The sequence below is a fragment of the Vibrio sp. 2096 genome (genome assembly GCF_033339595.1).
Classification (GTDB): Bacteria; Pseudomonadota; Gammaproteobacteria; order Enterobacterales; family Vibrionaceae; genus Vibrio; species Vibrio alginolyticus.
The window spans coordinates 229,553-287,223 of sequence record NZ_JAWOUX010000001.1; the positions used below are offsets into that span (position 1 = coordinate 229,553).

Consider the following 57,671-nt stretch of genomic DNA (forward strand, 5'->3'; position numbering starts at 1 on the left):
GAAATGGGTCACCAGTTAGTGTACGGTGTTGGTGAAGACATGTGGGCTGGCCAAGACAAGTGGGAAACAATGTCTGTTGTTGTTCGTCCAATGTACAAATGGGATGACAACCACAAAACTATCTTCGAAGCTGGTTACGCTATCGACGATAACGACGGCGAAGAAAACAAATACGGTAAGCTAACTGTTGCTCAAGCATGGTCTGCTGGCTCTAGCTTCTGGGCTCGTCCTGAAATCCGTGTTTACGCTTCTTACCTAACGGCTGACAAAGAAGACAACTCAAACACATTTGACAACGGTCGTTCAGACGATACGTTCCAGTTCGGTGTACAAGCTGAAGCTTGGTGGTAATCATCTAACCACTAAGTCCTAAATTGTCCTAGAATGATACAGCCAGAACTTATCTGGCTGTATTTATTTAAAAAACAATAAAGAGTCGAGGTAGACAGTAATGAAAAAATGGCTTGCTCCCGTACTGCTGGGCATGTTGGCTACTGGTTGTGCGTCTGTAGAACAAGTAGAGATGAGTCCAAAAGGTCAGCAACAAGTGATCACGCAATCGGGTGATATTCAATGGGTACCGCTTAACGTGCCTGTGGTTACTGAATTCGCTTTGACTGATAAAAGCCAAATGTTGTTGGATGGTAACAGTGCTGGCGCTATTGCAGCGTTTGCTCTTCCAGGTAACCGTGGCAGTCTCGATATCAAATTAGAGACATTCGTAAGTAAAGAACTTCAATTTTATGCTCCTAATGTCGCAGTGATGAACTCGGCAGGAGAAACCATTTACCAAGCAGATTTTTCAAAGTTTAAGTACGAACCAGCAAAACTGTTGGACAACGATAAATTCGTACTTGATCTCAATGTGATTCCAGACATGACAGGTAACGATCTGCATGTGTTGGTTTACACGACTTCCGCCGATCTAAAAGGAAGTACACAAGTTTTACACCCTGCAAAAGCCTTCGCCATGGCGCGCCACACTCAGCCGCCAGATATTGCAGACCCTCTAGCGAAACATAGCCCACTCGGTCAGTTCCGCTTTTCGGTATCCGCGAATGATATTGTGAATACTAAGATTGTTGCGAAAAACGACAACATTCCCCAAGGTACGGACCTTACTAGCTACTACTACAGCTCAATTGAAGCAGCAGTCGCAGCGAATGATATTCCGAAAGCGCTCACTTTGCTTGATGAAGCAAAAGAGCTGGGTATCGAAGGTGCACAACAAGTGTTTGTGAAAGCCGTAAATAGAAAATAATCAGATAAAAAAGGTCAGCGAAATGCTGACCTTTTTCATAGAAAATAAACCAATAAAAATACCCCTACATAGAGTTACCTTATTCACATAATTATTTTTATTACTTTGTTTTTTATATAGGTTGGATCAATAATTAATGGCAGTTCCTAACTTATTTTTTGTACTTAGGAAATAAACAAACTTCTCGAAGTGATTTAAATTCGTAATCTGACGATATTTATTTGGCGTTTGATATTTCCATTTTAATAACGATTAATATTTCTTTTAACCGTTGAGTTTATTTTGCTTTGGATATACTAAAAAGGAATTACGTGAAATGAACATGATGAAGACCTCTCTTGCTGCTGCCCTACTTGTTGCCTTAGTAGGTTGTCAATCGACGGCAGAACCTGAAGCGGCCACAGAGCCAGTTGTTAATATGTCTCAAGACGAAGTGGTTGCTTTCATGAAAGCGTGTGACAACCCAGACAGCACGGCGAAAGGACCTATTTCTAAACCACTATTTGTGGTGGGTACTTTTGCGGATTCCGATTGGAAACACGTGCCTCAGCGTCAATACACCTACAAAGGGAATAATTTCTACCAAGCCGTGGTTCAAGAAAAAGTAGGCTCCTACAAAATGCAGTATGCGACCGAATTATGGTTCCCACAATTTACCGCAAAAGGTAATCGAATGAACGTTGGTGAATTAACACCATTAACATTTGGTGGTTACGGTACGGATACTTCGGTTGATATTAAAGAAAATGGTAAATATGTATGGAGTCTTCAGTTTGAAGGAAAAGGCAAACCTGTTCATGTCATGGTAAATAAGTGCCAATAATATTCCATTCAGTTATTTAAAATCTATTTTTATTTATTAACCCCTGCATGAAACACATGTCGGGGTTAATTTTATTACTCAAATTTCCGTAGTTTATTTGAGTAAGTTAGGGAGAATAAAATGCGTAATATCCTACGTAACCATCGCCTGTCTCGATCGTTGCTTGCGTTAAGTGTGATTGGTGCTTTATCTGCGTGTAATTCTTCTGGTGGTGGCGACACTAATAGCAGCACTCCGCTACCGGATACCAGTTATGCTTGCCAAGCCAATGTCATGGCGCAAAGTAACCAACTTCGTACTTATCAAATCATGGTAGAGAGTTTTGTGGATGGTGATGCGAGCATCGGTCACGGTACAGGTTATGGCACCAGCCATCATAACGGCGATTTGCAAGGAGTGATTGATTCACTCGATTACATCCAAGATTTAGGGATGAACGCGATTTGGTTGACGCCAGTTTTTGAATCGGAAGCGATAGCGGGCCAAGAGCACTGGGCCGATCGTCTGGATGCCACGGGCTACTTTGCAACGGATTACTTCACCATTGATCCACGTTTTGGTGATTTAGAAACGGCGAGAACCTTGGTCGAGGAAGCACACAAACGCGGCTTATACGTGTTTTTTGATGGTGTATTTGGTCATCACAAAGATGGTTTGATCAAACCATCTCCTTCCGGTTTGTTGCCATCGGGATCGAGCAATCCCGTTGATTACCCGGCCAGTCTCGATTTCTACGAAGAAGTGGCAACGTATTGGATCAAAGAACTGAAGATTGACGGCTGGCGTTTAGATCAAGCCTATCAAGTTCCGACAGACGCTTGGACACAACTTCGTAAAGCCGTCGATGAAGCCTCACAAAGTGTGACGTACACCAATAGCAAAGGCGAACAAGTGAATCCGTTGGGTTACATGGTGGCAGAGATTTGGAAAGGGGAGTCTGAAATCGCGAATGAGGCGTATGGATCGAACAGCGATCCAGCATTGTGCTCTGCATTTGATTTTCCTATGCGATATAGCATCGTTGAAACTTTGGCCGTGAATGAGAGTGGCGTGGGTGGTCGCGGTGCGGATTGGTTAGACAACGGCTACAGCACACACAACCAATATCCAACACATGCGCAGCCGAATTTGATGATCGGCAACCATGATTTAGTGCGCTTTGGTGACTTGTTACAGCGCGGAAATTTAGCGGATGTGAATGATGTAGAATATTGGTTACGCCATAAAGCTGCATTTGCTTTCCAAGCGGCGTACACCGGGCCAATCACGTTGTACTACGGTGATGAAATCGGGGATCAAGTGGATGGTTTTGCCGCAAAAGAAGACAACAGCACCTGTGCCATTCAAGGTTTGTGCGATGATCACGTTGCGCGCAGCAGTGCGAAAATTGAAGGCGTGACGGCGACGCTTGATGCAAACCAAGCCGATCTCAAATCTTATGTGACATCGCTGATGACAATGCGCGATGCGCATCCTGCACTTTATCAAGGGTCACGCACGAATTTAGTTGCGAGTAACGGCAGTTATGTGGACTTGAAACAATCTGGTTCGGACAAAGTCTTGTTTGCGCTAAATACCTTAGAGAGCGCTAGAAGCGTCACTCTTACTCAGGAGAGTGTTGGTACTGGTGAGTTGGTGGATTTGCTCACGAATGAAAAAATTACTCCGAGTAATGGTCAATATCAGATTCTGATGTCGCCACTACAAGGACGATTCTTTGCGGTAAAACCTTAAGGAATTATCCAGAATTGATGCTCACCAGTTGAGCTGACCACAAGCTTTCTTATAAACAAGCCAAGTGTTGTTGCTGACCCCCATAGGCGCACACTTGGCTTTTTTCTGTCTGTTTTACTTTTCCCTTAATGGTTTTACGACGATGTAGCCAACAAGTTGCTTCGCTTTTTGTATTGGCGTTTGTTTTCAGCAGATGGATATTTGTGAGATAAGCTGCACATTAAAAAGTAAATTAACACTTGTGCAACGTAAAAATGTGACTGAAGGATTATTTATGCCCCACTAATATGTTTATCGTGTCTGGGATTTATATAACTAATGGAAAAGTATAATGAAATCCATAACGAACTCCCTCTGTTTCCTTGCTGCTGTTAGCTCTCCGTTTGCATATAGCCAAATTATCAACGGTGACTTTGAACAGTGGAATGGCAATGTACCTACGCAGTGGTCAGAGATTGACGCGGGCATTACAGTGTCGCCAAGCAGCGAGCAAATCAAATCGGGTGGTCTGGCTGCCCAGGTCGTCGTGAATACAGGTACCCAAAGCAACACCGACTTTTTGCAAACCATTAATGTGGAGCAAGGGAAAACCTATCCGTTTTCTGTCTCGGTTTATCATACCGAAGGAAATGTAAAAGCACGTCTGGTGGTTGATGGTTATCACAATTACTCGAACCCACAACAGATAAACCAGTGGCAAGAGCTCGCGCACAACTACACAGCGAGCTCGAACAAGACCATCAACGTCGGTTTGCGTTTTTACGATGAAGCCAGTTTTGATGGCTCAGAAGTTGTCTACGTCGATAATTTTCAACCGACTGAGACGAGTACACAACCTCCTGTAGAAAGTTGTAGTGATCACCAAGTGGTCTTGACTCTCACAACCGATAACTATGGTTCAGAAACTAGCTGGACGTTAAAAAACAACCAAGCCGAAGTACTGTTTTCTGGTCAGGGATATGAGTCAGCAACCACCATTGAAAAGAGCATGTGCTTAGCTGACGGTAATTACCAATTCACGATTCAAGACGAGTATGGTGACGGCATTTGTTGTGGCAGTGGCGCGGGGTCGTACATTCTGACTGAGGGAGATAAGACTCTTGCTTCTGGCGCTGAATTCTCGAAAAGTGAAACCACCGATTTTAACTTAGGTGACACAACGACGACCCCACCAGTGGTTGATGGTTACTATCAAGCGGCATCTGGTAAGACGGGATACGCTCTAAAAACAGCGTTGTTTAACATTATCAATAATCACTCCAGCCGAGGCTATTCTGCGGTCTGGACCTTGGTAAAAGATGCCGATATTGATCGTTATTATGAAAATGATGGCTCTATTCTCGATATGTACTCTGAAAAGCCATCTGCTAGCGATACAGTAAGCTTTACCAAAGTCACAGACCAATGTGGCCAATACAAAACGGAAGGGGATTGCTACAACCGTGAGCACTCTTTTCCGAAAAGCTGGTTTGGCGGTAAGGTTGAGCCGATGAACTCAGACGGTCATCACTTGTTTGCAACTGATGGTTATGTAAACGCGAAGCGCAGTAATTGGCCATTTGGTGAAGTGGGCACCGCGACCTACGTGTCTAGTAATGGCTCTAAACTTGGCCAAGCAAGCACTAGTCTGGGCTACTCCGGTACGGTGTTTGAGCCGATCGATGAGTTTAAAGGCGATTTTGCTCGTGCCTATTTCTACATGGCAACCCGCTATGAAAATATTGTAGGTAACTGGGAAGGCAATTCAAGCAATGCGGATGCTGTCCTTGATGGTTCAAGTTCGACGGTTTTTGAACCTTGGATGTTAAACATGCTGAAACGTTGGCACAAAAATGATCCCGTTAGTGAAAAAGAACGAAACCGCAATCAACAAGTGTTTGATTTTCAGGGCAATCGTAATCCATTCATTGATCATCCTGAGTTTGTTGAACAGATTTGGGGAAACTAACACCTTTTTGATTTTGGTATCCACCATTTAGTGACGCCAACAAAACAAAGGGGAAGCGTGATGCTTCCCCTTTTTCATTACGGATGTTTTTAAATGAAACTAGTTTTTCGTTACCGTCACGATTGGCGCCGACTTGTCAGCCGCGTTGAAGTGGAAGTTGTAATTTCCTGCTTCTGCAATCGCAATTTTCAGGTTTGCACTACCGCCACCGACTTCCATCGTTAGCGCTTTACCAAGCTCAACACTGCCTTCGCCACCGAAGTTGGTGTCTGCTGCCCAGTCTGCGCTCGCAACTTTCATCTCGTAGTTGCCCGCCGCTAGGTCAATGTCTAGCGAATAAACGTCATTTGCAACATAGCTGAACTTCGCTGTTGAGTCTTGTGCTGGAGCATCCCATGTAGTGATAGTGCCACGTAAGTAAAGTGCTGTTTCACCGAATGTTGGTGCATCTGCTGACTTGGTCACTGACACGACCGGTTTTTCTACGCTTTCATCTTGAACATGCAGCGCGTTCAGAGTGAAGTTGTACTTACCTGTTTCAGCAACAGACAGCTTACAGTTACCTTCTGAACCTAATTCTAGTGAACCAGAAGCTATATTCGCAGCATCACAACCGATGTTTGGATTTGCCCAACCAGAGTCCGCGAATTTGAACTCGTGTTCACCAACTTCAAGAACGCCAGTTACAGAGTACATACCGTTGCCAATAAAGGTCATCGCCCAATCACTGCTATCAGACCACTCGTTCATCGTGCCTTTCACGTAAACAACAGTTTCGCCGTAAGGAGGAATACTCGATACGTCTTTGTTATCCGTGTTTACTGGTAGGCCAGCACCTTGCGCGCCGTTTTGTGGCTGCACGAATACCGCTGTTGTCAGTGCTGGTACTGTGAACGTTTCATTGGTGAAGCTTGCACCTTTGACGATGTCATCCGCAGAGTTTTGTTGAACTTCATGCAGTTCGAAACCAGTTGCGCCAGCAACTTTGAAAGATTTCTCAGTTGATGTTGAGTTCACAACGGCCACGACAGCATCGTAGTTCGAATCCAAATCGGCACCCGCTGATGTACCATCGTCGATAGACATCACAATCAAGCCTTCCACTTGGTCTTTCCCTACGTTGCGGAAGTCCACACGGTTCATCACTTCTTGCGCGGTATCTAGGCGGAACAGTTCGCTTGTGCTACGGATTTTTAGTAGCTCTAGGAATTGTTGCTTAGTCAGCTCGATGTCGGTTGAATCTGGTTTCGCCGTGCTGTCACCAACGATGGTTTTGATCAGCTCCCAGTTTGCACCGTCTTTGTCTTCACGTGGTAGACCAACGTTCCAGTTATTGTCGCTTCCGTCGAAGAATACACGGTTGAACCAGTCACCAGAATCGTACGAGTCGCGCTGCATAGATTTAGAGCGCAATAGCTCAGAACCCATGTGGATGAATGGAATGCCTTGACCAAGCATCACCGTTGATAGGGACACAGACTGCATACGTGCACGCTCGGCAGATGAAGTGCCTGTCGCAATCTTGTAGGCGTTGTTATCCCACAATGTTTGGTTGTCGTGCTTAGACACGTAAGAGATGTTCTCTGATGGCACTTTTGTGTAGCCTGCAGGCGCACCATTGTAATCAACGTTCTTACCCAGCTTGGTTTCGCCTTTGTAATCAAGAAGGATGTAGTCAGCCAAGTTACCAGCCATACCTAGACGAACCAGATCTTGGTTGTGTAAACGACCATTCACCGACTCTGCGTCAGTTTTGGTTTCTTCGTTAGGGTAAGCGGCGTTACCAAAGCCTTGGTTAAAGCGAAGTGGGTGCTTACCTTCAGAATCTACACCGCCATCAAACGGGCTTCCGCCACGAACTGCGTCACGCAGACGATCAGAGAAAGTACCGATTTCTGTCCCCGCCATGTTGACTTGTGTCGCCTGATCGAAGCGAGCGTTTTGCGCGACTTCACCAAAGTCCCAACCTTCGCCGTAGAACAAGGTATTCGGGTCAATTTCACGGACTTTTTCAAGTGCGTAAACCATCACATCTTTCGGCTGGTGGCCCATAAGGTCAAAACGGAAACCATCGACTTTATAGTCATCCGCCCATACCATCAATGAGTCAACCATTAGTTTACCCATCATCAAGTTCTCGGTTGCGGTGTTATCACAACAGGTTGAGTTTTCGACGCCGCCAGTGTTGACGTTTAGGCGGTGGTAGTACCCAGGGACAATCTTATCCAGTACTGATTTTTCGTTCACACCAGATGCATTTGTGTGGTTGTACACGACGTCCATGACCAGTTTCAGATCCATTTTATGCGTCGCTTGAACCATTTCGCGGAACTCAAGAATACGCTTAGATCCGTTAGGATCGGTCGCATAACTGCCTTCTGGCACGGTGTAGTGGTAAGGGTCATAACCCCAGTTGAAGCTGTCTAGCATGCGAAGATCGTTCATCAACGCTTGTGCTTTGCCCGTTGTTGGGTCGTAGCTATTTAATACCTCTTCAATCACTTTGCCGTCATCTTCGGTCTCACAAATGGAGGCTTCTGGCTTGATGCCACAAAGTTTACCCACGGTGTCGGTGATATCGACTCGCTTGTCAGCGTCTTCATCCACGGTTGCAATATCAAATGCTGGCAGGATATGTAGCGTTGTTAGGCCAGCATCTTTCAGGGCTTTTAAGTGAGAAACAGACTCACGCTCAGGTTCTGTAAGCGCCAGATATTTGCCATCAAGACTTGGTGTGCCTTTACTGTCGTTAAAACTGAAATCACGAATGTGTGACTCGTAAAGGACGTGGTCTTCGTCTTTTTTAACCGTTGGGCGTGCGTAGTTTTTCCAATCTTGAGGCATTAAGCTTGGATCATCTAAATCAACCACTTGCGAGTATCGCGAGTTTTTAGACAAGCTCATTGAATATGGGTCTGTTACCAAACGCGTTTCAACGACCCCTGTTGTAGGGTGGTACACCTTAACTTGGTAGCGATAGTATTTGTTGACAACGTTGCTTTGTGCCTCAGAAACCCAGATACCTGTTGCTGGGTCTTCCGTCATGGCAACGGTCGCTTCTTCTGCTAAGTTTTCATCGTAGATTATCAGATCAACATCTTGGGCAGTTGGTGCCCATAGTTTGAAGGTTGCGGCACCGCCTTCCACAATCGCACCGAGTTCTTGACCGATCGCGTTACCTGCCTTGGAATCGGCAAACACCGCATCCAAAACACCCGGTTTTTGCACTTCAGTTGCAGAAATGACGTCACCATTTGCGTTGTAAGCCACCATAACGATTTGTGACTTCAGGATCGTACGCAAGGTCGCGTCATCGACATCGATACCCGCAGCTTGAAGGCTAGCAAGGTGACGGAAGCGTGATTTCAGACCATCAGACAACTCACCAGCTTTTGTCAGCTCAACCGCTGTACCGCCAGAGATTTGCTTATCTTCATCCATTTTGATGTCATTGCTAAGGCTGTAGAACAGCTTCATGGAATCCGCACTGGTCGCCGCTTCCCATGCAATGGTGTTGGCGTCTAACCAATGGGCTTTTTGACCATCAATATCAACAGGGCGCTCTTCTATTGGCTCGTAGTAAAGTTCACTGCTGCCGTGGAAGCCAAACAAACCTTTCGATTCGCCGATTTTCGTCAACTCTACTTTTGAGTTTGCGCTGCCGAACGCTTTCTCATCACCTTTGTGCAGAATGAAGTTCATGCATTCGTGTGGGTCAGAGGCGTCAGGGTTTATTTTCAGTACGTAGTAAGCACCGTAGGTGTCGTTGATGCCATCGAATGGGTGTGGCGCAGACCAATCCGTTCCTGTTCCCGGAATGCCCATTGCGTCTAAATCTGTGCTGGTACAGCCCTCACCGTTCCATAGGTGCAAGCCCCAACCTTCGTAGTCGCTTGCTGTTGAAGCTGATGCTACGTCACGTTTGTAATAAATGACGACTTCGTTCTCTCCCGCAGGGTACAAGCCTGAGCCAGGGTTCGTCGTATCTTCGTTCGTGCTATCACTACCACAACCGCTGATTACCGCGACGGAAATCAAAGGCAGTACGGTTTTGGCAATTGTTGATAATTTAAATGTCTTATTGTCCACGTTTACAAATCCATTGTTATTGAATTGATATTGAGCTGCGCGCTGCCTTCGCTGACTCAATCATCAAGAAGGTTTTGCACACGCTAGAAAGGCAGATGCCAAAAAAGGAAATGTTCAATTAGATGCTAATACACTGAATCATCAGCAAAATGTGAGAGCAGGCTGTTAAGTTTTTTACAGGTGCAAATTTTCTGTCACAGTCGATTTTGTTCACAAATTAAATAATAAAACAGGCGCATAGTGAGAGATTCTGCACATCATTAAAATGTAAATTTTTATGGGATGAGTAAGGGGGGATGATAGGGGATGAGAATGTCTCAGCCCCAAAACCGTGATTAAGTTCTATAAAAATGAGGGCTATATTTTTCTTTTAAAAATAAGTTGCAGTGATGTTGAATAAAATACCGCCATTAAGTCTTCGCAAGCTTCAGATTTTCGCTAAGTGGTCGTTATATAATGAAGGTAGTCGGCGTTACGTCGGCGCGTAATCATAAGATTTCCCTGAAAGGGAGTTGAATTGGGCCCTGAAACCAAAAGAGGCTATTTATGAGTAGTATGGGCATTGCCATTGCGGCAACTGGCCTTTCACTCGTCCTGATATTTGTGTGGATGATCTCGTTGTCGATGCGGAAACAGAGACTCGAGGCAGAGAGGAAAGCTCGCGAAGCCGCTTATCGAAAGGCGATGCATAAAGCGCGAGAGCAAGAGCGTAAAGAGCGAGAGTTCAAAGCAGAAACCGGGCATATCCCCACCATTTTATTTCTAGCGAAAGAAGCCGAAAAGGACAACATTCGTCAAGCGCTGTATTGGTATGATAAAGCCGCTAAACTGGACAATGTGACGGGGATGTATGGCATTGTTCGCTTAAGTGAACGCATGCGCGAAGATGTGATTTTAAAAGAGCAGGCAAACTTCTGGCGTACCGCAATTGCGGGAATGGAAGGGGATACCGAAGCGAAATTTTCGACGGGCAAGGCCTTGGTCTTTGGTCGAGGAACTGAAAAAAATATCCCAAAAGGTAACCAACTGATTGAAACTGCCGCCGAAGAAGGCTGCATTGATGCCATGATTTATATGGGGGAATGGCAGCTTTCACCAGACAATAGTGCAGGACGCAGTGCAGATGCGCTTTACTGGTTTATGAAAGCGGCGGAAAAAGACAGTGCGGATGGCAAGATCCAAGTCGGCTTATGTTACCTAAATGGCATTGGTACAGAAAAAAGCATGGTTAAAGGTTGCTACTGGCTAGAACGGGCCGCGGAAGGTGGCAGTGCTAAAGCGATGTATCATGCTGGCGAAGCGTGGAAGGATAAAGGTAAAACGGGTAATGCAATTGCTTACGTTTGGCTGTTTCTTGCTGCCAATATGGGCTACCAACCTGCGCGTACGTTACGTGATGAAGTGGCAACCAATATTGGTGTTGATGTTGTCGTTGGATTGCAGTCCATAGCGAAGCCGTTGCAAAGAAAACTGGCCTCAGGAATGGTGAGAAAGCACTCTATTATTCGAGCCCTTAACAAAGTGTACAAACGCGAAGCGTATTTTCCTGCGGAAGAGGAGCTCAATGCGGTGTTGAATGATGAGAATAAAGACGCCTCCGAAGCTTGGGAGGAGACATCAACACTAGATTTTCAGCCTAAGATGACAACGGTAACAGCAGAAGACCAGGCAAGCACATCGCCCAACGAAAAAAAACTCTCTAAAGATGCGCTCGATTTCACTCAAAACTTCCTTCAGCCATAACCTATCTTATCCAGAAGCCTCAAGATTGAGGCTTTTCTTTTGTCTTTAAAATGTTACGCCAAATCCAAGTCAGCTTAATGTATTTGAGGCTAGACATCCAATGACGTGAAAACTCACTTTCGACATTTGGAGGACGAAAGATGATAAGTCAACCTGTTAAAATCGATGACGACACCGCCGTAGTCATTCCAAGCGTAATCCTGGCTCAGCTCGGGATAAGGGAAGGAGATACCCTAGAAATCGCACTGAATAAAGACAAAATGGAAATTAAGAAGATGGTGTTGAAAACCAGCGCTCCAACTTACTCTGAAGATATTGAGGAGAATTGAGTTAGAGAATCTTGGTTTGTCGGATACACTACTGGTTTCGCAAAACTGGCGCTTGCCGCTGTCTTTGAACTATCGATAACTACAATAAGAGGTAAGGTACTATGCAAGGTATCCTCTCTATACAATCTCATGTTTCTTTTGGTCATGCTGGTAACAGCAGTGCCGTTTTCCCAATGCAACGCATGGGTTTCGAAGTATGGCCGATTCATACCGTTCAATTTTCTAACCACACGCAGTATCAAGAAGGCTGGACTGGGCGAGCGTTTGCGGCTGAAGACATCAGCGAGTTAGTTCGTGGCCTTGGTAACATCGGCGCACTGGAAAAGTGCCAAGCGATATTGACGGGCTACCAAGGTAGCGCAGAGCAGTGCCTTGCTGTTGAAGATACCGTGACGAAAGTGAAGCAAGCGAACCCGAACGCACTTTATGTTTGCGACCCTGTGATGGGCGCGCCAGACAAAGGCTGCATTGTGGCTCCGGGCATTGCTGAAAATCTTCTAACGCGTTTGATGCCAATGGCGGACGTGATCGTTCCGAACCAATTCGAGCTAAGTCAATTTTCTGAGATGGAAATCCACTCACTAGACGATGCGATCACCGCATGCCAACGTGCGCTAGAAAAAGGTCCAAAAGTGGTGCTAGTTAAGCACCTTTACTGCCTAGAAAATGGCAGCTTCAACATGCTATTGGCTACGCAAGAAGGCATTTACCTTGCGAAGCGTCCTCAATTTGAGTTTGCTAAACAACCTGTTGGCGTGGGCGATCTTATTTCAGCTATCTTTACCGCGGGACTCTTAAAAGGCTGGTCTCCCAAGCAAGCTTTCCAACATTGTCATGACGCATGCTACGGGGTGTTAAGTGCAACGTACCATGCAGGCGAATGGGAGCTGCAAACTATTGCTGCGCAGCAAGAGTTTGTTGAGCCAAGTAAGCATTTCTCAATTGAAGAGGTGGCTTTGGTCACCGCGTAATTGAGCGCAATTAAACAAAAAAGGGGAGCCATCATCGGCTCCCCTTTCTCTTTGTTCTGTCGGTCTTACTGAGCTTTTTGCTGCTCTGATTTACAAACTGCTGCCGTAAAGACAACGTCTGTTGAGCTGTTTAGCGCAGTTTCTGCAGAGTCTTGAATCACACCGATAATGAAGCCAACCGCTACAACCTGCATGGCTACGTCGTTTGAGATACCAAACAGGCCACACGCTAGAGGGATAAGTAGTAGAGAGCCACCTGCAACACCTGATGCGCCGCATGCAGAAACCGCAGCTACAATACTTAGAAGTAGCGCAGTCAGTAGATCAACTTCGATACCCATAGTGTGCACAGCTGCAAGCGTTAGTGTTGTGATAGTGATTGCAGCACCAGCCATGTTGATGGTCGCACCTAGAGGAATAGATACTGAGTATGTATCCTCGTCCAGTTTTAGCTTCTCACATAGTGCCATGTTTACTGGAATATTCGCTGCACTTGAACGAGTGAAGAACGCTGTTACACCACTTTCACGTAGACAACGGAATACAAGTGGGTAAGGGTTTTGTTTGGTTTTAACGAACACGATCGCCGGGTTTACAACGAGTGCGATGATCATCATTGCGCCAAGAAGAACCGCCAGAAGGTGTGCGTAGCTTGCTAGCGCGCTAAAGCCCGTTGTCGCAAACGTTGAAGCAACCAAGCCAAAGATACCAAATGGTGCAAGACGAATGATAAAGCGCACAATGTGAGACACGCTGTGGCTTAGATCTTCAAATACGGCCTTCGTTGTTGCCGATGCGTGGTGTAGTGCAAGACCCAGACCCACACCCCAAGCAAGAATGCCGATGTAGTTTGCTTCTACTAGTGCATTTACTGGGTTGTCGACCAGTTTAAACAACAATGTGCGTAGAATTTCAGCAATACCTTGAGGAGGCGTTGCACCTTCAGCACCGGTGACAAGCGTTAAATTGGTCGGGAAAAGGAAGCTTAGAACCACTGCTGATAGCGCCGCGAAGAATGTACCCATCAGGTACAGTACAACGATTGGGCGCATGTAAGTGTGTTGGTTTTTCTTTTGGTTTGCAATTGAAGCGGCAACCAAAATAAACACAAGAATTGGCGCGATCGCTTTAAGCGCGCCGACAAAAAGGCTACCAATTAATCCCGCGCTTTCGGCATGGCTTGGAGAAATTGTCGCGAGCAAAATACCAAAGACGATACCGACAAGGATCTGGACGACGAGGTTACCACGAGCATATCGGGCAACGAGGCTGTTGTGTTGCATACATCATTCCTGCAATTTTATGCCAGAGTGGCAGGGCAATAGTCCATCATTACACGGCGATAATGCCCTTATATTACAAGGGGTGAGCATTGCTTCTGGTCACTAAGACACATGATTATCAATTATCCTGTTTTTATAAATTCAGCCATTTTCTTGCTGAATATCACATATCTTAGCTTGGTAATATTTTGTGTCTAGTTTTAGTTTGTTTTTGGATTAAATGTTTGCTCAATGTTATTTAAATAAGATTTTTATGTTGAAAATTATCATTAGTTATGAGTAATGGTTTTTAATAAAGTTGTTAAAAAGGAGACTTTCGTCTCCTTTGATTTTATTGACAACTCAAACGCAACAAATTAATAACTTTGTTGGCGCCTGCGCTTATCACTCATGGCATTGCGAGCAAGTTTACCGAATCGTCGACTTTGTGCTCGTTGCTCTGCCAAAGTCGCGCCGTTAAAGGCTTGTTCTCGCAATAGTTTTTGATAGTTATTGAAACGACGAACCTCCAGTTTGCCATTTGCAATCGCAGTTTGAACTGCGCAGCCTGGCTCAGTTTGGTGCTTACAATTGCCAAAGCGACAACGCTGAGCGAGCGCCTCAATGTCAGAAAATGCCTCACTGACCCCCGATTCACAATCTGCTAGTTGAAGCTCGCGCATTCCCGGAGTATCAATCAAGATGCCGCCATCAGGTAATAGATGGATAGAGCGCGATGTAGTTGTATGTCGCCCTTTGCTATCGTCTTCACGAATATGCCCAGTTGCCTGTTCTTGTTGCCCGAGTAATGCATTAACAAGAGTTGATTTGCCAACGCCTGAAGAACCGATAAAAGCGAGGGTTTGTCCTTCTTTGCACCAGGTCATGAGTTTAGAAGCACTCTCTATTTCTAAGCCGTTGACTGTCTCTATAGCTAATAGAGGGTCGAGCTTCTGTACTTGGCTTTTTAGTTCATCAGTATTGTCACACAAATCGGCTTTGGAAAGCACGATGACGGGTTCGACTTCGGCTTCATGAGCCAAGGCAAGATAGCGTTCAATACGACTTAAATTGAAGTCGTCGTTAAGGGAACAGACGATAAACACTGTATCCACATTGGCTGCGATAAGTTGCTCTACCACTTTGCTGCCAGCGGCTTTGCGGCTAAAGAGGCTCAAGCGATCCAGTAAGCGAACAAATTGCTGATCTTCATTTAAGATTACCCAGTCTCCGACGGTCATATTGGGTAAAGAATGGTGGGCATTAAGATGAACTTGCCCAGTTTCTGTTGCCAATAAATAACCACTTCGGTGATGCGCAATTACACGAGCAAAGATAGTGTTGTCGTAATCGTCTAATGTCAGTTGTTGCTGAAAAAATGGTTTCCAACCCAATTGTTTTAGAGGGTTTGAAGTTGAAACTAATGTGTCACAAAAAGTATGTGTTTGATTCATTATTGAATTATCCCAGACGCAACAAAGCGCCTTAATACAAATCGCATTAGGGTCTAATTCGGATAGAGTTGACCCCGGTGAAGACCGGGCAGAGAAGGGGAGTTGTGGCTATGCCACAGAGTTGGTGCTGTTAGGGTTACCCTTGCGATGCCCAGTTAGTGTTATTCAATACAATCATCTTGTGTCCTCTTCGTTGGTTAATAAATAAGTGAGTTAATTAAGCCAAAGGAGTATAGCCGCCCTTTTTTAAAGAGGGTAGCTATACTGCAAAAATATTAACTTTGTTTTGTGATGCGCTCTTCCATAATCTGCGAATACGTGTTGGCTTTTAAGCCGTATATGATTTGGACATGACGATCATCCAATATCACGACGCCATGCGCGCCATGATTTTTGAGTGCGTTCTTATCGATGACGGACGTCGCTCTGAGGGTAAGACGCAGCCGAGTCGCACATGCACCAGTTTCTAGCAGGTTCTCTATGCCCCCAATGGCGTCAATGATCGTATCGACGTCTTGTTCGACATTGGGGTTGGTATGAGTTAGGAAATTGAAAAATTGCTTCAGCACTGACTTAACCGTCATTTGAAGAGTCTTCGGTCGTTAGTTTTGAAATGGCTTCAACAATCGGTGCCGGTGAGAGCGTATGCGGTACTTTAGTGATTAACGTGCCATCCGGCTTCAAGAAGTAAAAGTAAGAGCTATGATCCAGCGTGTATTTTAGTTCCGAGCCTTCCAATTCTGTCTTGCGGAAAATGACACCATAGTTGTGTGCCAAAGGTGTCGTTACATCAAGTGGTGCCGATAGGCCTTCAATCATTGGATGGAAGTAATGGGCATATTTTGCTGATGCATCGGCCTCATCACGCTCTGGGTCTAAAGAAATGAACATCGGGCGTAGTTGTGCTTTTTGCGCGTCGTCAATTTGATTCAGTGCTCCTGCCAGCATTGCAAGAGAAGTTGGGCAAACGTCTGGGCAGCGAGTAAAGCCAAAATAGACGACTCGGATGCGAGGGTCATTCACATCGAAGATATTGACGGCTTGGTTATTTTCCCCAAACAATACCGTTTGTTGAGAGGTGGAACTGTCCACTTGCTCTGGCTTCGTTTTCTGATTATCTAAATAGCTCTTTACGCCAAACCCGAGTGCGAAAGCAGCTACGAGAAATAGGGACCAATTGTGGCTCATAACGATTCCTTATCTTTGCATTTTTATAGCAGGGTAAACGGTATTCTCTCCATCACTGAGTTCACCAACCCAAGTCATTGCATCCTCCGTGCAAACCGGGAGAATGATGTCACCTTGATATTGGCCAGGAGCGATTTGCTTCAGCAAAAACTTAGGCTCACCCATCTCCATTTCTCTTCCTGAAAGACTTAGGATGAGTTGCTTAGCATCGCTTGTATGCCACTCAACATTTAGAGTGGTAGGAACCAAGGGTTGAGCAGTTTCTGAGTTTAGCGTCATCGTAACATTTTCTTGGACGCAAGAGGTTGTAGAGAGAAAGCAGTATTCATCTATTGACTTGCTTTGAGTGGAAGAAGAAAAGCTTTTTATTAGAGTCGGGGCATAAAATCCCGCAACTAATGCGGCTGAAACAGCGGCGATTTGTAACAGTTTCATTAAGGTTCAGCATTTATCACTTAACATTACGAGCATCGTAGCACAGATGCGCCGCTCGCCAACTCGTGACCTCGGTAAATTGTGCGTTATACCTCGGTGACCAGCTTCCTTATAACGCGACGGACTTTTATTGCATCAAATACAGCAGAGTTTTCAATTGAGATGTTTTGCCCTTAGCCAATAAATAAAAACGGAGCCAATTGGCTCCGTTTTTATTTGGTTCAGTATGTGTTTGATACCAAAGTCATTTATCTGAGTCTGCGAATTTCTCTAGACCTAAAACCAGAGCAATGGCTGCAAGCATCATCACGACAGCAAGTACTAACTGAGAAGGTTGTGATGTCACGTGTTCAAATTCAAATGGTGATAGGTTGTGCTGTAGCAATGGCACTTGTTCGCCCTTCGAATTGGTGCGCCAAGTGATGGTTTCTTTCCATGGCCAAATCTTTGGCAACGTACCAATCATTAATCCAGTCAAAAACATCAGGGTGAAATCACGGAACTTGCGTAGTAACCACGACAATAAGTGAGAGAAGGACAGTAAACCGATCACGCAGCCAGACAAAAATAGCGCTAATGTATCGACTTGAAAACCTTTCACTGCGGCTAATACAGGAGCATACATGCCAATCAGCAGCAAAATAAAACTGCCAGAGATACCCGGCAAGATCATCGCACAAATCGCGATAGCTCCAGCGAATAAGGTATTAATGGCCGTTGGTTCCATGTGTAAAGGTTTGAGCACAGTAATACTATAAGCAAACCCGACACCAACGAGCAGAATGACAAAGCGGACAAGATCGCGTTGCTCAACCTGACGAATAATGTGATACACAGAGACCAAAATCAGACCAAAGAAAAATGACCAAAGTGGGATCGGGTGTGTGTCAAGAAGCCAAGTAATCAACTTTGCTAGCGTTGCAATACTGGTGAAAATGCCGGCAAACAGAGCGATAAGGAAGAATCCGTTGATGTGATTAAACGCGGCTTTAACCCCTTCTTTTCGCCAGATAGAGAAAAGTGAGGGGTTAATGCGTCGAATGCTTTCAAGCAGCGTATCGTAAATACCAGTGATAAACGCGATGGTGCCGCCAGATACACCAGGTACAACATCTGCTGCACCCATGGCGATTCCCTTGAAGAAAGTAATTAAGTAGTTCATTGCTCTAATGCTAAGTCGTTTCGATGGCAGAGAGTATACAAACATTGCGATGAAAAAAGTATGAAATAGTGCTGTAACTACTTGGTTTTATATCCAATCTATTGCCTATCTTTATTACCCGCCAAGAGACAATGTCGCCGTAACGAGCTTTTAATGCTTGGTTTACATTTTTGAGATGATTAACTCTACTATCAATTATCAGTCTTGGTTGCATTATGCAATTGCAATTTGCATTGCAAAGTTGCATTTTGATAATTTGCGCGTGAATAAATCCAGCTTATATGAGATCTTGTGCCCAAAAATAAGTCTTTGCATTTTGGCATGATTAATGCATAATACTGCTCGACCCTTCTTAAGCCGAGGGTCACCTAGCCAACTGACGTTGTTAGTGAATACAATTTGTTCACACTAAATATAAGCCAATCGCGATTATTGCGGTTGGCTATTTTTTTATATGAACAACGTTACTTACGTGCTTTGCAAATTGCACCTCTCTTACTGTCAGTCATAAAAAAGGGCTGACGTGTTACGCCAACCCTTGTGTTTTACTTTACGTTTTAACCCGTTTATCTAGCAGTTCAGTATCCCATTAACTGTAGCAAATTTTCAGCTGTCACAATGGCTTCTTTACGATTAGCAATATTAAGCTTTTGGTACAGGTTGCGAATGTGGGTTTTAATTGTCGTACCTGCCACATCCAGCTCTTGTGCGATTTGCTCGTTACTAAAGCCTGAATAAATCAGTCCCAGAACCTGCCATTCGCGTTGTGTTAATGGGCTGGTACGTACTAGCTCTGGCACATTAGGGTGATTCACCAACTTTTCAATAAAGTCTTCATCAAAGTGAATCGACCGGCTACGTTGATTCGATGAAATGTCCTTCATTAACTGTTGAGCACGGTGACGCTCAAGATCGCCCAGTTCATGGCGGAGGCTCAACTTCTCCAGCAGACCGCCAATGGTTGCACCATCAATCAGGAAGTTTCCGACCATGCCAGTTTGGTTCGTCATTACTAATGCTTCTTTTAACAGAGCCTTGGCTTGCTCCTCATCTTTTTGGCGAGCAGAAAGGACCGCTTCAACCACTAAGTTGCGATTAGTATCTGTGATTAGGTTAGTGCGACGAGCTTCACCTTGGAGAAAATCTAACGCAGCACGAGCGTCGGTATATTGGCCTAAATTAATGTGGGCGCGAGCAATGTTACGCCATTGCAATTGAGAAAAGTGGTTGCATGCCGATTCAGGACGAACCGCAGTGTTGAGCCATTCTTGCATTGCATCGGTATTCCCGCGCGCTTGCCAAAATAGAATCAACGATAGTGAAGCGTTTGCAGTCCAATCTACGTGATAAGTCGACTGTTTCATCAAGTGCTGTATATGCTCAATGAATTTACCTGCTTTGTCTAATTCACCGCGTCCAATCGCAATACGCGCCAACATCGAATAGCTATGTAAGTGCTTGCTTGGTGAATGGTTTTCGAGAATTTGCAGACCTTTGTACGCGCATTCTTCCGCTTCATCAAGTCGGTTCCAGCACCAAAGTACTTGCGCGCGAATACGCAGCAAAAATTCATGAAGAGGAACATGCTGAAGCTGCTGATCTTCAATCAGACGAAATGCGGAATCTTGTAGTTCAAAGGCAGCTTGCACGTAACCTTGTGCAATTAAAATCTCGCTTTGCTGCAATATTGCCCATAACGCTTGGTGATATACCTGATACTGACGAGCTAGCTTTTCAGTTTGTTGCATCATCGGCAAAGCACGGTCTAGTTTACCTAGCACGTGGTTAACTTCACCAACAACCGAAGTCGCCACAATTCGGCTACGGTAAATTGTGTTATCAAGTTGGCTAAGCGCTAGCTCCGCTAATTCGAGAGCTTTTTCTGGTTGGTTACTGTTGATAGCCACTTGAGCAAGCAACGCGTTTGCTTGACCTTGATAATGAATATCTAACGCAATGTTACGCTTTTTGTGTTCCTCTTCCGCTTCTTCAAGCAGGTGGCCCACTTGGTTATAACGATGCTGACTTTGAGCCAACCATGCTCGGAGCATCGTAAGTTTTGGGTGGCTGAACAACAGATCATCGTCCAACTTGTTAATTGAGCTTTCCAGTGTGCTGAGTTCGCCTTGGTTAAACATCTTCCAGCCGAATTCGTTTAGGATCTCTACCACTAAGTCCTTATCATTCGATTTTTGTGCATGATGAATCGCTTGGTGTGGTGCTTTTTGTTGTAACCAAGCGATAGCAGCATTGCGGTGGAGATCTTTTTCTTGCTGAGGAATACGAGCTTGGCGCTCATGCGATAAAAACTCGCCAAATAAGTTATGGAACCGGAACCAGTTCTGTTCCCCTTCGAGCGGATAAATGAATAAGCCGTAACGGTTAAGCGATTCAATCATTCCCAGTGCATCTTCGCGTTGGGTAAGGGCAAACACTAGCTCATCATTGAAGTGGTCAAGCACGGATACTTGCATTAAAAAGTGACGAGTTTCGTGATCGAGTAAGTCAAACACTTCTTCGACCAAGTAATCCCACAAATGCGCGTGATTGAACTGCGATACCGACTCTACAGTTTGCGCCAATGTGCGGTTTTGATGTTGGGCTTGTAATGCGATCAACTGCATCGCCGATGGCCAACCTTCAACATAGGTTCTTAGGCTGTTCGCCATGTCTTCATCAATACCATCGGCGATACGCTGGTTAAAGAAGCGAGTGGTTTCTTCGGTATCAAACGCCAACATCTCGTTGCCAATTTCGATCATTAAATCACGAACACGTAAGTTTGCAGTGCCTAGAGGCGGCGCTGCACGACTGGTTACCACAACGGTGAGGTTGTCTGGCATGTGCTTTAAAAAGAAACGCATGGATTCATGGATTTCATCATTCGTGATTAAATGGTAGTCATCAAGCACCACGTAGCATTCTTGATGAAAGTCAGCCATTTCTGCGAATACTTCGCTAAATAGGGAGCGTAAAGACGAGATCTGACGTTTTTCCGCCAGTTTTTGTGCGTTAGCGCAACTGAAGTTGGTGGCTTTGTTTAATGCTTGAAGCAGATAGTTTACAAAGCGAAAGCCGTCGTTATCGCTGTCATCAATGCTGTACCAACCGACGTTTGGCTTATCGGATAGCCACTGCGCTGCCATTGTTGTTTTTCCGTAACCTGCTGGGGATCGGAATAAAACCAATTTGTAGTAAGGCGCTTGCTGTAGTAAGTCCAACACTCGTGGGCGCACGATGGCATTGTGCAGGCGTCCTGGTCGAGTAAGCTTAGATGGAATCCACATTAGTAGTTATGTCCTTATTTATGTATACCCAAATGACAGCAACGTGATCATTCTAGTAAAGCCCCCTTGAAAGCCGTCTTACTGAATGATGTCATCAGCATCAAAAACACTGTTTGAATGCCGGATAATGTCGCTACTGTTGGGGCTTGCGTCCGTCTGAAAAACCATTCCATACGGTCACTTAGATATAAAAGCTAGCGAAAACTAGAAATAACTCACATCGCCTAATTCTAGTTTGTATAAAAAGCGTACAATCCTGTGAGCTGAGTGGGATGTTACGACATCAGAAATGTTCGTTACTTTGATCCACTTCCTAATTCTCAAGGGTTGATGGATTTACCATCAACTACGCCCTTTATTTGTGATTGTTGTCACTTAAATATCGTTTGTTTCGTTAGCGTTAAGATCGCGTTGCACATAGATTACGAAAAGTTCTTCTACGCTGACCGAGTTAATGTGACCGATATTACAATTTTCACATCATCAGATGAGTGGACTATAAAAAGCGTCATGAACGGGTTTTAACCTTTCTCACATTCCATTGTGATCAAAATCACTAAGAACTGGCGCAAAGTTCACTTTGTTGAGATTTGGATCACTAACCTAGCAATGGTACCCCCTCTACGCCCTCAGCTCTCCTCCTTCAAAGGATGAGAATTAGGAGGATGTTTATTCACAGAGGTAAATGCACGATGTATGGCAGATGAATTACCAAAAGACGTGAGAATTTCGTAATGAAACCTACTCAACAAAAACAATTTGACAAGAAGTCGTTCCAAGAAAGCGTAAAGAAACACCTATCTGTAACTTACGCTCATACGATTGAAAACGCAGACAGCCGCGCATGGTACCTAGCAATGGGGCATGCTCTGGCTGAATTTACTACTCTAGATTTGCTTGCGACAGAAGAAGATCCACGCATTAAAAGTGCGAAGAGCGTTAACTACCTTTCGCTAGAATTCCTTATCGGTCGTTTGACGGGTAACAACCTAATCAGCATGGGTCTGTATGAACAAGTAACAGAAGCAATGGCTGAACTGGGTTACAACCTAACTGATCTGCTAGAAGAAGAGCGCGACCCATCATTGGGTAACGGTGGCCTTGGTCGTCTGGCTGCGTGTTTCATGGATTCATGTGCGGCACAAGAATTCCCAACTGTCGGCTATGGTTTACATTACGAATACGGTCTATTTAAACAGTCATTCAAAGATGGTCGCCAGCAAGAAGCACCTGACGCTTGGCGCGGTGTAGAAGGCTACCCTTGGGAAATTGCGCGTCCAGAACTTGCGCAAGAGATCGGTTTCTACGGTCACGTTGAAGTGATTAACGAGAACGGTAAAGAAGTTCGCAAATGGGTACCAGGCATGACAGTAAGAGCAATGCCTTGGGATCTTCCAATTGTGGGTTACGAATCAGACACGGTTTACCCGCTACGTCTTTGGGAATGTCAGGCGATTGCACCATTCTCACTAGCAAGCTTTAACAATGGTGATTACTTCGAAGCTCAGCACGCACTGATCGACGCAGGTAACATCACTAAAGTGCTTTACCCGAACGACAACCACGAGAAAGGTAAAACACTGCGTCTAATGCAGCAGTACTTCCACTCAGCAGCGTCTGTACGTGACATCCTACGTCGCCACGAAGCTGCGGGCTACTCGCTAGCGGATCTACCTAAGCAAGAGACTATCCAGCTTAACGATACACACCCAACGATTGCGATTCCTGAACTAATGCGCATCCTGATGGATGAAAAAGGTTTAACTTGGGAAGCGGCTTGGGAAATCAGCTCTAAGACATTTGCGTACACCAACCACACGCTACTTCCAGAAGCACTAGAGACATGGCCAGAGTCGCTAATCCAGCACCTGCTACCACGTCACATGGAGATCATTTACGAGATCAACCACCGCTTCCTACAAGACGTACGTGCAATGTGGCCGGGTGATGTCGCGAAGCAACAGAAGCTTTCTATCATCGAAGAAGGTTTCCACCGCATGGTTCGCATGGCAAACCTATGTGTAATCGGCTCTTACGCAGTAAACGGTGTAGCAGCACTTCACTCTGAATTGGTTAAGAAAGACCTATTCCCAGAGTTCCACGAAATGTACCCGACACGTCTACACAACGTAACGAACGGTATTACGCCACGTCGCTGGTTGAAGTTCTGTAACCCAGGTCTGTCTCAGCTTATCACTGAGAAAGTCGGCCCAGAATGGCCAGCGAAACTAGAGCAACTTGAAGGTATTGCGAAGTACGCTACTGACGCGACATTCCAAAAAGAATTCATGGCAGTGAAGAAAGAGAACAAAGAACGCCTAGCAACTTGGGTGAAAGAGAACATGGGTATCGAGCTCGATACTAATGCAATCTTCGATGTTCAAATCAAGCGTCTGCACGAGTACAAACGTCAGCATCTAGACTTGCTACACGTACTGTCTCTGTACCACCGTATTCTTAATGAACCAGGTTTTGAGTGTACGCCACGCGTTGTGTTCTTCGCAGCAAAAGCAGCACCGGGTTACCACCTAGCGAAAGAAATCATCTTCGCAATCAACAAGATTGCAGACAAGGTGAACAACGATCCTCGCATCGGTAACAAGCTGAAAGTGGTATTCATCCCTGACTACCGCGTGAGCATGGCTGAAATCATTATCCCTGCGGCTGACGTTTCTCAACAAATCTCGCTAGCGGGTAAAGAAGCATCAGGTACAGGTAACATGAAGATGGCGCTAAACGGTGCGCTAACTATCGGTACAATGGATGGTGCAAACGTTGAGATTCGTGAGGAAGTAGGCGATGAGAACATCTATATCTTCGGTCTAGATGTTGAAGGTGTGAAAGCGCTGAAAGCTCAAGGTTACAACCCATTTGATTACTACAATGCGGATCACTTACTCAAAGCGTCAATGGACTTGCTATTGGGTGAAGAGTTCACACCAGGTCAACCAGGCTTACTGCGTGCCACATACGACAGCCTACTAGACGGCGGTGACCCGTACTTATGTCTCGCGGATTTCGCCTCTTACGTGAAAGCACACGAAGACATGAGCGAACAATATAAAGATCAAGCTGGCTGGGCGAAGAAGGCCATTCTTAATACCGCCCTTGTTGGCAAGTTCACGTCAGACCGCTCAATCCGCGACTACGTGAACAATATCTGGAAACTTGAAGCGGTGAAACGCTAATAGAACCTAGTTAAGACCAAGGTAGCCAAGCGCTACCTTTGGTCATTTTCCAAAAGAAGTTATTGATAACAATAAAACCCTACATGGAAGGTGTTGGTATTACCTTCGGAGAAAGCGATGAAAGAACAAACAGCATTAAAGAAAGTCGCGGAAATGGCGAGATTGGCTGATAGCTATGTCAGTGCTTGGGGAGATGAGGCGAAAGTGTCTGAGGAGACGCTACGCCGCTTGCTCGCTTCGCTTGGCTACGATACTAGCAGTGATGAAAAACTACTGGCTTCTGCTGAAAAGAAACATAAAAAAGACGTACTAGCCCCTGTTCTTGTTTTACGCGACGGCGAACCAGTCGAAGTGGAACTAAACCTAGGTACGAGTGCTCGTGAGAGTGAATTTAGCTGGCGTTTAGAAACAGAACAAGGAGAGGTACTTGAAGGCTATCTTCAGTCCCAAATTGTTCGTGATGAGCGTGCTGAGGGTGGCCCTCTAGTGTTTGCATTGCCAAAGAACTTGGCTTGGGGTTATCACAAACTGATCATCAGTCGTAAGCGTCGTAAAACACCTTACGAGATGTCATTGATCATTACGCCGAAAGCGTGTTTCAAACAAGACGATCTAAACCAACACAAAAAGCTATGGGGTCCTAGTATCCAGCTTTACACACTGCGTACTCAGCATAACTGGGGCATCGGTGATTTTGGTGACCTAAAACAACTGGTGAGTGATATTGCCTCTCGTGGCGGTGACTTCATTGGCTTGAACCCGATTCACTCGCTGTTCCCTGCGAATCCAGAAGGGGCAAGCCCATACAGCCCGTCTTCTCGTCGCTGGCTGAACATCATGTACATCGACGTAAGCTCTGTACCTGAGTTCGCGCTTAGTGCAGAAGCACAACAGCGAGTGGGTAGCGCAGAGTTCCAACAACGTCTACAAAAAGCGCGAGACTCTCATTGGGTGAATTACACCGAAGTTTCGCAACTAAAAATGAGCGTTCTTCCGCTGCTATTCAGTGAGTTTAAAGCTCGCCATTTAGACAAGAACACCGATCGCGCTCGTGCCTTCTTGGACTTTGTTGAAAAAGGCGGCGACAGCTTGCTACATCAAGCTGCATTCGATGCACTTCATGCTGATTTACATGCAGAAGATGCAAACATGTGGGGCTGGCCAGTATTCCCTGAGAAATACCGCACATTCGACGCAGCTGGTACTCAGAAGTACATTAAGGACAACCAAGATCGTGTTCACTTGTACATGTACCTGCAATGGATCGCAGACGATCAAATCAAAGAAGCGCAAGCGCTAGCCGAAGAAAAAGGCATGGCTGTGGGTTTGTACCGTGACCTTGCGGTTGGTGTTGCAGATTCAGGCAGCGAAACATGGGCTGACGAAGGCGCGCTAGTATTGGATGCAAGCATCGGTGCGCCACCAGATGTACTTGGTCCACTAGGCCAAAACTGGGGTCTGCCTCCGCTTAACCCTCAGGTTTTAGAAGCGACTGGCTACGACGCTTACATCAAATTGCTACGTGCTAACATGAAGCATTGTGGTGCATTGCGTATCGACCACGTACTTGGCCTGCTTCGCCTTTGGTGGATTCCAAAAGGCGAGAAAGCGACAGAAGGCGCATACCTGTACTACCCAGTTGAAGACATGCTAGCAATCCTAGCGTTGGAATCTCACCGTCATCAGTGTTCTGTAATCGGTGAAGACTTGGGTACTGTACCTGATGAAATCGTTGATATCCTTCGTGATGCGGGTGTGCATTCGTACAAAGTCTTCTTCTTCGAAACATCAAAAGACGACGGCGGTTTTATTTCTCCGAAGCACTACGCTGAGCAGTCTATGGCTGCGCTGTGTACGCACGATATGCCAACACTACGCGGTTTCTGGCACTGTGATGACTTGAAGATGGGGCGTGAGATTGGTCTGTACCCTGATGAGCAGCAGTTGGAAGGCCTATTCGCTGACCGCTTGAAGTGCAAACAAGGCATTCTAGACAGTGTTCGCTGGCATGGCTATCTGCCAGAAGGCATTGGTCATGATGCTCAGTACGTGCCAATGGATTCATACCTAAGCGAAGCGCTGCAACTGCACGTAGCCGCGGGTGACTCTGCACTGCTTAGCGTTCAGCTTGAAGACTGGCTAGAAATGGATCAACCTGTCAATATTCCTGGTACGGTGGATGAGTATCCAAACTGGCGTCGTAAATTGTCGATGAACCTAGATGAAATCTTCAGCCGTGAAGATGTGAATCGTATTTCTAAACGCCTTACTGAAGTTCGCGCACAGGCGAGTAAGTAAGATGCCTAGAGTGGCGTAGATGGACGAGCTGATTACCAATTTTGTTAGCTCAGAGGTACGAAAGTTCCGTCTAGGTCACTCATTCCTAAAACACAATCCGTTAGGATGAAGTACCGTTATTATGCCCGCGACAATAGCGGGCATTTTTGTATTTTGACGCCGTTTACGCAACGAACGTGAGAAGCGGAGTCTTTTTGTGAGTTCACAACGTTGGCTGTGGAGAAACCGATGTTTGATTCAGATCTCTGGTCTTGAAAAGGATGTTGGCTCTAGGGAGAAAGATTTGAAAACCACCAAAACCAAGAAAATAAAGAAACAACACGAACGCGCATACGAACTGCTTGCTGAGGCGGCTTACTCAGATCCATTTGCGGCGCTGGGTCCATTCATTGACGACGAAGCTTCGCTGAGAGTTTGGATGCCGGGCGCAAACAAGGTTGAACTGCTTGTTAATGGTGAACCTCGCGTGGCGCTTGAGCGTGATGGCGACAGCGGTTTCATCTTAAAAGAACAACGCGATTTACACCTGACCCACTACCGTTTAGCGGTCGATTGGAATGGTGTTGAACAAATTATTGATGACCCGTACCAGTACCACAATATCTACCAAGAGTACGAGCATCTGCATACGCCAAAAGACATGTATCACTACATGGGCGCGCACTTTGTCACGCTAGAGCGTGGCGGTGAAAACATCTCTGGTGTGCGTTTCCTTGTTTATGCACCACATGCATCTGCTGTTAGCCTTGTGGGTTGCTTCAACCAATGGGATGGCCGTCGTCATCCAATGCAACGCTTAGACTACGGTATCTGGGGCCTATTCATTCCTGGTTTGGAAGAGGGGGTACAATACAAATTTGAGCTCAAAGGGCCAAATGGGGAAGGGTTGCCACACAAACAAGACCCTTGGGGTTTCTACTCTGAGCAATACCCATCGTTCGCATCCATTACCTACGATCACAAGCGTTACCAATGGCAAGATGCGAAATGGCAAAACCGTGCAGTGACACAAAAGCGTGATGAAGCGTTATCGTTTTACGAGCTACATGCTGGATCATGGAAGCGCGACGAGAACGGTGATTTCCTGAACTACCGCGAACTCGCGGAGCAGTTGGTGCCATACCTTGTGGATATGGGCTACACCCACGTTGAGCTGATGCCTGTGTCTGAGCATCCATTCTATGGTTCATGGGGCTATCAACCTGTTGGCTTGTTTGCACCAACTAGCCGTTTTGGCTCACCTGATGATTTCAAATTCTTCGTGGATGCGTGTCACCAAGCTGGTATCGGTGTAGTGCTGGATTGGGTTCCTGCGCATTTCCCATCGGATGATCATGGTTTAGCTAACTTTGATGGTACGCCTCTGTTCCATGATCCAGATCCTCGTCGCGGTTGGCACCAAGATTGGAACTCCTACATTTACGATTTAGGCCGTGAACATGTACGTCGCTTCCTTGTCTCGAATGCGCTGTACTGGTTTGAACAATTCCATATTGATGGCATTCGTGTCGATGCTGTTGCGTCGATGCTCTATCTCGATTATTCACGTAGCCACGATCAGTGGGTCCCGAACGTTGATGGTGGCAACGAAAACTACGACGCAATCGCAACCTTAAAATGGATGAACGAAGAAGTGTACAAGTACTTCCCGAATGCGATGACGATTGCGGAAGAGTCAACGGCGTTTCCGGGTGTGTCTGCGCCAACCTTTATGGGTGGTTTAGGCTTTGGCTTCAAGTGGAATATGGGGTGGATGCACGACAGTCTTTCATACATCAAAGAAGATCCTGTTCACCGCAAATACCACCACAATACCATCACATTTCCGCTAGTTTATGCGCACAGCGAGAACTACGTCTTGTCTCTCTCTCACGACGAGGTGGTGTACGGCAAAGGCTCTATTCACAACAAGATGCCGGGCGATGAATGGCAGCAAACCGCAAACCTAAGAGCATACTACGGTTATATGTATGGTCAACCGGGCAAAAAGCTGAACTTCATGGGCGCGGAAATCGGTCAAACGGCGGAGTGGAACCACGATGATCAGTTGCAATGGTTCTTGCTAGAATACGAGCGTCATCAAGGCGTTCAAAAGCTGATGCGAGATTTGAACCACTTGTACCGAAATGAAGCGGCGATGCACGATCAAGATTGTGTTCCTGCTGGTTTTGAGTGGCGTCTACAAGACGAAGCGGATGCGAGCATCCTAGCGCACGAGCGTATTAGTAAAGAAGGTGAGCGTATTCTGATCATCACCAACTTTACGCCCGTACCACACAAGCGCTTTCGTTTAGGCGTTCCAAATGCAGGTCAATACGAACTGCTACTGAATACAGACGACAGCAAATACGGCGGCAGCGATTTTAAAGTGCTGACCAGTGTGAAAACGGAAAAAGTTGAAAGTGAATCACTGCCTCAATCACTTGAGCTTCGTTTGCCTCCACTTTCAACCGTGTTCTACAAGCTGCACAAATAATTTAGTCTAATCAAATTCTAAGCCCGTTTTACATTGTAAATCGGGCTTTTTTTGACCAAGTTTTCACTAACGATAAACAGACTGCATACTCTATACTTGCATCATATTGTTTTGTTAAATCAGGCTAGGTCGGACTTTGAGAAAGATTAAATCCCTTCTGTTCAATATCTTATTGGTGCTTTTGCTTTTACCAGTGATGCTCGTTGGCATAGTGAAATACATCGATCCACCAATTTGGGGATGGAAGATCAGCCGCATGATTTCTCCTCCTGAAGGATTTCCTGAAGAGAGTCAAAATGAATGGGTGCCTTTGAGTGATATTTCTAAACACATTCAACTGGCCGTGATTGCGACAGAAGATCAAAAGTTCCCGACCCATTACGGAGTGGATTTTGATTCCTTGTTTAAAGTGATCTCAGAGTCTGGCGAGAACGGTCCCTCTCGCGGTGCGAGCACGATTACTCAGCAAACTGCAAAGAACGTGTTTCTGTTTCCTTCACACTCTTATGTGCGCAAAGCGTATGAGCTTTATTTTGCTCTGCTGATGGAAGCAATGTGGAGTAAAAAACGCATTCTTGAAGTGTATTTGAATGTGGTGGAGTTTGGTCCAGGTATTTATGGCGCGGAAGCCGCTGCGCAAAACTACTTTGGTATTCCTGCTAAACAACTTTCAACACGCCAAGCAGCAAGGCTTGCGGTGGTGCTGCCAAATCCGTATCGCATCAAAGTTTACCCTCAGACTTCTTACACCATCAGCCGCGTCAATTGGGCGATGAGACAAATGCGTAACCTTGGTAGCATTCAGCTTTAAACTCCTTTTTACCCTGCTCATAAGTAGAACTACGCCCCCATAAAAGCAAAATGTGAAGCGTCACAAGCTTTAGGGCGTAGCCTTTCAGAATGATGTGCTCAGTTTTTCATCCATTTACTATTAGTGTGAATAAAACTACAACACGAATACTGCGCCTATGCGCAACCAATGGACTGAACGATGAAACTGAATCTGATTACGACGACCTTATTGCTTGCATCGGCAAGTGCCATCGCCGAGCCAAACATCACCATTTCTACCACGACCAACAGCCGTGACTTTCCTTTAAGTGCAGAGCAACCTTTGGTTGTGCCCTTAACCAAAGACGGATACACGCTCAAAATCACGGGTGTTGAAGGCGACTGTGTCGCGCCTGATGGTCAGAAGGTCAAATTCAACAAACCTATCGCGCTGAACTGCGGAAAACCAACAGAACTGCCGTTAAAAATCCGTTTTACTGGCGATTACTCTTTTGCTTTTGATGCGGAAGCCAAAACTCTACGCTTCAAGCGTGAACCTAAGAAAGCTGCCAAGACAGAATTCAAACGCCCAATCCCACAAGTGCAATGTGAGGTTTACCAAGGCGGCGAAGTCACCATCGCGCTGGGTGACAGTTTCCCTGATGGCACCAAGTTGCGTGATGCCTATTCTGGTCAAATGGTCGAAGTAAAAGATCAGCAAGTATCGCTGACACCAAGCAAAGATTCCGGCGGTTTGGTGCTACTAGAGCCAGTGAAGAAAACCAAAGAAGCAGTACCGTTTGATTACCGTAATGCCAATATTTACTTCGTGATGGTCGACCGTTTCAACAATGCCGATACCAGCAATGATAACAGCTATGGTCGCAAGAAAGACGGTAAAGAAGAGGTTGGTACCTTTCACGGTGGTGACCTAAAAGGTGTGATCGAAAAGCTAGATTACATAAAGAGCCTAGGTACCGATGCGATTTGGTTGTCGCCAATCGTTGAGCAAGTACACGGTTTTGTGGGCGGCGGCGATAGCGGCTCATTCCCATTTTACGCTTACCACGGTTACTGGACGCGTGACTTTACCAAGATTGATGAGAACTTCGGTAACGAAGCTGATCTTAAAAAGCTGGTGGAAGAGGCACATAAACGTGGCCTTAAAGTCTTGATGGACGCAGTAATCAACCACACTGGTTACTCAACGTTAGCCGATTTGCAATTTGACGGTATTGAGGTGTTAAAACCAAACGCTGACCTACCTAAGAAATGGGGGGATTGGAAACCAAAAGCGGGCGAAAACTGGCATAGCTACCACCAGAATATTGATTACCAGAGTCCAAACTGGGCGAAATGGTGGGGCGGTGACTGGGTAAGAACAGGTCTACCGGGATACCCAGTTCCGGGCAGCAGTGATATCACCATGTCATTGGCGGGTTTGCCAGACTTTATCACTGAATCAGACAAAGCCGTGAAGCCAGCTCAATGGCTATTGGATAACCCTGGCACTCGCGTTGAGGAGCGTGACAATTACACCGTCTCGGACTACCTAATTGAGTGGCAAACTGATTGGGTGAAACGCTTTGGCATTGATGGTTACCGTGTCGATACGGTGAAGCACGTTGAAGGCGATGTGTGGAAACGCTTGAAAGAAGAGGCATCAAGCAGCCTTGAGCAGTGGCGTAAAGAGAACGGTAAGTCAGGTCAGCCATTCTGGATGATGGGTGAAGTATGGGGACATACCGCTTATCGCAGCCCTTACTTTGATGATGGCTTTGATGCGTTGATTAACTTCGACATGCAGAAGAAATTAGATAAAGGCGCGGCGTGTTTCAGCCAAATGGCAGACACTTACCAAAGCTATGCGGACACTATCGCCAATGAGAAAGACTTTAACCCTGTGAGCTACATGTCTTCTCACGATACCGAGCTGTTCTTCTCTCGCTTCAAAGATTACGGTATGCAGCGTAACGCCGCGAATGCACTGCTTCTGAGTCCTGGTGCTGTTCAGGTTTATTATGGTGATGAAGTTGGTCGTAACATTGGTCCTTACGCGGACGATTTCCACCAAGGCACTCGTTCTGACATGGTATGGAAGCTATCTGATGAGAAGCAAGCGCTGCTCAAACACTGGCAAACTCTTGGTCAGTTCCGTAAAGCGCACCCAGCGATTGGTGCGGGTCAGCATCAAGTAATTGAACAAGAAGGCGCGTACGTGTTCTCTCGCTCGCTTGGCAATGACAAAGTCGTTGTGGCGTTTGTGGGTCGCGACAAGTAGTTAGAACTTCGTTTTAAGCCTAGATAGAAAAAGCCCTTCCTTGAGTTATCAGGGAAGGGCTTTGTTGTATTAGTTCGCCAGTTCTTGGTCGATGACTTTTTCTAGCTCGTCAAACGGCACATAGCCAGGAATGACTTGATCATTAATGATCAACGCGGGCGTGCCGCGTAAACCAAGTTGCGTGAAATACTGATAGTTTTTATCAAGCAACGCCTTGGTCTCTTTGTCGTCGACAAGCTGTGCTTCTGTCCCCGTTTTTTTCGCGATTTGATTTAAGGAACGTGCGTCATGTGCGCCCGGTTTTTTCACCAATAACTCATGCACTTGTTCGTACTTATCTCGCTGGTTTTGCCAAACATTTAATGCGTAACTTGCCGAGTTGTAGCCGTTTTTCTCGTATTGTTCTTTAAAAGAGACATTGAGGTTAAGCACTTTTACCTGCGGATATTCCTTACCAACTTTGACCAGCTCTCCTTCTAAACGTTTACAAAAAGGGCAGCTGTAGTCTGTTACGTTAATAATGGTTAACTCAGGGTTTTCAGCACCAAAAGAGGAATGTTTGCCATCACTTAGATATTGACGAACCTCCTTCAAGGTGTCGCCAAATGACTGTTGATACGCAATGTACTCTTGAAGGTTTTGGTGCAATGAATCAAGAATTTGAGGGTTTTCTTTTAGTATCTGAGTAACTTCCTCTAGCTTTTGTTCTGCGGTCTTTTCTGATGCGAAAGATACGGCAGGTACGATAGCCATCGTTAACGCCAAAAGTGTACGAGTGAATGTCATAATATTTCCTAAAACTTTTAAATTTCGTTGTTTGTTATGTGAAGTGAATAAAATATGTACAAAAGTCAGGCAGAAAGGTCTCTCGCCTTGCTGGCTTTATTCTCTAAACACGCAAAGTTTTAGGTGAACCCGATACTTTTCCGGTATCGGTTCTGTGTATTCCAGATAGCGAATTGCTGTGGTTGTCATCGGCAGCGCCACAATCAAAGCAAACAGAAAAAATGGAATAAGAATATGATCAAACTGATGTTGGTACGCTTGAACTAGCTTTTCTGAAAGGTCGCAAGATGGTGATAAATTCACACTCTCATCTTGCTGACTCTGTATTTGGTGAGCCTTCGGGCAGCTTTTCGAGAAACCAGAATTTTGGCTTAAGCATATCATCACCACCCAAAGCACGAGGGCGAGTGTCCATTTGGCTATTTTATATTGTGAGCGTAACAATGGGTCGTATAGTCCTGTTAATTCTGGTTTATGCCGTTTACATATGACCGGACTATCCTAACCTAAATTTCGTGGCTGAATGTTACTTTCGAGTTAATCGATATTGCCTCAATGCCAAAGTATGAAGTACGTCATGAATGTTGTAGAAAGCAATATTCGTCAGAATCATTTGTTGAGTTGATGAAGAAGTCGTGAGCTATCGATATAGATTAAAATACCTAATTGTTAGAACAAACTTTTATTATCTTTCAATTGTGATTGGAATCATAAAACAATACTTCATAACTGAGTCGCGATAATGTTCGGCAGGCGGATTGATTTTGATCATCTCTCTAGCACATTATTCAGGTGAACATATGTGTTAAGTTCCACATGTGTAGGTAATGTTATGAAAATTCCTGTTCAAACTGAGCGTAAAGTTACACTGGGGTGCTACGTTGCTCTGGCGTTTGCGGTCGTGTTCTTTTCTGGCCTGATGCAATCTAGCGAATGGTACGGTGTATTCGATTTTACAACGCTCAATGGCTCTTTCGGCAAGGTGGCGTATGGTGTCACCGAAACGGCTGACGGTGTGCAAGTTGCAACAACGTCGCTTCGCGGTACTGGTGGTAGCGGTGCTCGCGACGGTTTCATTTTCGCACTTACTTTGATTCCAACTGTTATGTTCGCCTTAGGTATGATCAACGTACTTGAGCACTACGGTGCACTTGAAGCAGCTCGTAAGCTTCTTACTCCTCTTCTACGTCCTCTAATGGGCATCCCTGGTAACTCTGGTCTGGCTTTAATTGCTTCTCTACAAAGTACCGACGCGGGCGCGGCGATGACGCGTCAGCTAAAAGATGAAGGTCACCTAACTAAGCGTGAAACGGACGTATTTACCATGTTCCAGTTTACTGCAGGTGCGACCATCGTGAACTTCTTCTCATCAGGTGCTGTGCTGTTCACATTGACGATGGCTGACGGCTCTCTAGCGGTCACGTCTTCTATTGGTTTAGCGGTTGTGGTGATGTTCGCATTCAAGATCATCGGTGCAAACCTGTTCCGTATTTACCTGAACATGACGGAAGGTAAAGAAGACAAACAAGACCAAAACAAATCAGAGAACCTAAAAGAGGAGACGGCATAATGGGTGACGTTAAAGCGAAAAAACCAATGGTGACGGATATCTTCGTCGAAGGTGCTAAGAAAGGTTGGGTAATTGCGACTACCTCTACGGTTCCTAACGTATTGATGGCGTTCGTTATCATCAAAGCGCTGCAAATCACTGGCGCGCTGGATCTGATGGGCACGGTGTTTTCTCCAATCATGGCGGTGTTTGGCCTTCCTGGTGAAGCGGCTGCTGTTCTTATCGGCGCTTGGATGTCGATGGGCGGCGCAGTGGGTGTGGTTATCACGCTGTTTGACCAAGGCATCCTAAACGGTACGCACATTGCGATTCTTGCACCTGCTATCTACCTAATGGGCTCTCAAGTTCAGTACATGGGTCGTATCATGGGCCCAATTGGTACTGAAGGTCGTTACATCCCAGTTATGATTGCGATCTCAGTATTGAACGCGTTTGGCGCAATGCTGGTGATGAATCTGTTTGTCTAGGAGTGAATCATGCAATTCTCTCTAAATGAATATCTAGAAGAGCTACGTCCGCTAATCAATGTGGATTGTGGTACTTACACTACTGATGGTATCGAGTTTATCGCTTCTCAATTTGAAGAGAAGTACCAAGCGATGTCAGGTTGGAGCGTAAAACGCATCGACTGTGGCAGAGCGGGCATCGGTCTTGAAGTTCGAAATAAGCCGGAAGCTGAGCAAATCGACGTGATGCTGATTGGTCATATGGATACCGTGTTCCCTGTGGGTACTGCTGAGCTTCGTCCAATGTCTCAAGATGTAGAGAAAGCCTACGGTCCGGGCGTCTCGGACATGAAATCTGGCTTGCTCAACATCGTATACGCGATGCGCAATCTAGACCAAGCGGTGTTGGATAAGCTGTCTATCGCTATCTGCATGAACCCAGATGAAGAGACGGGCTCTCTGGACTCTGTGGATTGGATTCAATCAGTAGCGAAAAACGCTAAGAATGTACTGGTTGCAGAAGCGGCACGTGCAGACGGTGGTTTAGTGAAAGCGCGTAAAGGCATGGCTCGCTACAAAATGACCTTTAATGGCGTTGCTGCTCACGCAGGGAACGAGCCAGAAAATGGCCGCAGCGCAATCACTGAGATGGCGAATTGGATTCTAGCAGTCAATGCAATGACCAACTTTGAATCTGGTACCACGCTGAATGTCGGTATTGTTTCTGGTGGCAACGGAGCGAACATCGTCCCTGAGCACGCTGAAGCGATCGTGGATGTGCGTTTCTGGAGCAACGAAGAATACGATGATGTCGATAGCAAGCTAAACGGCATGCTGGAAACACCATTCGTTGATGGCGTGAGCATTGAGTTGGTTCGTGAAGCGTATAAGCCTTCTATGGTGCCAAGCCCACAAACAGAAAGCTTAATGACATTAGTTGAAGAAGCGGCAAGTGAACTGGCGATCGACATCAACTGGAAAGAAGTCGGTGGCGGCTCTGATGCAAACAATACGGCGATTCTTGGCGTTCCAACTTTGGATGGTCTAGGACCTATCGGTGCGGGCTTCCACAGCGATCAAGAGTACTTGTTGCTTGAGTCTATCGAACCGCGAATCAAAATGCTGATGCGTGTACTGGAGAAGATAGCTCAGTAGTGCACTCGACAACTTAGTTCCCAACATCACGATCCCCAGACTTCGGTTTGGGGATTTTCTATCTGTGTTTTTGTTTCACTTTACTATCATTTCTTGTTATTAATCTTGCGTTCAGGTTCGATTTATTAATATGTTGGCCACAGTCATAAATTTCGGAGGCAACGATGACCACAACAATGTCTGTAAAATCGGCGCCGAAAGACGCCAAAGATCAAACGATGCAAGCGCCAGATGAGAAAACATTCTGGCGAAAAATGAAAGGGTCGGTTAAGAAAGCGGGTGAAGAAATTGCCGTAATGGGCATTAAATCATGGCTCGCGATGACAGATTCTAACACCTCTGTTCGCCATAAGGCGATTTTAGGTGGTGCGCTGGCATACTTTGTCCTACCAACAGATATGGTGCCAGACGTACTCGCTGGCGTCGGTTTTACCGATGACATGGCAGCACTTACCTTAGCCGCGAACTCAGTCGGTAATGCCATCACCGACGAGCATGAAGAACAAGCGAGAGAAAAGCTGAATTCGATGGCGGATTAGAAAGAGTATTTCTAGACGCGGAGAAAACAAAAGCCCCGATGTTTCCATCGGGGCTTTCTTTTGGACAGGACTATATAATTTCAGAATGGTAATCGTAGAACGATTTAGGCGTCAGCGCGTTTAAGATGCACTTCTTCTTCGGCTACGCCTGCCATTGGGTCGTTGAAGCGAGCTTCATCCAATGCACCTTCTGATTTCGCAACGATGACGGTTACAGCACTGTCACCAGTGATATTTACCGCGGTACGAATCATATCAAGAAGACGGTCAACACCCATGATGAGCGCGATACCTTCAAGCGGCAGACCAACTTGGTTCAATACCATAGCAAGCATGACAAGACCCACACCAGGAACACCTGCGGTACCGATAGACGCCAGAGTTGCCGTCATGATAACCATTAGGTAATCGCCCATAGTTAAATCAATATTGAAAGCTTGAGCAATAAACGCAGTTGCTACGCCCTGCATGATCGCCGTACCGTCCATGTTTACGGTTGCACCAAGTGGTACTGTGAACGATGATACACGGTTCTCAACACCCATGCGGTGCTTTGCTGTTTCCATTGTCACTGGAATCGTCGCGTTCGATGATGCTGTAGAAAAAGCAAACATGATCGCGTCTTCCATCTTACGTAGGAACGTAATTGGGTTTAGACCTGTGAAACCTTTTAACATTAAGCTGTAAGTAACTAGACCGTGTAGGACAAGCGTACCAGCCAGTACTAAGAAGTACTCTGCCAGATTGACGATCGCGCCCAGACCAAGACCAGTAAATAGCTTCGCCATTAAGAAGAACACCCCATAAGGCGCCAAGTTCATCAAAATCGCGACCAGTTTCATGATCACTTCATTCAGATCAGCGAAGAACGCTGCAATACGTTCACCAGGTTTGCCTGCTGCGCTGATCGCGATACCAAATAGTACCGCGAACACAATAACTTGCAGGGTTTTACCTTCAGCCATCGCACTGATAGGGTTGGTTGGGAACATATCGATGATCACCTGACCCAAAGATGGTGCTTCTGCTGATTTGAATGAACTTGCTGCGGTTAGGTCAGCGCCAGCACCTGGCTGGAACAGAGTACCCATAGTTAGAGCAAGCGTAATCGCGATAGCCGTTGTTGTAACGTAGAAAGCGAGGGTTTTACCACCCATGCGACCCAGTGTAGAAAGGTCTTTGAGGGAGCTAGTACCACAAACTAGTGAAACAAACACTAGAGGGACTACGAGCATTTTTAAGCTGGCGACGAAGATCTGTCCACCAACTTCAAATAATCCATTAACAATGTATGCGTCGACAAATCCGTTGCCGGCAAAAAGTGTGCGAATTGCAAATCCTGTCAAGATACCCGCTACCATACCCAAAATTACGCGGCTGGTTAGCGACATCGGTTTCTTGGTATTCATGAGAACACTCCTTATAGTTATGCACCTTGAGTTCACTTCAAAGCGGCGAGCAGAGTAGCAGTGGAGTGAGAAAATACGAAAGAATAATCCTCTAAATGGTTAATAGATGTGAACTTTATCACTAATAAAAATAGAGTTTTAACTAAATCTTAACTATTTGACTGGTCGAAAAGTTTGTATTTTAACACTTTTATCGAACATACAACCGATAAGAAGGAGTGTTTACATTTATTTTTGGTAGTAAATGGAGTGCATATTACCTTTAAGGAGTGTTGCTCTTGCATAACTATCTAGATTTTATTCAGGCTAGAAGCCGTCTCTTTTTGACTGTTTTTGTATTGGGCTGAACACCAGGGGCTAACGAGCCGTCTATGCCCCTGCTTATGTTACCTATCCGCTGAATCAATGATGGTTGGTCAATGTAGATAATTGGAGGTGATCCCAACTCCAATAATTCTGACTGGTATTTTTAATCCCTCCAACCCAATAGCATTGTTTCGCTCGTATTAAGCCTTCCAAACACTGCTTGCCAGCCTCAGTGATACGGACGCTTTGTTCCCACCAGTGCCTTTCACGTGACTCAATCGTGATCAAAGGTGTTTGACACTGTGCTAGAGGGAGGAGTAACGCGTAAAACATCACGTCTCCTAGGTAAGGAAGAGGTTCTAGTTGTTGATATTGCTCAAACCAATCTTTGATGGGAATTGAACGATTTTGCGAGCTCAAGACCTTTAGTGCGAGGTGTTGTGTCAAGCTCAATCCAGTTTGTGAATTAGGTAACTCTTGCAAATGGCGTTTAAGCACGTTGAATATATTGGGCAAGCAATCCAGGTTATGCTGCTGAATCAAATTAACTATGGAAATAGGTGTCGGTGATGTAATAGCGTGCCAACACCGTTTAGCCTGACTGAATAATTTTGCTGTCACAGGTTTACGGTATCGCCAACAAGAACGAATAGCTTCTTCAGGCAACGGCCCAAAGCCGATGAATCGCTCAGTACCCGGAAACTGGTTCAACTCAATGATCTCTATCACTTTGTTCTCTACATTCTCTAACAGTGTTAGAGCACGAATTAGCATCAATTGATCATAGCTGTCATGTTCGACCCAAAAGACGATTCGTTCAAATACATCACTTTGCAACAGATCGAGGTTTGATTGTTCCAATGTGACTATATCTTGAACCGAGTCTTCACGCTTCATCACAGGCAGCAGAGTCTCTACGACATATTGGGCACGAATGGCAAGGAAGTTCTGTGGTGTTGCTGGTATGGGGCCAATACAAAGCGGATCGATCAGGGCTAAAAATGTCCCTTCAAATCCGCTGGCTTTAAGTTGTTGTTGAATGTCGTGGCCACAACGAACGTGTAGCGTTTTTACTTTCGCATCTAGGGGCGGTTTTTGTTCTTTGATGGCTCGTTTGTGCGCTTCTAGCTCTTCGACATGAGCTTTTAGTTTACTCCAACTGGATAAGCCCAGTTCTCTTGCGAGTGCATGTTGAACGTCAGCCAATTGAATTGTATTGGGAGTCAATGACTCTGGTTTGGAGTGACATCGCTTAACTAACTCCAACGTAGCGTCATCGTATAGGCGGATAGCTTTGAGCCTTTTTTTAGCAATGGATTTTTGCTGATTGATATTGATCGAGAAGCTATTTGTAGAGTTCATATTTCACCTTTCTTATTTCTTCCACACTCGCCTAAATAGAAGCTAAAAAGAAGGTAAAAACAGATTGTGCCTGCTAAACCAAGCAGGTGAGGATATTGCCGTGAACCGAGTTCTTTCCGCGAGTGTTGGGTGCTTTAGGAATGAGCAGAGTGATAGTAGGTGGTCGCTATCCTTCGTGCAACCTTTTGTGAGAGTGTAGCGTCACAAAATGGCCGTTTCTCTATATTTAGGGAGAATCAATAGGCGATAACACTAGCGATTCAACTCAATACCACTGTCGCTAGGCTCGAGTTTCTACACTTTTGAGTAAAGTACGATAAAGCGCTTGAGTCGCAGGACCACTTTTGGCTCCTTTGGGCAAAGTGAGGTGCAGCGCAACTTGATATTGATGGGAGTGTTCGATCTCCAATACTTTAATTTTATCGCTCTTGCGGGCTGCGACTAAGTGCGCTGGTAGCCGACAAAATCCAGCGCCTTGCTCTACGGCGTGAAAAGCGTGGTCGAAGTTATCGACGGTAATACGCTGACGTGCGCGTAACCAACCCACATCTCTTTTCGTTTTGTCTGAATTGCCTAAGTCACGGATGACAATTTGGCTGGTGGTTGCAAAATCGTCGATGGAAACATGCGGCTTTTTAGCGAGTGGATGGTGTGCTGCGATTACAGGCAGCATGGTTGTTACGCCAAATGCTTCGGCAGGGTAGTTGGTTATCGGTAAGTTGATGATTGCGATGTCAGCGAGCTCATTTACGACCATTTCGGTTGTTTTGCTCAGTGACGTTTCAACCACTTGAACGGAGGTCGTGTTGTTGTCCTCCAAAAATTGACTGAGTGGTGCATAAAGCCAACAAGGGTCACAAAGATGATCTATTGCGACCGTGATTTGAGATTCCACCCCACTTTTTAACTGCTCGCTGATGACTTCTAGTTCCCGCGCTTGTTCAAGCATGGATTGTGCACGACGCAGTATGGTTTTGCCGTGCTCTGTCAAACCCGCTTTGCGCCCTCGTACTTCGATAAGTTGAATACCAAGTTGGTCTTCTAACTTCCTCACCAAGTAGATCAATGTGGTATGGCTCTTGTTGAGCAGTAAAGCTGCGGATTGAATGCTGCCTTCTTGATTAATCGCTTGTAGCGTTTGCCATTGTTCTAAGGTCGTTTTTAGTCTCATGAGTCAATTTTTTAGACAGTTAATGGCGAAATTATGAACTTTTCTGTCAGTTTTATAAAGGTAATAATCTTGTCATCGAAAACGAGTCAATAAGAAGAGGAGACTCAAGATGGCGAAATTATTGCAAGTTGATTTTGAATTTCATGGTCCGTTTGGTGACGAGATGTCGAATGCTCTGGTCGACTTAGCTAAGTCGATTAACCAAGAGCCGGGCATGATTTGGAAAATCTGGACGGAAAGCGAAAAAGACAAACTCGGTGGTGGTATCTATCTTTTTGAAGATGAAGCCACGGCGCAAGCTTATCTCGAAATGCATGCCGCACGCTTACGAAAAATGGGCGTAGTCGAAGTACGAGGTCAAATTTTCGATATCAATGTGCCGTTAACTACGCTCAATCAAGGGCCTATTAGAGGATAAGGAGATGATGACCAACCGCACTTTTCTAACCGCTCATGGTGTCGTATATACGGTATTCGCTTTTGCGTTGTTTTTTGTACCAACCATAATGTGGCCGATCTATGGAGTACAAATTAACGACCAGTACGCGCTGTTTTTATCGCAGCATACTTCGATCTTTTTAGGTGGAATCGCTGCGGTGAGTTTGATGTTACGTAATGTGGAATCAGGGCATACTGCGAAACAGCTGTTTAAAGCATTATTGATTACTAATGGCTTAGGGGCAGTGATTACTACCTATGCCGGCATTATCGGAGTATTTGTCGGTTTTGGTTGGAGTGACCCAATATTCTTTGTCTTGCTTAGTTTGATTACGTACAAGCAATTAAGAGTGCAATAGAAAAAGCCCTGCTGTTTCTAGCAGGGCTTTGTCATATTTGGTTTAATTAGCGATCTAAATTCAAGTTATGATTCGCTTTTGTACGCGTAGTTATAGTAGCCGTATCCATAGCCGTATGAGTTAGATGCTTTTTTCTCAACTGCATTGAGAATCACACCTTTAACTTCAACGCCTGATTGCTCGAAGCGACCTTGCGCGACTTCAATCTCCTTCAAAGTCGTTTGATCAAAACGAGCGACCATCAGAGTTGTTCCTGCAAGCGCGCCAACAATGCTTGGGTCGGTAACTGCGAGTACAGGCGGCGTATCGATGATGACTAGATCGTACTGTGCAGACATCTCGTCAACAAAGCTCTTGAAGCGAGGGTGCATAAGAAGTTCTGACGGATTTGGTGGTACTTGGCCGCGAGTCACAACATCTAAATTATCAATGGATGTAGATTTAATGATGTTGCTAAGGGATGTCTTACCGCTCAAGTAATCAGAAAGACCGTTGTCCCAACGTAGACCGAAGCATTGCTGCAAATAACCTTTACGCATATCCGCATCAATAAGCAGCACTTTCTGACCGGTTTTCGCAGCGACGGCCGCAAAGTTGGTCGATACAAATGTTTTGCCGATAGATGGTGCAGGACCTGAAATCATAAGAACGTTATTCTTCGCCTCCATCATTGCAAAGTGCAAGCTAGTGCGAAGACTACGTAGAGCCTCAATGGAAAGATCGGCTGGGTTAGCTTCCGCTAGAAGGACTAGCTCATTGTTGCTGCCTTTGTTGCGCTTAAGCTTGTTTGCAAATTCCAGTTGTTGAATAGATTTTGGAACGCTTGCGTAAACTGGCATGCCAATCTGTTCAATTTGATCTGGTGTTTCCACACCACGGTGGAATGCTGCACGAATTAATACGAAAGCAATGCCTGCCATACCGCCAAGCAGTGTTGCTAGCACAACGATAAGCGCTTTTTTCGGCTTGATTGGCTTAGAGAAAGATTGAGCGTTATCTAAGATTCGAACGTTGCCAACTGTTCCGGCTTTAATAATGTTGAGCTCTTGAACCTTGTTCAATAGTTGGATGTAGATTTGTTGGTTTACTTCTACATCGCGTGTCATACGTAGAACTTCACGCTGTGTTTTCGGTAACTTTTGAACTTGTTTATTAAGACGTTCTTTCTCTTTTAGTAGTGTTTCACGTTTATCAAGTAGCGACTTATAAGCTGGGTGATCCTGTGTGAAGCGTTGGCTGATCTCACTTTCTTTGAATGTAAGCTCATTTAGCTGTGCTTCTAACTCAACCATTACTTTCAGCGTTGACTGAGCTTCAAGGCCTAAGTCGATAGATTCATTTTCTTGACGGAACCGATTTAAAACGTCTTCAGAAGCGGTCAGTTTTGTTTTGATGTCTGGGAGGTGACCTTTCAAGAACTCGAGGCTTTGCTCTGCCTCTGCAGAATTTCGTTGAACGTTTTGTAAGAAGTAGTTTTGGCTAATGTCGTTCAAGATATCTTGAATCTTAGCGCGGTCTTCACCAGAGAAGCTTAAAGATATAATCCCGGTTTGCTTACCACGTTCGCTAATCGATAAGTTTTCTTGAAGTTTATTAATTGCATCTAATTTACTGATTTTGCTGACCGTGAATGAGTCACCAGTTTGAGCCACAAGTTCAGTCGCCAAAAACTGGTATCCATTCTTCTCAAGCAGTTCACCAACTTTACCTTCTAAAATGACGTTATTGTCATCTTCTAAGAGCCTGAACATCTGTTTTTCAGAATCAATAACTTCAAGAGTTAAAGGAACGCCAACTGCGTAAGAAGGAGCATTAAATCGTGAAATGCTCAGACTGATTTGCTCACCTTGTAGTCGAGCGAGGCCTTTACCAATAATTGGCATGTAGTTTGGAGAAACGACAGTCGCTAAGTTGAACTTATCAACAGTACCGCCCAAGATCATACGAGATTTGATGATCTCTATTTCTGTTGTCGCTGATGATTCTGCTGAAAACAGCTCTCCCATATCACCAACCATCGCTGAAATACCACCTGAACTCTTACTTTCGATTTGGATAAGAGCGTCAGCTTTATAGATAGGTGTTGATAGAATGGCAACGCCGACGCCTATAATTGAAAATAGGACTACGGTACATAGAATGAGCCATTTGGCATCGAGAATGATCCCAAATAACTTTCCCAAATCGATCTCATCGTCGGCTTGACGTGATTGCTTAATAGTTTGTGTTGTCATTACTTTAACTTCTTAAATACCTTGCCATTGGCGTTTATTTAGCCTTGCGGCTTATAGTTTTTGAGACCACGCTTTTGCTGCTTTTTCTATAAGCGTATATGCATGTTCGAAAGCTTCTCTACTTTGTCTGTATGGATCAGGGATGTTTTGTTCATTTATCCACTGTCCAAACAGCATCGTTTTACCTCGTGCCTCAGGAGCGATTTTGGTTAAGGCTTCTAAATGACCTTTTTCCATAACCAATATCAGATCGTATTGAGCGCAAAGCTCAGGTGTTAATTGTCGTGCTTCGTGTCCATCTAAGCTTACGCCATGTTCGTTCGCGATAGTGGTTGCCATCTCGTCAGCAGCTTTTCCCGTTAGATGGCTCTTATCTACTGCGATTCCTGCTGATGCGACATGTTTGTTTGGTAGTAAAGACTGCAAAAGCCGCTCTCCTGTTGGAGAGCGGCAAATATTACCGACACAGACGACAAGAATATTAGAAAACAAATGCTTACCCTACTTTAAGTTGTATGCTTATGATCTCAACTGAATTGCTGGTTTCTTTATATTGCGCAATTGAGCTGAGTAGCTATCGATTACGTGCCGCAAGAGATAATTTTCTTGCGGCACGTTGTTTTACGGCCAAGTGCGTACTCGTAGTACACCTTCAGTTAGTTCATTAAAGCCGGAAATGGTTGGAACGAGCTGAGCAATCACACGATTCCAACGACTAACAGGTGCAGCCGTCACATAGACTATGTCGTAAGGGTTGAGATCAAACTCAGTACCAATCACCAAAGCAGAAGCGTCAGAAACATCTAGCTGATAAATGTCCGCCATTTTAGCTTCTTCTTTTGAACGTCTGATGACAAACACACCGGTAGCATCTGCGGAGATTTCACTGATACCACCAACGCTGCTAAGAGCCTCAGTAAGGCTCATGCCGCTACGATCAATTTTGAGTAATTTCGGATCGTTAACCTCGCCCATAACAAATACTTTTTGCGCATCGTTTCGAGGAATATGAACAATATCGCCAGGCTTTAGAAGGCGGTTTTGAGTTAAATCGCCTTGTTGCATCAGAGCATACAAAGAGACGTTTTCAACAACGCCATTGCGTGTCAGTGTCGCATTACGCCAATCAGCCTCGGCAGCCAGTCCGCCAGCTCTATTCACAGCATCTAGAAGTGTAAGGGGGATGTTTGTAATTGGTTGTTGTCCTGGCTTGTTAACTTCGCCAGTTACATAAGTCTTTTTAGAGCGAAATGCCGCAACGCTTACATCGACCTGTGGGCTCTCAATGTATTTTGCAAGGCGGCTTGCAATGTCTGCACGAATCTGACGTACGTTTTTGCCTTCAACATGTACGACACCTATGTAAGGGTAGAAGATCGTGCCATCCGAATGCACCCAGTTACCCGCTTCGGCTGAGCTTCGGTATGAGCCCGCTGGGATCGTTAGCTCTGGGTGATCCCAAATAGTGATATTTAGGATATCGCCAGGTCCTACTTCGTATTCATATTTTGCGATTTCAATATCTAACTCTGGGTTTGGTTTTGAAAAAGGGTCCACTGAATTTAAAGACGTTACGCGCTCCAAAGTTAAGGGATAAACGGTAACCTGAGACTCTATATCACTCGATTCAGTGCTCATGACTGTTTTGTCACTGACCGAAAGGTGGCTACCAGGCAAAGTACACCCTGTAAGAAGGATAGGAAGTACTGATATCCCCAAAAATTTATTAAATGTGTTCATTGGTTTATAACTACCGAAAGAAAGTTTGCCGACTGAAATTGATTCATTCTAATTGAACTGCATTTCATCAATATTGATGATTTACTGCAGTTTTAAGCCTTTAGAAAGCGAGTCCATTCAGAATTATTTGTGTAATAAACACTCCAAATGGCTGCTAGCGACTTAGAGCTCTTAGTTTCATTAATGAAGGTGTGAAAATCCGACCCACAAAAAATAGTCAACTATTATCCATCTGGTTGCAATAAAGGCAACAAGTTACTTGAAAAAATACTGACGAATACATGACAAAATTGTGTCTATTTAACGTTAATGAGATGAATGCATGATTTTGCACAAGCAAACAGGCAAGAATGTGAAAAAACTCATGCCAAAGTTGTATGCATCCTATTTACACTATATGCAACTGCCGTTATGCTTCCTGTTGCGGTCGGATATAACAACAAATATTGGAGCTAATTTTGAAAATCAAACTTTTAACGGCAAGTGTGGCAGCAGTCCTACTAGCAGGTTGTGGTAGTGACAGCGATCCTGAGGTAAAAAGATACTCAGTTCAGGCTTATGACCCAGCTGTTATCGGCATGAAAGTTCAAGCAGTATGTGGTGGTGAGACATACGACGCTATTGAAAATACAACAAACTATGAAGGTATGGTTGGTAAAGCGCGTTTTGAAAATATCAACGTTGTAAATGCGCCAGGTGATTGTGCTTTCGTATTAACGCACACAGAAGATAGTAAAGACGCGTCAAATGGTAAACCTATTACATCTGACTACAAAATCCCTCAAGGCCTAGCCCAGACGGATTCATTGGTAACAGGCTCTCCATTTACGACTTTGGTTGCTAACTCTTTAAAAGATGGTGAAGTATACTCTTCTGATATCGCTGAAAAAGTATTCGAGAATTTGGGTATCGATATCAATGCAAGTGGTAAAACAGTTGACGAAATCCTTCGTGATACAGAATCTGTAGTAGCAGGACTTGGTAGTGAGGGTGGTAACAGCGCACTTGCTACTCAGCTAGTTGCAACAGCAAACGTTGTATCAGATATCATCAAAGCGAACCCAACAGCTTCGCCTGAAGCTGTAGCTGTTGCTGCAAAAGCAATAACAGAAGATGTAATCGCGGCGAACCCAAATTATCCTGAGAATGATTCGGGTGATGTTATCTACGTAACGATTCCAGCTGAAGATACTCAGAAAGTTGTTGCTGATGTACAAGAGGCTATTGATAACGACACTCCACTAGAAGATATCGAACCTGAAGTACCACAAATCCCAGATGCGGAAGTCGGTGAGCCAATTGAACCTGAAGATCCACCGGGTCCAGGCACTGGCGCGACAGGCGGTAACTAAGCAAGTTTTTGCTGATAAATTCTAAAGGCCTCTTCAGAGGCCTTTTTTGATCCTATCGTATTGTAGTCATCACCTTTTAGTGAGCCCTTTTCTGTTTAAGTAAGGCAGGATGTGCGGACGTGATTCGCCAGCCAGTTTACTGGTGACTTCTTGCGACCAAGTACTCTGTTTTTGATTGCTCGAACGGTTTGCATAGTAGTTTTGCATGGTTTGGTCATACGTCTGAATATCATCCAAGTTTAGGTCTTGATACTGATTCTCATGCACCACGACATGCTTAGGTAGGCGAGGTTTTACTTCAGGGGCTTGATCTGGATGACCAAGACACATACCAAATAAAATGGCGGTATTTTTAGGTAAACCTAATAATTCGTCTACTTTTGGGGCATTGTTTCGTAAACCACCAATATACACGCCTCCTAGTCCCATCGACTCCGCCGCAAGCAAGCAATTTTGTGCCATGATCCCCGAGTCTACAGCGCCTATTAGTGTTAACTCGGTAAAATCAGCTTGAATATCTGGGTTGATACTGGCATGGCGCTGGTAATCAATACAAAACACCAAAAACTCAGCCGCGCTTTCAACGTACCCTTGATTTCCGGCATATTGAGCTAATAGTGTACGTTTTTCTTTGTCGGTCACGCGGATAATTGAAACGACTTGCAACATGCTTGATGAGGACGCCGCAAGGCCGGCTTGAAGAATGGCATCTAATTGTTCGCTCTCAATCGGTTGTGAGGTGAATTTTCGAATTGAGCGGTGATTGAGAATTGTTTGAATCGTGCTGTTCATGGTGACTTAACATCCCCTGTTACGTGTAAAGGCTGAAGACTCACCTTAGCGACATTTGATGAGTCGGTAAACTATCTCAAAAGAAAAACAATGCTTGGCGCATAAGTGTGAAGGCGAATCGAGAATACACCACTCTTTCTGTTTGAGAGCGTATATACTGTTTTTAGAATCAATAATTTAAATGCAGTGGAAAATATGAAAGAACTCATTGTTCATACAGTTACGGTGTTTATGGGCTTCTTTGCCATCATGAACCCTATCGCCAATATCCCCATCTTTTTGAGTTTAACTGCTGATGAAGATAAAGAAACCATCCGTTCCATTGCGCTCCGCTCAGTCTTTATTGCATTTATTATCATCGCGATATTTTCTATTGCCGGTAAGTTAATTTTTGATTTGTTTGGTATCACGCTTTATGCATTGCGAATAACAGGCGGTATTTTGGTGTTTTTGATAGGTTTTAACATGCTTCAAGGTGATTCGACGCATCAGAAAACCAAAGAGAAGGCGTATTCACCAGCTCAGCAACGGGCGGCATTGAGTATTGCAGTGTCTCCATTGGCGATGCCAATATTAGCTGGGCCCGGAACGATTGCTACCGCGATGAACTTTGCGACAGCGGGTGGTTTCGATCAAACCATTATTACTATCGTTTCTTTCGCTGTCCTTTGTGTGATCACCTATGTACTGTTTTTGTTTGGAGACAAATTGGTCAAAGCGGTTGGACCAAGTGCTCTAAATGTTGTGACTAAAATGATGGGCTTAATTCTAGCGGTTATTGGTACTCAAATGTTTATTGATGGCGCGGGCGAAGCCTATAAAACGGTTTTCTCCTAGATTTCTCTTAGACCTTGCCACCTTGGTTAAGCCCGCAATTACATTTCTAACGGGTACGGATTTTTTGAACTTTAGTTTTCATTTTCTAAGAGAGAAATAAATAGACTTCACCTATTTCAATAATAAGAATATTCAATTGTTGTGATTGCACGAATTTCATTACTCTTTTGGCAAGGAGAATGGGGGAAATATGGCAACAAAAGCAATTGTAGTAGAAGGTGGCGCGATGCGAGGCGTCTTCGCAAGCGGAGTGTTAGATGCGTTTTTAGAGCAGAGTTATAAACCGTTTGATTTTGCAATCGGTGTATCTGCTGGTGCATCAAATTTGATTGGGTATTTGACCGACTACCCGCATCGCAGTATTAACGTCATTACTAAGCTGGCCACAAGCAAACGCTTTTTTGACCCGACTCGCTTCGTTAAAGGTGGGGACCTCATCGATGTGAAGTGGTTGTTTGAAGAATCTAATCGCTTGTATCCCGTCGATGAAAATAAACTGTTTAATGGCGTTCCTTTTCTCGCAGCGACAACAAATGTAGATACAGGGCAGGCAGATTACTATCGCGTGACACGTGATAATTTTCACCATGCGATTGAAGCGACAACAGCATTACCGATTGCCTACAAGCATACCCCTTGTTTTTCTGGTGGTTGTTATACCGATGGTGGGGTCGCTGATTCTATCCCAGTGCGTGAAGCTTATCGTCGAGGGGCTCGCGACATAACCGTAGTACTCTCTCACCCGCTGAATTATGCCAAAAAGCCAGTTAAGACCACATGGCTGATGAAGAAACTGTTTGCGGAGCACCCCAAAATGGCGGATGCGATGTTAAGACGTGCAGATAACTATAATCAATCATTAGAGTTTATTCGTAACCCTCCACCAGGAACACATGTTAGGGTAATTGCCCCACCAGATAATTTTCATGTTCAGCGCTTATCAATGCGACAATCCGTTTTACTAGAAGGGTATGAAATGGGACTGATTGAGGGGCGAGCGCATCTCACTAGTTTATCTGGTGTTCATGGTTTAGACCGGGAAAATTGTCATTTTTGCGTTTGATTATAAAAGAGCCTCATAGTGAGACTCTTTTGCATAACGTTCAAAGGGTGATTTAGTTGACTTTATCCCAAGCCATCTCCCAGTGTGAACCTATTCCAGGCTCGTAATGGTTTGCGCTTTCTTTCCACTGCATACAGTAACCAGAGTATGGGAAAGGTTTACATTGATAAATGCCCCCGTCGCTGGCAAGCACTTTTGTGCCCGCCGTGTAGCTAGATAGTCCTTCAGGGAAGACAAAATCGTACTCATCAGATGGTGGTGGAGTAACTGACTCTTCTTTTAAGTGAAAGTCGAGTGTTTGCTGATCCACCAAGTTGCCATCTTTATCCTTAATACGTGTTACGAGCATATGGTGACCCGGCTCCGATTTACTTAAAGCGAGCGATATCGCCTCTACCGAGCCGTCTTTCATTTCGTTTGCCCAACTTGTAAGTGGTTCGCGATGGTGATTGTAAACGGTGAGTTCTGCATTTAAATCGCCTTCAGCAGTTAGTGTCAGATCCAACGTTGTCGGTGTTGACTCAATGATATACTCGTCTGCTAAGCCATCTACTGTGAGTGAGTATTCTGGAACAGGAGTTTCAATGTTATAGCCGATCTCTACTCGCTCAAGGCCGCTATTTGCTTGCAGATACACCGGATTAGTACCATAAACAGGAGTGAATTTATCCTCTGCATACTGCCCGGCTTGCAGTTTTGCTTGTTCTTGGTTTAGCTTAGTCGCGAGTGCGTAAGACCAGTTTTTCGCTTGGCCCATTGCTGCATCGGTAATTTCTAGTTCAGTTCTATACGCCACGTTTTCACCTGCTTGATCAAATACGCGTGTATAAACCGAATCCCCAATATTTAAATCCATTGTAGGAATAATTTGACCGCCTTGCTTCCAATCTGGAATAACGGGACTGCCACCATCAAATTTCACATCGATCACGTTATAAAATGAGGCTGCAGTGTCGCCAACATCCCATACTGCCAGGATGACATGGTATCCCTCGCGAGTAGGCACATTACATTGATGGCTTACCTGTTTCGGGGGTTGAACCATATTGCCGTCGACGACACAGAAAGGAGTTAGATCAAAAGAGTCTCGTGATAGTGAAGCGTTTGGGTTCCAATCAGGCTTGGTGATGTAATATTTCCAGTCGCGCGTCACGTGGTTAGCGGTAAATGTCCATTCAAAAGTTTGTGTACCTGCTTGAATAGGGCGTTTTACCCAACGGTCGGCAGTTTGCTCATCAAGGGCAGCTGCTAAAGCGGTTTCGGCACTCGCTATTTTACCATCGCGAGGCCCTGTTTCGGGAAAGCCATCAGGGCCTTCAACGCTTTGCGGTTCATATTGAATCGCACCGCAGTTATTATTTTTTTCGTTAGTATCTGGCGATGGATACTTACATAGTGCCGAGCGACTTGCAGCGACACCACCATTGGTTTCTGATACATAACCGTGAGCCGCAGCACCTGAGCTAATGCTTGCAAGTGCTAACGCGAGTACGGATTTGGTTGGAAATGATTTCATCACATGTCCTCTGTTATGACTGACAAACTAATGTCACACCCCGGCGCATGCTGAGCATAAAGCAACGCTACAGAAATTGGACTTCTGTAACACTGAGTCATGGTAACCCCGCTATCATGAGCATTCTTTTAGATTTTTAAATGCTGACAGACCGGAAGCTTTGCGTCCCACCCTTTCGAATGGTTTGCCGAAATGTGATTGAGCAGCCAAAATTTAGCTTAAGAATTTACATGTGGAAAAGTAAACGTCACTGACATGGAATCCTGTTCTCAAATTGAAAGATAACGATATCTTAACCTCGTCAATATTATGCAGTATCGTATTGCAAGATATTGATTTTAATTTTGTTTTTATCTTATTAATAATCATGGAGAATGAGTGGAGGTTTGTTGGGGATAAATGGAGAGGAATCGTGCTAAGGGTGGAAGAAGTTCTGTCTAAAGGGCGGAGTGTACCGCCCTTTGAATGGTGTTATTTCGGCATGATGACAGTATCAATCACGTGAATGACACCGTTTTTAGCTTTCACATCGGTTGCGATGACATTTGCATCGTTAACCATGACTTTATCGCCCATGGTTTTAATCATCACATCTTGCCCCTGAACCGTAGTCGCTTTGTCTAGCTTAACAACATCGGCAGCCATCACTTTCCCTGGGACGACGTGATAAGTCAAAACAGATACTAACTTGTCTTTGTTTTCCGGCATTAAGAGCATGTCGACTGTGCCGTCTGGCAGTTTTGCAAAAGCGTCATCCGTTGGTGCAAAAACAGTAAATGGGCCTTCCCCTTTGAGAGTGTCAACCAGGCCCGCTGCTTTCACCGCAGCAACAAGCGTATTGAAAGAGCCATTTTCAGCGGCAACGTCGACAATATCGGCTTTCATCATGCCATGCTCATGAGCCTGAACGGGAAGCATAAAAGATAATGTCGCCATCAGTGTCGCCGCGATAACTAAGATACGTTTGAACATAATGTGTTCCTTACTAGTTGAGGGTACAACGGGTTCCCTGGAGTGTGTTTGCATTTGTACGCATCGTGATTGAAAGATGATCATCGCGTCCTACTTTCTTTTGAGGGTCTAACATGTCGCGCAAGAATTCGTCTGCCTTCTTGTTTCACATCAGCTCGTTTCCGCCACGTCCATAAGCGCTCTCTTGCTGCCTTAGCTGCTTTGTCTGGTGCGATAAAAGGTGCAAGGTAACGGCTATCTGGCTGCAATTGATACATGACAGCTTCCATCTGGGTCATTGTCCAGGGCTCGAATAAAAGAGGGGGAGGAACCATTTGTAACTCAGGTACCCACTTGTAGATGAACGTACCGTTAGGATCATGTTCTTGGGCTTGCTTGATCGGATTATAAATACGGATTGTGTTAGTCCCGGTTACTCCTGCTTGCATTTGGAATTGTGGGTAATGAATTCCAGGCTCAAAGTCGAGAAACAGTTGCGCTAAATGCGTTACACCTACTCGCCAATCCATGTTCATGTGGTGAGTAAGAAAGCTAACCAGCATGGCACGCATGCGAAAGTTAATGTAACCAGTGTGGTGCAAACAGCGCATGCAGGCATCAATCAAAGGTACGCCAGTATGCCCGGATTTCCATGCTGCTAACTTTTCTTCATCGAAAGTACTACTTTGTCTAATCAATGGTTCGTAAGCCCGATTAACGCAGTAAAACTCCATGTCGTATTCCGATTCGAATTTTTGGATGAAGTGACAGTGCCAATGAAGCCGTGAAGACAATGCAATTAAGCTGCGACGAAATCCAGCGACTTGCCAGTGTTTCAAAAGGTATTGATAAACTTCACGTAAGGATATGTTACCCCAAGCGAGGTATGGAGAAAGTCGAGTACAGGCTGTGCGTGAGGCTGTGGGACTAGAAATACTTCGATAGTAATCACGACCTCGACGATGGAAAAAGTCCTCTAGTGTTTTCCAAGCGAGCCGGCTTCCTCCCGTTTGCATTCCTTTGCATTTTGATAGCCAGGATGATGGTGGCGAAAACGAACAGCCGAGAGCTTCTGCATCCAATGAATGCAATAAGTCGGTTTGGAGCTCAATAGGGCTTATTGAGGCTCTCATGACAGAGTCCCAATGTTTGTCCCAACCTTGCCGGTTTTTTGCACCTCTGATAACAGCACCGTGTTCGAACTCAAACCAGTCGATGTTCTGCTTATACAGCCAAGCGGCAACTTGTCGGTCTCGTTCAAAGGTGCAGTTGAGTCCTATTTCTTGGTGAGAAAAAACAGCGTTGATTTGATATTGCGCTTGAATTGATTGGAAACATGCTAAGGCATCGTCAAACAGCACCGTGATTCGATGCCCATACGCTTTGAGCGTTTCATCCATGTCTTGCAGTGATTGCCAAACAAATCGCCAGTGGCGCTCAGAATAGTGTGGGTTGTTCAATAGCAATGGTTCAACAATATACAAAAGCACAGTTGGGTGCTTTGTTGATAATGCTTGAGTTAGTGGTTGATGGTCAGTCAGCCTTAAATCTCGCTTTAACCACACGACATTGATTGTTTGCATCGGAATCCTCTTTGTTTCCGATGTTGTACGCAAGTAAACCGAAGAAATCTCATCCAATGATCGGTTTTATTCCACAAAACGTAGAGATAACTTTTAGGGAGGTGACACATGGCAATAGCATTGAGTAAGTTACAAAAATACTTCTATGTGGACAAGTTGGTCATTCATTCGCTTGATCTCGCATTGTATCAGGCATCTGTTGTGATTGATGGAGAAGCGCAATTTATCACTGATGACAACGGTATCTTTTTGAGGGCTCATTCCCTGATCGAGATGCAAAAGAAGTGCAGGAATATCAAAGCAAATAAGCAGGTTCTAGTGCATCAAAGTGCTTATGATGAAATGGTGGGGCTACCCGAAGGCAAAAGAGACAATCAACTAGAGGTATTGGTGAGGGATACAAAATTGTATTGAAAGAGTATTGGTGCGCAGTAAAAGCGAGCCACCTTACGGCAGCTCGCTAAATATAAGGAGAGTTAGGCTTAGTCTTGTTTACGCTGCGCTTCTTTTTGCGCGTACTTAGCGGCACGTCGGGCTTCTCTTTGCTTGGCACTTTCACCACCAACATGCTGCTCGCCTCGCTGCTCTGCAAGAACAATTTGTTTTTCACGCTCGCGGAATCGAGCAATTTGTTCTTCTGAGTGTGTGCCGTGACATTTTGGACAGCTCACGCCTTGCTCGAACAATTCTGACTGTTTGTCTTCTTCAGTGATCGGTAGACGACAAGCGTTACATAAATCGTAATCTGCTTTTTCTAGCTGGTGGTTCACTGCAACACGACCGTCAAATACGTAACAATCGCCTTCCCACATGCTCTCTTCTTGAGGAACTTCTTCAAGATATTTAAGAATGCCGCCTTCTAGGTGGTAGACCTCATCAAAGCCCTGTTCTTTCATGTAAGCCGTTGATTTTTCGCAGCGGATACCACCGGTACAGAACATCGCAACTTTCTTGTGTTTTGCCGGGTCCATGTTTTCTTTTACATAGTCTGGGAATTCACGAAAGGTTTCAGTATTTGGGTTTACAGCGCCTTTGAATGTCCCGATCTCGATTTCGTAATCATTACGTGTATCGACAACAAACACTTCAGGATCAGCAATAAGATCGTTCCACTCTTGAGGTTTCACGTAAGTACCCACTACGTGGCGAGGGTCTATACCTTCAACACCTAATGTTACGATCTCTTTTTTCAGTTTCACTTTGGTGCGATTGAATGGCTGGGTCTCAGAATACGACTCTTTGTATACGGTGCCAGTCAAACGAGGTTCGTTGTTTAGCCACTCCAGTAGCGTATCAATACCTGCACGATCAGATGCAACAGTACCGTTGATACCTTCACTTGCCAGTAGTAATGTTCCGCGAATATGGTGTTTTTCCATCAACGCAAATAATGGCTCGCGTAGCTCTTGATAGTTATTCAGCTCAACAAACTTGTACAGCGCACAAACTACATACTGACTCATGAGGTTTCCTTTAAAAATACAGGTGGTCAACGACCTTAAAATTTTAGCGGCACGAAGTATACCTGACTAAACCAGTCGGAAATACGGACAAATTATACGGATATTATGAGTAGGCGGGGCCTGGCGGTCTTTGATAGGGGGAGCATGTCCGCAGGTGAAGCCGCTATGTGTTCAAATTATAAGCATTAATTATAGTGGGTTAGGTAGGTTGGAGCCGATACTTTTGGTTTAAATTTATGCTGTTTTGGGCCCTTCAAAAAAGTTAGGCGCAAGAAGCACCAAGTAATCACCGGAGTAATTGACAAGGAAAGGACATGTCGCAGTTTTATACATGAGGTGGTGAGGGATAAAGGTTTAGGGACAAAGAGTGAATGACTGATCGCCATTGTTCATAAACCGCTATAAACGCCTTTTCATCAAATACTAAAAAGGCGTATTTCTAACGTCTGTCCTGCTTATTTCAACGCAGCTGCGGTCTGTTTACCCATGGCTATGAGCCTATCGAGAATGCGTTCACCGTCGGCACGTAAACCGTTGTGCTCGTACTCATTGGTGATCCACGCTTTTGAATTTGGTATTAACGCGAGCGTCTCTCGACTGATATCCATTTCAACAAACATATCATCGGCGTAAACGGCGCAACTGACAGGCACTTTGTTTTGAGCCAATTGTGTTTGATCGTACAGCGCAGCCCAATCTTCTTTCGCTGCCAATATTTCTGCGGTGTCTTTTAGTGGCTTGAGGTTAACGTATTGGTCGAACATCCATGGGAAGACCATTTCCCCCGTAAAGTAAAATGGCTTGCCAGATTCATAATTAAACTCTGATCGGGTTTGGCGAACGCGGTGCGCACTCCAATTCGACGCGAAGCTTTGACAGTAAATCGATTCATGCAAAATGGCGTAGATCGGGTTGGTTTGGAAGTTTTGCTGCGCCAACATATCGTTTAAGAACTCATAACGAAGTTGTGGTTTGCCGTTCACTTCAATCAACGCGCTTTCTAGCCAATAGTAAGTTGGTAAGAAAGTATCACTCACACCAAAGTTGATGCCGATTTGTTGAAATTGTTCCACCGTGAAGCGTTGACCATTTGGTAGGTACTCTTCATTTTCTAGCAAGTGATTCGCAATGTTTTGGCAAAGTTGCTGTGCATTGGGAAATTGTTGGAAGAATGCTTGGTTTTTCTCCATGGTGCGTTTGAAGGTGGCTTCATACACATCGTCGGCATGACGCGAGACTGATGGCACGCCACCCGTGATGTAGCTTTGCAGCAAGCTGTCTGGGAACAAAGACAAATAGGTGAGGGAACAAAAACCACCAAAGCTTTGACCTAAGATCGCCCATTTTTCGACGCCAAATTGCTCACGAATGTATTCCGCGTCGCGCACGATGTTATCCGCTCGGAAGTGGTTCAAGTAGTCTGCTTGTTGCTCTGGCGTGAGGTGAGCAAGCGTCTGGTGATTAATTACGCTGCTGTTGCCCGTACCGCGCTGGTCGAGAAGCAAAACTCGGTACTCTTGCAGGGCGCGTTTTACCCAGCCATTATTGCCGTTTTGACGTGGAGAGGGAAAGCCAGGCCCGCCCTGAAAGTAAACCAACCAAGGTTTGGTCGATTCTTCATCGCCAACTAGGCAAACCGAACGGGCGAAGACTCTAATGGTGCCTTTGCTTGCGTCTTGGTAATCCAGAGGAACGGTAAAACTGTGGGGAGTGTAATGCAATCCTGCGTCGATAAATGATTGAGCGTTCATTGTTATCTTTATTTCCTTATTGAGGGGTAGCGCTACTTTACTGCGAATGGCGCGAAGAACCAACGCTATTTCCCAATTGCCTCTTCAGTTCTATACCTTGGTCAAATCAATGTAAGTTCAAGAAAATGAAACGATTAGCGACTGGTGC

45 protein-coding genes and 1 riboswitch (1 of these 46 cut by a window edge) are annotated in these 57,671 nt (G+C 45.1%); of the genes, 23 read left to right on the plus strand and 22 right to left on the minus strand.

Features of this window, described 5'->3' with window-relative positions; all coding sequences use genetic code 11:
- From R7Q41_RS01055 to R7Q41_RS01075, 5 genes are all read left to right on the plus strand, one after another.
- Positions 1 to 351, plus strand: the end of a protein-coding gene (locus tag R7Q41_RS01055) for a maltoporin (RefSeq protein WP_005374784.1). The gene continues 921 nt to the left of window position 1, outside the view; only the last 351 of its 1,272 coding nucleotides appear in the window; the start codon falls outside the window, past its left edge; the stop codon is at positions 349 to 351.
- A 100-nt stretch (positions 352 to 451) separates the two neighbouring features.
- Positions 452 to 1,261 carry a MalM family protein gene (locus tag R7Q41_RS01060; RefSeq protein ID WP_005374786.1) on the plus strand — a complete coding sequence of 270 codons (810 nt, stop codon included), beginning with the start codon at positions 452 to 454 and terminating at the stop codon, positions 1,259 to 1,261.
- 316 nt (positions 1,262 to 1,577) lie between these two features.
- Positions 1,578 to 2,084, plus strand: coding sequence for a glycosidase (locus R7Q41_RS01065; RefSeq protein ID WP_238843734.1), 507 nt, complete (start codon positions 1,578 to 1,580; stop codon positions 2,082 to 2,084).
- 120 nt (positions 2,085 to 2,204) lie between these two features.
- Positions 2,205 to 3,818, plus strand: a complete 1,614-nt coding sequence (locus tag R7Q41_RS01070; RefSeq protein ID WP_318144311.1) for an alpha-amylase family glycosyl hydrolase — start codon at positions 2,205 to 2,207, stop codon at positions 3,816 to 3,818.
- A gap of 331 nt (positions 3,819 to 4,149) precedes the next feature.
- On the plus strand, positions 4,150 to 5,766 hold the full coding sequence (locus tag R7Q41_RS01075) for an endonuclease (RefSeq protein WP_318144312.1): 1,617 nt from the start codon (positions 4,150 to 4,152) through the stop codon (positions 5,764 to 5,766).
- Positions 5,767 to 5,865: 99 nt separating this feature from the next.
- Here R7Q41_RS01075 and pulA read toward each other — a convergent pair whose 3' ends face one another.
- Entirely contained in the window at positions 5,866 to 9,855 is a 3,990-nt protein-coding gene (gene pulA / locus R7Q41_RS01080; RefSeq protein WP_205391338.1) for a pullulanase-type alpha-1,6-glucosidase, read from the minus strand.
- Between the two features lie 546 nt (positions 9,856 to 10,401).
- On the opposite strand from pulA, the gene R7Q41_RS01085 reads away from it, so the two are divergent.
- The 3 genes from R7Q41_RS01085 to pdxY all read left to right on the plus strand — a co-directional run bounded on the left by R7Q41_RS01085 (position 10,402) and on the right by pdxY (position 12,898).
- Positions 10,402 to 11,598 carry a tetratricopeptide repeat protein gene (locus R7Q41_RS01085; protein ID WP_033906656.1) on the plus strand — a complete coding sequence of 399 codons (1,197 nt, stop codon included), beginning with the start codon at positions 10,402 to 10,404 and terminating at the stop codon, positions 11,596 to 11,598.
- Positions 11,599 to 11,738: 140 nt separating this feature from the next.
- The gene (locus R7Q41_RS01090) at positions 11,739 to 11,927 is read left to right on the plus strand and encodes an AbrB/MazE/SpoVT family DNA-binding domain-containing protein (protein WP_318144313.1); all 189 of its coding nucleotides are present in this window, start codon (positions 11,739 to 11,741) and stop codon (positions 11,925 to 11,927) included.
- Between the two features lie 101 nt (positions 11,928 to 12,028).
- A complete protein-coding gene (gene pdxY, locus R7Q41_RS01095) occupies positions 12,029 to 12,898 on the plus strand; it encodes a pyridoxal kinase PdxY (protein ID WP_033906659.1) in 870 nt (289 codons plus the stop codon).
- Positions 12,899 to 12,963: 65 nt separating this feature from the next.
- On the opposite strand, the gene sstT is transcribed toward pdxY, so the two are convergent.
- The 7 genes from sstT to malT form a co-directional block, all read right to left on the minus strand.
- A complete protein-coding gene (gene sstT, locus R7Q41_RS01100) occupies positions 12,964 to 14,181 on the minus strand; it encodes a serine/threonine transporter SstT (protein ID WP_005374821.1) in 1,218 nt (405 codons plus the stop codon).
- Positions 14,182 to 14,537: 356 nt separating this feature from the next.
- The gene (gene rsgA, locus R7Q41_RS01105) at positions 14,538 to 15,614 is read right to left on the minus strand and encodes a ribosome small subunit-dependent GTPase A (protein ID WP_005384642.1); all 1,077 of its coding nucleotides are present in this window, start codon (positions 15,612 to 15,614) and stop codon (positions 14,538 to 14,540) included.
- A gap of 275 nt (positions 15,615 to 15,889) precedes the next feature.
- Complete coding sequence (locus tag R7Q41_RS01110) at positions 15,890 to 16,198, minus strand: PTS transporter subunit EIIB (protein WP_005384641.1); 309 nt, start codon at positions 16,196 to 16,198, stop codon at positions 15,890 to 15,892.
- Positions 16,188 to 16,802, minus strand: coding sequence for an SCO family protein (locus R7Q41_RS01115; protein WP_005384635.1), 615 nt, complete (start codon positions 16,800 to 16,802; stop codon positions 16,188 to 16,190). Before R7Q41_RS01115 ends, R7Q41_RS01110 begins: the two co-directional genes overlap by 11 nt.
- Before the next feature lie 9 nt (positions 16,803 to 16,811).
- Positions 16,812 to 17,237 carry a hypothetical protein gene (locus R7Q41_RS01120; protein ID WP_025768641.1) on the minus strand — a complete coding sequence of 142 codons (426 nt, stop codon included), beginning with the start codon at positions 17,235 to 17,237 and terminating at the stop codon, positions 16,812 to 16,814.
- Between the two features lie 244 nt (positions 17,238 to 17,481).
- Entirely contained in the window at positions 17,482 to 18,399 is a 918-nt protein-coding gene (locus tag R7Q41_RS01125; protein WP_031778872.1) for a DUF368 domain-containing protein, read from the minus strand.
- Positions 18,400 to 18,977: 578 nt separating this feature from the next.
- On the minus strand, positions 18,978 to 21,686 hold the full coding sequence (gene malT / locus R7Q41_RS01130; protein WP_005374834.1) for an HTH-type transcriptional regulator MalT: 2,709 nt from the start codon (positions 21,684 to 21,686) through the stop codon (positions 18,978 to 18,980).
- 734 nt (positions 21,687 to 22,420) lie between these two features.
- Between malT and R7Q41_RS01135 the strand changes: the two genes are divergently transcribed.
- From R7Q41_RS01135 to R7Q41_RS01155, 5 genes are all read left to right on the plus strand, one after another.
- The gene (locus R7Q41_RS01135) at positions 22,421 to 24,874 is read left to right on the plus strand and encodes a glycogen/starch/alpha-glucan phosphorylase (protein WP_053307964.1); all 2,454 of its coding nucleotides are present in this window, start codon (positions 22,421 to 22,423) and stop codon (positions 24,872 to 24,874) included.
- Between the two features lie 117 nt (positions 24,875 to 24,991).
- On the plus strand, positions 24,992 to 27,172 hold the full coding sequence (gene malQ, locus R7Q41_RS01140) for a 4-alpha-glucanotransferase (protein WP_005374838.1): 2,181 nt from the start codon (positions 24,992 to 24,994) through the stop codon (positions 27,170 to 27,172).
- A 232-nt stretch (positions 27,173 to 27,404) separates the two neighbouring features.
- The gene (gene glgB / locus R7Q41_RS01145) at positions 27,405 to 29,648 is read left to right on the plus strand and encodes a 1,4-alpha-glucan branching protein GlgB (protein WP_064354969.1); all 2,244 of its coding nucleotides are present in this window, start codon (positions 27,405 to 27,407) and stop codon (positions 29,646 to 29,648) included.
- A 136-nt stretch (positions 29,649 to 29,784) separates the two neighbouring features.
- Complete coding sequence (gene mtgA, locus R7Q41_RS01150; protein ID WP_025768637.1) at positions 29,785 to 30,459, plus strand: monofunctional biosynthetic peptidoglycan transglycosylase; 675 nt, start codon at positions 29,785 to 29,787, stop codon at positions 30,457 to 30,459.
- 180 nt (positions 30,460 to 30,639) lie between these two features.
- On the plus strand, positions 30,640 to 32,700 hold the full coding sequence (locus R7Q41_RS01155) for an alpha-amylase (RefSeq protein WP_005374841.1): 2,061 nt from the start codon (positions 30,640 to 30,642) through the stop codon (positions 32,698 to 32,700).
- Between the two features lie 69 nt (positions 32,701 to 32,769).
- Here R7Q41_RS01155 and R7Q41_RS01160 read toward each other — a convergent pair whose 3' ends face one another.
- Positions 32,770 to 33,486 (minus strand): DsbA family protein, encoded by a 717-nt coding sequence (locus R7Q41_RS01160; RefSeq protein ID WP_005374842.1) that lies wholly within the window; start codon positions 33,484 to 33,486, stop codon positions 32,770 to 32,772.
- 96 nt (positions 33,487 to 33,582) lie between these two features.
- Positions 33,583 to 33,870, minus strand: coding sequence for a hypothetical protein (locus R7Q41_RS01165; protein WP_049872671.1), 288 nt, complete (start codon positions 33,868 to 33,870; stop codon positions 33,583 to 33,585).
- A 448-nt stretch (positions 33,871 to 34,318) separates the two neighbouring features.
- Here R7Q41_RS01165 and R7Q41_RS01170 point away from each other — a divergent pair, with 448 nt between their 5' ends.
- From R7Q41_RS01170 to R7Q41_RS01185, 4 genes are all read left to right on the plus strand, one after another.
- Positions 34,319 to 35,056, plus strand: a complete 738-nt coding sequence (locus R7Q41_RS01170; RefSeq protein WP_005374846.1) for a nucleoside recognition domain-containing protein — start codon at positions 34,319 to 34,321, stop codon at positions 35,054 to 35,056.
- Complete coding sequence (locus tag R7Q41_RS01175) at positions 35,056 to 35,523, plus strand: YjiG family protein (RefSeq protein ID WP_005374849.1); 468 nt, start codon at positions 35,056 to 35,058, stop codon at positions 35,521 to 35,523. Before R7Q41_RS01170 ends, R7Q41_RS01175 begins: the two co-directional genes overlap by 1 nt.
- A gap of 9 nt (positions 35,524 to 35,532) precedes the next feature.
- A complete protein-coding gene (locus R7Q41_RS01180) occupies positions 35,533 to 36,657 on the plus strand; it encodes a M20 family metallopeptidase (RefSeq protein WP_047102407.1) in 1,125 nt (374 codons plus the stop codon).
- Positions 36,658 to 36,821: 164 nt separating this feature from the next.
- Positions 36,822 to 37,196: a YkvA family protein gene (locus tag R7Q41_RS01185; protein ID WP_053303903.1), complete on the plus strand. Its 375-nt coding sequence runs from the start codon at positions 36,822 to 36,824 to the stop codon at positions 37,194 to 37,196.
- 104 nt (positions 37,197 to 37,300) lie between these two features.
- On the opposite strand, the gene R7Q41_RS01190 is transcribed toward R7Q41_RS01185, so the two are convergent.
- From R7Q41_RS01190 to R7Q41_RS01200, 3 genes are all read right to left on the minus strand, one after another.
- The gene (locus tag R7Q41_RS01190) at positions 37,301 to 38,605 is read right to left on the minus strand and encodes a dicarboxylate/amino acid:cation symporter (protein WP_053303902.1); all 1,305 of its coding nucleotides are present in this window, start codon (positions 38,603 to 38,605) and stop codon (positions 37,301 to 37,303) included.
- A 402-nt stretch (positions 38,606 to 39,007) separates the two neighbouring features.
- The gene (locus R7Q41_RS01195) at positions 39,008 to 40,273 is read right to left on the minus strand and encodes a DUF1835 domain-containing protein (protein ID WP_318144314.1); all 1,266 of its coding nucleotides are present in this window, start codon (positions 40,271 to 40,273) and stop codon (positions 39,008 to 39,010) included.
- 280 nt (positions 40,274 to 40,553) lie between these two features.
- Positions 40,554 to 41,444: a LysR family transcriptional regulator gene (locus tag R7Q41_RS01200; RefSeq protein WP_318144315.1), complete on the minus strand. Its 891-nt coding sequence runs from the start codon at positions 41,442 to 41,444 to the stop codon at positions 40,554 to 40,556.
- A 109-nt stretch (positions 41,445 to 41,553) separates the two neighbouring features.
- Here R7Q41_RS01200 and R7Q41_RS01205 point away from each other — a divergent pair, with 109 nt between their 5' ends.
- On the plus strand, positions 41,554 to 41,862 hold the full coding sequence (locus R7Q41_RS01205; protein WP_005374871.1) for a monooxygenase: 309 nt from the start codon (positions 41,554 to 41,556) through the stop codon (positions 41,860 to 41,862).
- Between the two features lie 7 nt (positions 41,863 to 41,869).
- Entirely contained in the window at positions 41,870 to 42,241 is a 372-nt protein-coding gene (locus R7Q41_RS01210; RefSeq protein WP_054579383.1) for a hypothetical protein, read from the plus strand.
- Between the two features lie 65 nt (positions 42,242 to 42,306).
- Here R7Q41_RS01210 and R7Q41_RS01215 read toward each other — a convergent pair whose 3' ends face one another.
- From R7Q41_RS01215 to R7Q41_RS01225, 3 genes are all read right to left on the minus strand, one after another.
- A complete protein-coding gene (locus tag R7Q41_RS01215) occupies positions 42,307 to 44,475 on the minus strand; it encodes a polysaccharide biosynthesis tyrosine autokinase (protein ID WP_318144316.1) in 2,169 nt (722 codons plus the stop codon).
- A 51-nt stretch (positions 44,476 to 44,526) separates the two neighbouring features.
- A complete protein-coding gene (locus R7Q41_RS01220; RefSeq protein WP_017820138.1) occupies positions 44,527 to 44,967 on the minus strand; it encodes a phosphotyrosine protein phosphatase in 441 nt (146 codons plus the stop codon).
- 129 nt (positions 44,968 to 45,096) lie between these two features.
- Positions 45,097 to 46,215 carry a polysaccharide export protein gene (locus R7Q41_RS01225; RefSeq protein ID WP_017820139.1) on the minus strand — a complete coding sequence of 373 codons (1,119 nt, stop codon included), beginning with the start codon at positions 46,213 to 46,215 and terminating at the stop codon, positions 45,097 to 45,099.
- A 458-nt stretch (positions 46,216 to 46,673) separates the two neighbouring features.
- Between R7Q41_RS01225 and R7Q41_RS01230 the strand changes: the two genes are divergently transcribed.
- Positions 46,674 to 47,567, plus strand: coding sequence for a hypothetical protein (locus R7Q41_RS01230; RefSeq protein WP_017820140.1), 894 nt, complete (start codon positions 46,674 to 46,676; stop codon positions 47,565 to 47,567).
- Between the two features lie 69 nt (positions 47,568 to 47,636).
- On the opposite strand, the gene nfsA is transcribed toward R7Q41_RS01230, so the two are convergent.
- Complete coding sequence (nfsA, locus tag R7Q41_RS01235; protein ID WP_149191710.1) at positions 47,637 to 48,359, minus strand: oxygen-insensitive NADPH nitroreductase; 723 nt, start codon at positions 48,357 to 48,359, stop codon at positions 47,637 to 47,639.
- A gap of 195 nt (positions 48,360 to 48,554) precedes the next feature.
- Here nfsA and R7Q41_RS01240 point away from each other — a divergent pair, with 195 nt between their 5' ends.
- Both R7Q41_RS01240 and R7Q41_RS01245 read left to right on the plus strand, forming a co-directional pair.
- Positions 48,555 to 49,196 carry a MarC family protein gene (locus R7Q41_RS01240; protein WP_005374889.1) on the plus strand — a complete coding sequence of 214 codons (642 nt, stop codon included), beginning with the start codon at positions 48,555 to 48,557 and terminating at the stop codon, positions 49,194 to 49,196.
- A 190-nt stretch (positions 49,197 to 49,386) separates the two neighbouring features.
- Complete coding sequence (locus tag R7Q41_RS01245) at positions 49,387 to 50,259, plus strand: patatin family protein (RefSeq protein ID WP_017634445.1); 873 nt, start codon at positions 49,387 to 49,389, stop codon at positions 50,257 to 50,259.
- A 52-nt stretch (positions 50,260 to 50,311) separates the two neighbouring features.
- On the opposite strand, the gene gbpA is transcribed toward R7Q41_RS01245, so the two are convergent.
- The 3 genes from gbpA to R7Q41_RS01260 form a co-directional block, all read right to left on the minus strand.
- A complete protein-coding gene (gene gbpA / locus R7Q41_RS01250; protein ID WP_262659763.1) occupies positions 50,312 to 51,775 on the minus strand; it encodes an N-acetylglucosamine-binding protein GbpA in 1,464 nt (487 codons plus the stop codon).
- 98 nt (positions 51,776 to 51,873) lie between these two features.
- A riboswitch (cyclic di-GMP riboswitch) is annotated at positions 51,874 to 51,974 on the minus strand.
- A 272-nt stretch (positions 51,975 to 52,246) separates the two neighbouring features.
- Positions 52,247 to 52,747, minus strand: coding sequence for a fasciclin domain-containing protein (locus R7Q41_RS01255; RefSeq protein ID WP_005374896.1), 501 nt, complete (start codon positions 52,745 to 52,747; stop codon positions 52,247 to 52,249).
- Between the two features lie 80 nt (positions 52,748 to 52,827).
- Positions 52,828 to 54,309, minus strand: coding sequence for a deoxyribodipyrimidine photo-lyase (locus R7Q41_RS01260; RefSeq protein WP_318108632.1), 1,482 nt, complete (start codon positions 54,307 to 54,309; stop codon positions 52,828 to 52,830).
- A 108-nt stretch (positions 54,310 to 54,417) separates the two neighbouring features.
- Here R7Q41_RS01260 and R7Q41_RS01265 point away from each other — a divergent pair, with 108 nt between their 5' ends.
- Positions 54,418 to 54,723, plus strand: a complete 306-nt coding sequence (locus R7Q41_RS01265; RefSeq protein ID WP_017634442.1) for a DUF6482 family protein — start codon at positions 54,418 to 54,420, stop codon at positions 54,721 to 54,723.
- A 68-nt stretch (positions 54,724 to 54,791) separates the two neighbouring features.
- Here R7Q41_RS01265 and R7Q41_RS01270 read toward each other — a convergent pair whose 3' ends face one another.
- Together R7Q41_RS01270 and R7Q41_RS01275 are read right to left on the minus strand one after the other, a co-directional pair.
- Entirely contained in the window at positions 54,792 to 55,772 is a 981-nt protein-coding gene (locus tag R7Q41_RS01270; RefSeq protein WP_161441384.1) for a rhodanese-related sulfurtransferase, read from the minus strand.
- 455 nt (positions 55,773 to 56,227) lie between these two features.
- The gene (locus R7Q41_RS01275) at positions 56,228 to 57,523 is read right to left on the minus strand and encodes an alpha/beta fold hydrolase (protein ID WP_213907549.1); all 1,296 of its coding nucleotides are present in this window, start codon (positions 57,521 to 57,523) and stop codon (positions 56,228 to 56,230) included.
- Between the last annotated feature and the right edge of the window lie 148 nt (positions 57,524 to 57,671).

Excerpts from the sequence above, each read along its gene's own strand:
- R7Q41_RS01175 (WP_005374849.1), top strand. The coding sequence starts at position 35,056 with ATGGGTGACGTTAAAGCGAAAAAACCAATGGTGACGGATATCTTCGTC.
- R7Q41_RS01060 (WP_005374786.1), top strand. The coding sequence starts at position 452 with ATGAAAAAATGGCTTGCTCCCGTACTGCTGGGCATGTTGGCTACTGGT.
- R7Q41_RS01115 (WP_005384635.1), bottom strand. The coding sequence starts at position 16,802 with ATGAGCCACAATTGGTCCCTATTTCTCGTAGCTGCTTTCGCACTCGGG.
- R7Q41_RS01270 (WP_161441384.1), bottom strand. The coding sequence starts at position 55,772 with ATGAGTCAGTATGTAGTTTGTGCGCTGTACAAGTTTGTTGAGCTGAAT.
- R7Q41_RS01165 (WP_049872671.1), bottom strand. The coding sequence starts at position 33,870 with ATGATATGCTTAAGCCAAAATTCTGGTTTCTCGAAAAGCTGCCCGAAG.
- R7Q41_RS01135 (WP_053307964.1), top strand. The coding sequence starts at position 22,421 with ATGAAACCTACTCAACAAAAACAATTTGACAAGAAGTCGTTCCAAGAA.
- R7Q41_RS01190 (WP_053303902.1), bottom strand. The coding sequence starts at position 38,605 with ATGAATACCAAGAAACCGATGTCGCTAACCAGCCGCGTAATTTTGGGT.
- R7Q41_RS01210 (WP_054579383.1), top strand. The coding sequence starts at position 41,870 with ATGACCAACCGCACTTTTCTAACCGCTCATGGTGTCGTATATACGGTA.
- gbpA (WP_262659763.1), bottom strand. The coding sequence starts at position 51,775 with ATGAAATCATTTCCAACCAAATCCGTACTCGCGTTAGCACTTGCAAGC.
- R7Q41_RS01265 (WP_017634442.1), top strand. The coding sequence starts at position 54,418 with ATGGCAATAGCATTGAGTAAGTTACAAAAATACTTCTATGTGGACAAG.
- R7Q41_RS01065 (WP_238843734.1), top strand. The coding sequence starts at position 1,578 with ATGAACATGATGAAGACCTCTCTTGCTGCTGCCCTACTTGTTGCCTTA.
- R7Q41_RS01070 (WP_318144311.1), top strand. The coding sequence starts at position 2,205 with ATGCGTAATATCCTACGTAACCATCGCCTGTCTCGATCGTTGCTTGCG.
- R7Q41_RS01195 (WP_318144314.1), bottom strand. The coding sequence starts at position 40,273 with ATGAACTCTACAAATAGCTTCTCGATCAATATCAATCAGCAAAAATCC.
- R7Q41_RS01215 (WP_318144316.1), bottom strand. The coding sequence starts at position 44,475 with ATGACAACACAAACTATTAAGCAATCACGTCAAGCCGACGATGAGATC.
- R7Q41_RS01125 (WP_031778872.1), bottom strand. The coding sequence starts at position 18,399 with ATGAACTACTTAATTACTTTCTTCAAGGGAATCGCCATGGGTGCAGCA.
- rsgA (WP_005384642.1), bottom strand. The coding sequence starts at position 15,614 with ATGAATCAAACACATACTTTTTGTGACACATTAGTTTCAACTTCAAAC.
- R7Q41_RS01200 (WP_318144315.1), bottom strand. The coding sequence starts at position 41,444 with ATGAGACTAAAAACGACCTTAGAACAATGGCAAACGCTACAAGCGATT.
- R7Q41_RS01085 (WP_033906656.1), top strand. The coding sequence starts at position 10,402 with ATGAGTAGTATGGGCATTGCCATTGCGGCAACTGGCCTTTCACTCGTC.
- R7Q41_RS01245 (WP_017634445.1), top strand. The coding sequence starts at position 49,387 with ATGGCAACAAAAGCAATTGTAGTAGAAGGTGGCGCGATGCGAGGCGTC.
- R7Q41_RS01225 (WP_017820139.1), bottom strand. The coding sequence starts at position 46,215 with ATGAACACATTTAATAAATTTTTGGGGATATCAGTACTTCCTATCCTT.
- R7Q41_RS01075 (WP_318144312.1), top strand. The coding sequence starts at position 4,150 with ATGAAATCCATAACGAACTCCCTCTGTTTCCTTGCTGCTGTTAGCTCT.
- R7Q41_RS01240 (WP_005374889.1), top strand. The coding sequence starts at position 48,555 with ATGAAAGAACTCATTGTTCATACAGTTACGGTGTTTATGGGCTTCTTT.
- R7Q41_RS01180 (WP_047102407.1), top strand. The coding sequence starts at position 35,533 with ATGCAATTCTCTCTAAATGAATATCTAGAAGAGCTACGTCCGCTAATC.
- sstT (WP_005374821.1), bottom strand. The coding sequence starts at position 14,181 with ATGCAACACAACAGCCTCGTTGCCCGATATGCTCGTGGTAACCTCGTC.
- R7Q41_RS01185 (WP_053303903.1), top strand. The coding sequence starts at position 36,822 with ATGACCACAACAATGTCTGTAAAATCGGCGCCGAAAGACGCCAAAGAT.
- R7Q41_RS01155 (WP_005374841.1), top strand. The coding sequence starts at position 30,640 with ATGAAACTGAATCTGATTACGACGACCTTATTGCTTGCATCGGCAAGT.
- pdxY (WP_033906659.1), top strand. The coding sequence starts at position 12,029 with ATGCAAGGTATCCTCTCTATACAATCTCATGTTTCTTTTGGTCATGCT.
- R7Q41_RS01170 (WP_005374846.1), top strand. The coding sequence starts at position 34,319 with ATGAAAATTCCTGTTCAAACTGAGCGTAAAGTTACACTGGGGTGCTAC.
- R7Q41_RS01120 (WP_025768641.1), bottom strand. The coding sequence starts at position 17,237 with ATGAAACTGTTACAAATCGCCGCTGTTTCAGCCGCATTAGTTGCGGGA.
- R7Q41_RS01160 (WP_005374842.1), bottom strand. The coding sequence starts at position 33,486 with ATGACATTCACTCGTACACTTTTGGCGTTAACGATGGCTATCGTACCT.
- R7Q41_RS01260 (WP_318108632.1), bottom strand. The coding sequence starts at position 54,309 with ATGCAAACAATCAATGTCGTGTGGTTAAAGCGAGATTTAAGGCTGACT.
- nfsA (WP_149191710.1), bottom strand. The coding sequence starts at position 48,359 with ATGAACAGCACGATTCAAACAATTCTCAATCACCGCTCAATTCGAAAA.
- malQ (WP_005374838.1), top strand. The coding sequence starts at position 24,992 with ATGAAAGAACAAACAGCATTAAAGAAAGTCGCGGAAATGGCGAGATTG.
- R7Q41_RS01205 (WP_005374871.1), top strand. The coding sequence starts at position 41,554 with ATGGCGAAATTATTGCAAGTTGATTTTGAATTTCATGGTCCGTTTGGT.
- malT (WP_005374834.1), bottom strand. The coding sequence starts at position 21,686 with ATGTGGATTCCATCTAAGCTTACTCGACCAGGACGCCTGCACAATGCC.
- R7Q41_RS01275 (WP_213907549.1), bottom strand. The coding sequence starts at position 57,523 with ATGAACGCTCAATCATTTATCGACGCAGGATTGCATTACACTCCCCAC.
- R7Q41_RS01110 (WP_005384641.1), bottom strand. The coding sequence starts at position 16,198 with ATGACGGTTAAGTCAGTGCTGAAGCAATTTTTCAATTTCCTAACTCAT.
- R7Q41_RS01090 (WP_318144313.1), top strand. The coding sequence starts at position 11,739 with ATGATAAGTCAACCTGTTAAAATCGATGACGACACCGCCGTAGTCATT.
- R7Q41_RS01255 (WP_005374896.1), bottom strand. The coding sequence starts at position 52,747 with ATGTTCAAACGTATCTTAGTTATCGCGGCGACACTGATGGCGACATTA.